48 protein-coding genes, 5 tRNA genes and 2 pseudogenes (1 of these 55 running past the window's edge) are annotated in these 56,414 nt (G+C 70.7%); 22 read left to right on the forward strand and 33 right to left on the reverse strand.

All coding sequences use genetic code 11. The features are described from left to right. Positions 1-1,034, forward strand: a 1,034-nt coding sequence (locus ACODR5_RS06525; protein ID WP_488983086.1) for a MinD/ParA family ATP-binding protein, incomplete at its 5' end; no start/stop codon positions are given. A 121-nt stretch (positions 1,035-1,155) separates the two neighbouring features. Beyond that, positions 1,156-2,001 (forward strand): methyltransferase family protein, encoded by an 846-nt coding sequence (locus tag ACODR5_RS06530; protein WP_488983087.1) that lies wholly within the window; start codon positions 1,156-1,158, stop codon positions 1,999-2,001. Positions 2,002-2,023: 22 nt separating this feature from the next. Here ACODR5_RS06530 and ACODR5_RS06535 read toward each other — a convergent pair whose 3' ends face one another. The 9 genes from ACODR5_RS06535 to ACODR5_RS06575 form a co-directional block, all read right to left on the reverse strand. Then, positions 2,024-2,998 carry a D-alanyl-D-alanine carboxypeptidase family protein gene (locus tag ACODR5_RS06535; RefSeq protein ID WP_488983088.1) on the reverse strand — a complete coding sequence of 325 codons (975 nt, stop codon included), beginning with the start codon at positions 2,996-2,998 and terminating at the stop codon, positions 2,024-2,026. A gap of 228 nt (positions 2,999-3,226) precedes the next feature. Then, positions 3,227-3,319, reverse strand: a tRNA-Ser gene (locus ACODR5_RS06540). Between the two features lie 44 nt (positions 3,320-3,363). Next, a complete protein-coding gene (locus tag ACODR5_RS06545; protein ID WP_488983089.1) occupies positions 3,364-4,695 on the reverse strand; it encodes an LCP family protein in 1,332 nt (443 codons plus the stop codon). 13 nt (positions 4,696-4,708) lie between these two features. Further along, a tRNA-Ser gene (locus ACODR5_RS06550) sits at positions 4,709-4,796 on the reverse strand. Positions 4,797-4,931: 135 nt separating this feature from the next. Then, positions 4,932-5,753, reverse strand: coding sequence for an HAD family hydrolase (locus tag ACODR5_RS06555; RefSeq protein WP_488983090.1), 822 nt, complete (start codon positions 5,751-5,753; stop codon positions 4,932-4,934). An 87-nt stretch (positions 5,754-5,840) separates the two neighbouring features. Beyond that, positions 5,841-7,124: a serine--tRNA ligase gene (serS, locus tag ACODR5_RS06560; protein ID WP_488983091.1), complete on the reverse strand. Its 1,284-nt coding sequence runs from the start codon at positions 7,122-7,124 to the stop codon at positions 5,841-5,843. Positions 7,125-7,468: 344 nt separating this feature from the next. Beyond that, a complete protein-coding gene (locus ACODR5_RS06565; protein WP_488983092.1) occupies positions 7,469-7,699 on the reverse strand; it encodes a hypothetical protein in 231 nt (76 codons plus the stop codon). 102 nt (positions 7,700-7,801) lie between these two features. Then, positions 7,802-9,094, reverse strand: coding sequence for an exonuclease domain-containing protein (locus ACODR5_RS06570; RefSeq protein WP_488983093.1), 1,293 nt, complete (start codon positions 9,092-9,094; stop codon positions 7,802-7,804). A 103-nt stretch (positions 9,095-9,197) separates the two neighbouring features. Then, positions 9,198-10,649, reverse strand: a complete 1,452-nt coding sequence (locus ACODR5_RS06575) for an HNH endonuclease signature motif containing protein (protein WP_488983094.1) — start codon at positions 10,647-10,649, stop codon at positions 9,198-9,200. Positions 10,650-10,824: 175 nt separating this feature from the next. On the opposite strand from ACODR5_RS06575, the gene ACODR5_RS06580 reads away from it, so the two are divergent. Beyond that, complete coding sequence (locus tag ACODR5_RS06580) at positions 10,825-12,144, forward strand: ISL3 family transposase (protein WP_442922776.1); 1,320 nt, start codon at positions 10,825-10,827, stop codon at positions 12,142-12,144. A gap of 85 nt (positions 12,145-12,229) precedes the next feature. Next, positions 12,230-12,829 (forward strand): GNAT family N-acetyltransferase, encoded by a 600-nt coding sequence (locus tag ACODR5_RS06585; protein WP_488983095.1) that lies wholly within the window; start codon positions 12,230-12,232, stop codon positions 12,827-12,829. Here the strand turns inward: ACODR5_RS06585 and ACODR5_RS06590 are convergent, their stop codons facing one another. The 3 genes from ACODR5_RS06590 to ACODR5_RS06600 are packed head-to-tail and all read right to left on the reverse strand — an operon-like array spanning position 12,830 to position 20,651. Then, positions 12,830-15,778 (reverse strand): restriction endonuclease, encoded by a 2,949-nt coding sequence (locus ACODR5_RS06590; protein WP_488983096.1) that lies wholly within the window; start codon positions 15,776-15,778, stop codon positions 12,830-12,832. Continuing rightward, positions 15,778-17,742 carry a site-specific DNA-methyltransferase gene (locus ACODR5_RS06595; RefSeq protein WP_488983097.1) on the reverse strand — a complete coding sequence of 655 codons (1,965 nt, stop codon included), beginning with the start codon at positions 17,740-17,742 and terminating at the stop codon, positions 15,778-15,780. The genes ACODR5_RS06590 and ACODR5_RS06595 overlap by 1 nt, the downstream gene beginning before the upstream one ends. Positions 17,743-17,774: 32 nt before the next feature. Further along, positions 17,775-20,651, reverse strand: a complete 2,877-nt coding sequence (locus tag ACODR5_RS06600; RefSeq protein WP_488983098.1) for an SNF2-related protein — start codon at positions 20,649-20,651, stop codon at positions 17,775-17,777. A 138-nt stretch (positions 20,652-20,789) separates the two neighbouring features. Here ACODR5_RS06600 and ACODR5_RS06605 point away from each other — a divergent pair, with 138 nt between their 5' ends. Together ACODR5_RS06605 and ACODR5_RS06610 are read left to right on the forward strand one after the other, a co-directional pair. After that, complete coding sequence (locus ACODR5_RS06605) at positions 20,790-21,068, forward strand: helix-turn-helix domain-containing protein (RefSeq protein ID WP_488983099.1); 279 nt, start codon at positions 20,790-20,792, stop codon at positions 21,066-21,068. A gap of 142 nt (positions 21,069-21,210) precedes the next feature. Then, positions 21,211-22,239, forward strand: a complete 1,029-nt coding sequence (locus ACODR5_RS06610) for a diacylglycerol/lipid kinase family protein (RefSeq protein WP_488983100.1) — start codon at positions 21,211-21,213, stop codon at positions 22,237-22,239. Positions 22,240-22,255: 16 nt separating this feature from the next. On the opposite strand, the gene cls is transcribed toward ACODR5_RS06610, so the two are convergent. Beyond that, on the reverse strand, positions 22,256-23,662 hold the full coding sequence (gene cls / locus ACODR5_RS06615) for a cardiolipin synthase (RefSeq protein ID WP_488983131.1): 1,407 nt from the start codon (positions 23,660-23,662) through the stop codon (positions 22,256-22,258). Positions 23,663-23,772: 110 nt separating this feature from the next. Further along, positions 23,773-23,991 (reverse strand): hypothetical protein, encoded by a 219-nt coding sequence (locus ACODR5_RS06620; RefSeq protein ID WP_449853756.1) that lies wholly within the window; start codon positions 23,989-23,991, stop codon positions 23,773-23,775. Positions 23,992-24,166: 175 nt separating this feature from the next. Between ACODR5_RS06620 and ACODR5_RS06625 the strand changes: the two genes are divergently transcribed. Beyond that, entirely contained in the window at positions 24,167-25,369 is a 1,203-nt protein-coding gene (locus ACODR5_RS06625) for a DUF4192 family protein (protein ID WP_488983101.1), read from the forward strand. A 26-nt stretch (positions 25,370-25,395) separates the two neighbouring features. Here the strand turns inward: ACODR5_RS06625 and lysS are convergent, their stop codons facing one another. The 4 genes from lysS to ACODR5_RS06645 form a co-directional block, all read right to left on the reverse strand. Further along, the gene (gene lysS / locus ACODR5_RS06630; RefSeq protein WP_488983102.1) at positions 25,396-26,916 is read right to left on the reverse strand and encodes a lysine--tRNA ligase; all 1,521 of its coding nucleotides are present in this window, start codon (positions 26,914-26,916) and stop codon (positions 25,396-25,398) included. 148 nt (positions 26,917-27,064) lie between these two features. Beyond that, complete coding sequence (locus ACODR5_RS06635) at positions 27,065-27,817, reverse strand: DUF2520 domain-containing protein (RefSeq protein ID WP_488983103.1); 753 nt, start codon at positions 27,815-27,817, stop codon at positions 27,065-27,067. A gap of 47 nt (positions 27,818-27,864) precedes the next feature. After that, positions 27,865-29,091 carry an ROK family transcriptional regulator gene (locus ACODR5_RS06640; RefSeq protein ID WP_488983104.1) on the reverse strand — a complete coding sequence of 409 codons (1,227 nt, stop codon included), beginning with the start codon at positions 29,089-29,091 and terminating at the stop codon, positions 27,865-27,867. 18 nt (positions 29,092-29,109) lie between these two features. Then, positions 29,110-30,636, reverse strand: coding sequence for an ATP-binding cassette domain-containing protein (locus ACODR5_RS06645; RefSeq protein WP_488983105.1), 1,527 nt, complete (start codon positions 30,634-30,636; stop codon positions 29,110-29,112). A 185-nt stretch (positions 30,637-30,821) separates the two neighbouring features. Here ACODR5_RS06645 and chvE point away from each other — a divergent pair, with 185 nt between their 5' ends. The 3 genes from chvE (at position 30,822) to mmsB (ending at position 34,826) form a co-directional block, all read left to right on the forward strand. Continuing rightward, positions 30,822-31,961, forward strand: coding sequence for a multiple monosaccharide ABC transporter substrate-binding protein (chvE, locus tag ACODR5_RS06650; protein ID WP_488983106.1), 1,140 nt, complete (start codon positions 30,822-30,824; stop codon positions 31,959-31,961). An 88-nt stretch (positions 31,962-32,049) separates the two neighbouring features. Continuing rightward, on the forward strand, positions 32,050-33,603 hold the full coding sequence (mmsA, locus tag ACODR5_RS06655; RefSeq protein ID WP_488983107.1) for a multiple monosaccharide ABC transporter ATP-binding protein: 1,554 nt from the start codon (positions 32,050-32,052) through the stop codon (positions 33,601-33,603). Beyond that, a complete protein-coding gene (mmsB, locus tag ACODR5_RS06660) occupies positions 33,600-34,826 on the forward strand; it encodes a multiple monosaccharide ABC transporter permease (protein ID WP_488983108.1) in 1,227 nt (408 codons plus the stop codon). The genes mmsA and mmsB overlap by 4 nt, the downstream gene beginning before the upstream one ends. A 202-nt stretch (positions 34,827-35,028) precedes the next feature. Here mmsB and ACODR5_RS06665 read toward each other — a convergent pair whose 3' ends face one another. From ACODR5_RS06665 to tilS, 10 genes are all read right to left on the reverse strand, one after another. Further along, positions 35,029-36,786 carry a PH domain-containing protein gene (locus tag ACODR5_RS06665; RefSeq protein WP_488983109.1) on the reverse strand — a complete coding sequence of 586 codons (1,758 nt, stop codon included), beginning with the start codon at positions 36,784-36,786 and terminating at the stop codon, positions 35,029-35,031. Then, on the reverse strand, positions 36,783-37,571 hold the full coding sequence (locus ACODR5_RS06670) for a PH domain-containing protein (RefSeq protein ID WP_460815777.1): 789 nt from the start codon (positions 37,569-37,571) through the stop codon (positions 36,783-36,785). Before ACODR5_RS06670 ends, ACODR5_RS06665 begins: the two co-directional genes overlap by 4 nt. Beyond that, positions 37,522-38,010: a DUF3180 domain-containing protein gene (locus tag ACODR5_RS06675; RefSeq protein ID WP_488983110.1), complete on the reverse strand. Its 489-nt coding sequence runs from the start codon at positions 38,008-38,010 to the stop codon at positions 37,522-37,524. The genes ACODR5_RS06670 and ACODR5_RS06675 overlap by 50 nt, the downstream gene beginning before the upstream one ends. Further along, on the reverse strand, positions 38,007-38,543 hold the full coding sequence (gene folK / locus ACODR5_RS06680) for a 2-amino-4-hydroxy-6-hydroxymethyldihydropteridine diphosphokinase (protein WP_449853767.1): 537 nt from the start codon (positions 38,541-38,543) through the stop codon (positions 38,007-38,009). Before folK ends, ACODR5_RS06675 begins: the two co-directional genes overlap by 4 nt. Further along, positions 38,540-38,926 carry a dihydroneopterin aldolase gene (gene folB / locus ACODR5_RS06685; RefSeq protein ID WP_449853768.1) on the reverse strand — a complete coding sequence of 129 codons (387 nt, stop codon included), beginning with the start codon at positions 38,924-38,926 and terminating at the stop codon, positions 38,540-38,542. Before folB ends, folK begins: the two co-directional genes overlap by 4 nt. Before the next feature lie 11 nt (positions 38,927-38,937). Continuing rightward, on the reverse strand, positions 38,938-39,735 hold the full coding sequence (gene folP / locus ACODR5_RS06690; RefSeq protein WP_488983111.1) for a dihydropteroate synthase: 798 nt from the start codon (positions 39,733-39,735) through the stop codon (positions 38,938-38,940). Beyond that, complete coding sequence (folE, locus tag ACODR5_RS06695) at positions 39,732-40,337, reverse strand: GTP cyclohydrolase I (RefSeq protein WP_449853770.1); 606 nt, start codon at positions 40,335-40,337, stop codon at positions 39,732-39,734. Before folE ends, folP begins: the two co-directional genes overlap by 4 nt. Before the next feature lie 36 nt (positions 40,338-40,373). Then, positions 40,374-42,383 (reverse strand): ATP-dependent zinc metalloprotease FtsH, encoded by a 2,010-nt coding sequence (gene ftsH / locus ACODR5_RS06700; RefSeq protein ID WP_449853771.1) that lies wholly within the window; start codon positions 42,381-42,383, stop codon positions 40,374-40,376. Positions 42,384-42,517: 134 nt separating this feature from the next. After that, entirely contained in the window at positions 42,518-43,069 is a 552-nt protein-coding gene (hpt, locus tag ACODR5_RS06705; RefSeq protein WP_449853772.1) for a hypoxanthine phosphoribosyltransferase, read from the reverse strand. 118 nt (positions 43,070-43,187) lie between these two features. Further along, complete coding sequence (gene tilS / locus ACODR5_RS06710) at positions 43,188-44,174, reverse strand: tRNA lysidine(34) synthetase TilS (protein ID WP_488983112.1); 987 nt, start codon at positions 44,172-44,174, stop codon at positions 43,188-43,190. Positions 44,175-44,240: 66 nt separating this feature from the next. Here tilS and ACODR5_RS06715 point away from each other — a divergent pair, with 66 nt between their 5' ends. Further along, positions 44,241-44,777, forward strand: coding sequence for an inorganic diphosphatase (locus tag ACODR5_RS06715; RefSeq protein ID WP_488983113.1), 537 nt, complete (start codon positions 44,241-44,243; stop codon positions 44,775-44,777). An 81-nt stretch (positions 44,778-44,858) separates the two neighbouring features. On the opposite strand, the gene ACODR5_RS06720 is transcribed toward ACODR5_RS06715, so the two are convergent. Further along, entirely contained in the window at positions 44,859-46,262 is a 1,404-nt protein-coding gene (locus tag ACODR5_RS06720; RefSeq protein WP_488983114.1) for a peptidoglycan DD-metalloendopeptidase family protein, read from the reverse strand. A gap of 231 nt (positions 46,263-46,493) precedes the next feature. Here ACODR5_RS06720 and ACODR5_RS06725 point away from each other — a divergent pair. The 3 genes from ACODR5_RS06725 (at position 46,494) to ACODR5_RS06735 (ending at position 46,830) form a co-directional block, all read left to right on the forward strand. After that, positions 46,494-46,566 (forward strand) — tRNA-Glu (locus tag ACODR5_RS06725). A gap of 27 nt (positions 46,567-46,593) precedes the next feature. Further along, positions 46,594-46,667 (forward strand) — tRNA-Asp (locus ACODR5_RS06730). Between the two features lie 87 nt (positions 46,668-46,754). After that, positions 46,755-46,830 (forward strand) — tRNA-Phe (locus tag ACODR5_RS06735). 47 nt (positions 46,831-46,877) lie between these two features. On the opposite strand, the pseudogene ACODR5_RS06740 reads toward ACODR5_RS06735, so the two are convergent. Next, positions 46,878-47,414: pseudogene (locus ACODR5_RS06740) on the reverse strand (SDR family NAD(P)-dependent oxidoreductase); the annotation flags it as partial. 14 nt (positions 47,415-47,428) lie between these two features. Between ACODR5_RS06740 and ACODR5_RS06745 the strand changes: the two are divergent. After that, positions 47,429-48,175: pseudogene (locus ACODR5_RS06745) on the forward strand (zinc-binding dehydrogenase); the annotation flags it as partial. Positions 48,176-48,180: 5 nt separating this feature from the next. On the opposite strand, the gene ACODR5_RS06750 reads toward ACODR5_RS06745, so the two are convergent. After that, positions 48,181-48,549, reverse strand: coding sequence for a glyoxalase superfamily protein (locus ACODR5_RS06750; RefSeq protein WP_488983115.1), 369 nt, complete (start codon positions 48,547-48,549; stop codon positions 48,181-48,183). Between the two features lie 82 nt (positions 48,550-48,631). Here ACODR5_RS06750 and ACODR5_RS06755 point away from each other — a divergent pair, with 82 nt between their 5' ends. From ACODR5_RS06755 to arfA, 5 genes are all read left to right on the forward strand, one after another. Continuing rightward, positions 48,632-49,684, forward strand: coding sequence for a LacI family DNA-binding transcriptional regulator (locus ACODR5_RS06755; RefSeq protein ID WP_488983116.1), 1,053 nt, complete (start codon positions 48,632-48,634; stop codon positions 49,682-49,684). Positions 49,685-49,816: 132 nt separating this feature from the next. Then, positions 49,817-51,151 carry an extracellular solute-binding protein gene (locus tag ACODR5_RS06760; RefSeq protein ID WP_488983117.1) on the forward strand — a complete coding sequence of 445 codons (1,335 nt, stop codon included), beginning with the start codon at positions 49,817-49,819 and terminating at the stop codon, positions 51,149-51,151. After that, the gene (locus ACODR5_RS06765) at positions 51,148-52,095 is read left to right on the forward strand and encodes a carbohydrate ABC transporter permease (RefSeq protein ID WP_449853781.1); all 948 of its coding nucleotides are present in this window, start codon (positions 51,148-51,150) and stop codon (positions 52,093-52,095) included. The genes ACODR5_RS06760 and ACODR5_RS06765 overlap by 4 nt, the downstream gene beginning before the upstream one ends. Next, a complete protein-coding gene (locus ACODR5_RS06770; protein ID WP_488983118.1) occupies positions 52,092-52,994 on the forward strand; it encodes a carbohydrate ABC transporter permease in 903 nt (300 codons plus the stop codon). Before ACODR5_RS06765 ends, ACODR5_RS06770 begins: the two co-directional genes overlap by 4 nt. Positions 52,995-53,019: 25 nt before the next feature. Then, positions 53,020-54,555: an arabinosylfuranosidase ArfA gene (gene arfA / locus ACODR5_RS06775; RefSeq protein WP_488983119.1), complete on the forward strand. Its 1,536-nt coding sequence runs from the start codon at positions 53,020-53,022 to the stop codon at positions 54,553-54,555. A 119-nt stretch (positions 54,556-54,674) separates the two neighbouring features. Here the strand turns inward: arfA and ACODR5_RS06780 are convergent, their stop codons facing one another. Then, positions 54,675-54,974, reverse strand: a complete 300-nt coding sequence (locus ACODR5_RS06780; RefSeq protein ID WP_488983120.1) for an SDR family NAD(P)-dependent oxidoreductase — start codon at positions 54,972-54,974, stop codon at positions 54,675-54,677. Here ACODR5_RS06780 and ACODR5_RS06785 point away from each other — a divergent pair. Further along, complete coding sequence (locus tag ACODR5_RS06785; RefSeq protein WP_488983121.1) at positions 54,948-55,076, forward strand: hypothetical protein; 129 nt, start codon at positions 54,948-54,950, stop codon at positions 55,074-55,076. The genes ACODR5_RS06780 and ACODR5_RS06785 overlap by 27 nt on opposite strands. On the opposite strand, the gene ACODR5_RS06790 is transcribed toward ACODR5_RS06785, so the two are convergent. Then, entirely contained in the window at positions 55,077-55,586 is a 510-nt protein-coding gene (locus ACODR5_RS06790; RefSeq protein ID WP_488983122.1) for a gluconokinase, read from the reverse strand. A 113-nt stretch (positions 55,587-55,699) separates the two neighbouring features. On the opposite strand from ACODR5_RS06790, the gene ACODR5_RS06795 reads away from it, so the two are divergent. Further along, on the forward strand, positions 55,700-56,414 hold the 5' portion of the coding sequence (locus ACODR5_RS06795; RefSeq protein WP_488983123.1) for an acetylxylan esterase. 281 nt of this gene lie beyond the right edge of the window; the window shows 715 of its 996 coding nt (coding positions 1-715); the start codon lies at positions 55,700-55,702; its stop codon lies off the right edge, out of view.

Consider the following 56,414-nt stretch of genomic DNA (forward strand, 5'->3'; position numbering starts at 1 on the left):
GCCACGCCCCGGTCGTCGCCCCGCAGCCGTCGCCCGCGCCCCTGCCGCTGCCGACCCCGGCCGGCGCGACCCCGCCCGCCGCCATGCCGGTGGCTCGCCAGATCACGCCGCAGACGCGCCGGTCGTTCATCGCGCCCGAGCGCCTCGAGGAGCCCGCCACGCGCGGCTTGCGCGGCGCGCTCGCGCGGGCCGGCATGCGGGTGCCGCCGAGCGCGGCCGAGCGCGCCGAGCGCGAGGACCAGGCCGCCGTCTCGCAGCACTGGCCCGGCCCGCGCACGATCGCCGTCGTGAACGGAAAGGGCGGCGCGAACAAGACGCCCACCACGATCCTGCTCTCGGCGGTCTTCGCCCGCTACGGCGGCGCCGGCGTGCTGGCGTGGGACAACAACCAGACGCGCGGCACGCTGGGCTGGCGCACCGAGCAGGGGCCGCACGACGCCACGCTGCACGACCTGCTGCCCGAGACCGAGCGGCTGCTGTCCACCGACGCGCAGTCCGCCGAGCTCGCGCGCTTCGTGCACCACCAGTCGCGCGACCGCTACGACGTGCTCCGCTCGCAGCCGATGGTGCTCGCCAGCCAGCAGCGCGTGTCGTCGGAGGACGTCGACCGCATCCACGCCGTGGCCGCCAAGTACTACCGCCTCATCGTCATGGACTCGGGCAACGACGAGTCCGACCCGATGTGGCTTCGGATGATCGACCACACCGATCAGCTCGTCGTCGCCACGTCGTCGCGCGCCGAGCACGCCGAAGCCGGCGCGCTGCTGCTCGAGGCGCTCGCGGAGCGCGACGAGCGCTCGGCCGCCCTCTCGCGCAACGCCGTGGCGATCGTGAGCCAGTCGGACGAGAAGGCCACGGCCGCCGAGCTGCGCCGGATCGAGGACGGCTACCGCGAGCTCGTGCGCGAGGTCGTGCGCATCCCCTTCGACCCGGGCATGGGCGCCGCCCAGCTGCACTACCGCGTGCTGCGGCCCGAGACCCAGCGCGCCTGGCTCGGCGCCGCCGCCGCGATCGCGCACGGCCTCGGGGGCTGAGACGACCGCGCCGGCGGAGCCGCCGGTCGGGACGGCGCACCCGCGGCGGCACGAGCACCGACGCCTGGGACGGCTCTACTTCGCGGCGCAGGCGGCGGGCGGCGCGGCCTGGTGGATCGGTGTGGCGACGCTGCCGTGGCTGCGCGAGGCGACCCTCGGCGGCCTCGATCCGCTCCTCCTCGCCGTGTTCGACATCCCCCTGTTCGTGATCGCCTCGGGCAGCGCGGCCGCCGGCTCGCGCGCGTCCGCCGTCGTGGCGACGGTGTGGACGTGCCTGGTCGCGGCGGGCATGGCGGCGTACTCGACCGCGACCGCAGCGGCCGGATGGGGCACGCTCGTGATGGCGCTCGCGGCCGGCGGCTCCGTGCTCGCGCTGTGCCTGATCGCGCTGGGCCGCGTGCCGATGGACCTGCTGCTGCGCGGGCCCCTGGCCTTCCGCCCCGCGACACCGGGCCGCGGGGCGCGCAGACACGTCGCCGCCACGGCGGCGCAGACGGTGGTCTTCTGGACGGTCTTCCTGGGCGTGGTCCCGTCGGTGCTGGCGCTCCTCGAACGCCGATGGGGCCTGCCCGCGGCGTTCGCCCCCTCGACAGCGACGGCCGGAGTCGCGCTGCTCGTGCTGGCCAGCGGCCTGGGCCTGTGCTCGGCCTGGGCGATCGCCACGCGCGGCGACGGCACGCCGCTGCCCTCGGCGATGCCGAACCGGCTCGTCGTGACCGGCCCGTATCGTCTCGTGCGGAACCCCATGGCGCTCGCCGGCATCCTGCAGGGGGTGGCCGTGGGCCTCCTGCTGTCGTCTTGGCTCGCGATCGCGTACGCGCTGTGCGGCGCCGTGCTCTGGCACGTGCTCGTGCGCCCGCGGGAGGAGGCCGACCTCGAGGCGCGGTTCGGCGACGCATACCGCCGCTACCGCGCCGAGGTGCGGTGCTGGTGGCCCCGGATCCGGGGGCGCGCGGGCATCGCGTGACGCACCTCCGAGCGCGGGCTCGTCAGCCGGTGGCGCCGAGCTGCGCCTCGACGGAGCGGTACAGCGCGCGCGAGACCGCGAAGCGCGCCTCGTCGTCGGGCTGGCCGAGCGCGGCGACGTACACGCGCACCGTGCCCTGCGGGGTGACGATGTCCTTGGCCGAGAGCAGGTTGCTCTTCTCGAGGGTGCCGGTCTTGATGCCGACGACGCCGGGATCGGCGAGGAGCTCGTTGGTGTTCTCGACGAGGCCGGCGCCGGGCAGCTCCACGGCAGGGGTGGCGACGATCTCGGCGATCACGGGGTCCGCCATGGCGAGCCGGCCGAGCCCGATGAGCGCGGCCGCCGTCGCGGTGTCGGCCGGATCGATGCCGGTCGGCTCGACGACGACGATGCCGTCCAGTCCGTTCTCGACGAGGAAGGCGCCTGCGGCCGCCGCGAACGCGGCGTCGTCGCCCCAGATCTCCGTCACGAGGATGTCGGCGTAGTTGCAGGCCGATCCCATCAGCATGCCCTGCAGCAGCTGGTACTGCGTGAGCGTGCCGCCGGCCGGCACGGGCAGCGCCGACTCTCCCCTGGTCAGGTACTCCTCGTACGAGGCGTTCCAGCGCGAGATGAAGTGGTAGGCGTCGCCCTGCTCGCCGGGCGCGAGGGGGCGCTCCTCCAGGACCATGAGCGCGGTGATCAGCTTCGTGATGCTCGCCATCGGCACGGGCTGATCCGCGGCGACGTGCACCTCGCCGCCGCCCACGGCCACCGCCGCCGTGCCCTGCTTCGGCCAGGCGATCAGTGCCGGGTCGAGCCCGTCGGCGGTCTCCGGCGCGACCTCGGCGACGGCGCTGGGCGCGTCGCCCGTGTCACCCAGCAGGGCGTTCGTGATCCCGACCGCGCCCGACCCGAGCATGACCGCGACGACGGCGATGACGATCGTGCGCGCGAGGCGCCGGCGCCGGCGCGCGCTGAGCGAGCGCCTCGGGCGGGCGTCGACGTCGGGTTCCATGTCACCTCCACAATGACACAACCCGGCGGATGTCCCGGTGTCGGACCCGCGTTCCGACACCTCCGCAGCATCCCCCGGAAACGCGAGAAGGGCCCCCATCCGGGGGCCCTTCTCGCGTGGCGGAGACGGAGGGACCCCGTCGCGCGCATCCGTGCGCGCTCCTCCTCAAATCCCGCAGCATTCCCCGGAGATGCGAGAAGGGCCCCCATCCCGGGGGCTCTTCTCGCATGGCGGAGACGGAGGGATTTGAACCCTCGGTCCCCTTAAAGGGGACTCCACCTTAGCAGGGTGGTGCACTAGGCCTGACTATGCGACGTCTCCAGTCACCCGCGAACGGGTGCACCCGTCCATGCTACCCGATCTCGTCAGCCGGCATTTCCAGCGGAGCACCGTCGGTCGGCGGCGGTCTGCCCGGGGATGTTCGAGCCGAGCTCCACGGGTCCGGCGCTCTCCTCGGGCGTCGGGGCCGCGCCGTCCTCCGGGGCCGGGGCCGTGCCCTCCGGGGGCGCGACGTTCTCCTCGGGCGGCGGAGCCTGCTCGCCCTCTCCGCTGCCGCCCTGCGCCTCGTCCTCGGAGACCGATCCGGTTCCCTCGGCGGTCACCTGGATGGGCACGTTCGCGTTGATGGCCTCGAACAGCTGCGTGGCGGATTCCTCGTCGGGGATGCGGCGGTTGGCGTCGGCCGGATCGACGAACACGGGGTACTGCACGAAGACGAAGTCCTGGTACTGCACGTCCTTCACGGCGAGCGCGAGCTGCGCGAGGTAGATGGGGTCGGCCAGCGCCGGGGTCTTCTCGATGTTCTCGACCACGGCGCGCGCCAGGTTGTAGACGGTGCCCATGTTGCCCAGCACCTCGGGGCTGACGACCTTGTTCACGAGGGCCGACATGAACACCTGCTGGTTGCTGATGCGGGCGATGTCGCTGCCGTCGTCGACTCCGGCGCGGGTCCGCAGGAACGCCAGCGCGCGGTCTCCGCTGATCGTGTTCTCGCCGGCCTCGAAGTACGCGCCTGCCTTGGGATCGTGGATCCCGCCCGCCACGCACACGGTGACGCCCCCGATCGCGTTGGTGATGTCGATCACCCCGCCCCAGGTCACGCTCGCGGCGTGGTCGATCGTCTGGCCGGTGAGCTCCTCGACGGCGCTCACGGTGCAGCTGAGCCCGCCGTAGGAGTACGCGGCGTTGATCATCTCGCGCCCGTCGCCGCCGACGTTGCCCTCTTCGTCCTCGCAGCGCGGGATGTAGGTGACGAGGTCGCGCGGAAAGCTCACCACGGTGACGCGACGCGGCTCGGGCGAGATGTGCATGAGCATGAGCACGTCGCTGCGCGCACTGTCGAGCTCCAGCCCGTTCTCGCCGTAGTCGTCGGGATCATCGGAGCAGCGATTGCCCATGATCTCCTGGTGCTCCCAGTCGCACACGTCGAGGCCGGCGAGCAGGATGTTGAAACCCCGGTTGTCGAGCTCGGCGATCGCGGGAGCCTCGGTCTGGCCGTCGAGGTCGACGGTGTTCTCCGACGCGAACGTGGAGGTGAGGTCGTAGACGATGTAGCCGATCACGCCGAGGCCCGCGACGAGCACGGTGGACAGGGCGATGGCGACGAACGCGAGCGCCTGGCGCGCAGGGTTGGACTTCGGCAGCTGCCCGTGGCGCGCCACGGTCCGTCGCGCGTGGCGCTTCGACGACTCGCTCATCCGATCCCTTTCGTGGCGGAGGGTGTGGGATTCGAACCCACGGGACATCGCTGCCCACTGGTTTTCAAGACCAGATCCTTCGGCCGCTCGGACAACCCTCCAGGCGTCTCCGCCGGGCACCCAAGTCTAGTGGACGGATCCGGCGGCCATTCTCCCGGCGCGATCTGGGGGAACTCTGTACGATCGGCCGCGGTTCACACGGAGTTCACTGACCGCGGCGCCCGGCGACGATCCGATCAGGCGAGGCCGAGCGTCTGGAATGCCGTCGCGACGCCGCCGTCCTCGACGTCGTCGGTGATGTCGGTCGCCTCGTGGCTGACCTCTTCGGGCGCCTGGCCCATGGCGAAGGCGCGGCCGCCGTTCTCGGCCGCCCAGCGGAACATCCCGATGTCGTTGCGGCCGTCGCCGATCACGACGACGTCGGCGGCGGCGAAGCCCGTCAGCTCGCACACCCGCGCCAGCGCGGTGCTCTTGTCGACGCCCTTGGGCGCGATGTCGAGCCAGGCCGTCCAGCCCACCGCGTACGAGACCTGGTTGAGGCCCATCCTGTCGACCATCTCGACGAAGTCGGCCTCGGTGTGCTCGGGCGAGACCACGACGACGCGCGACACCATGAGGCCCTTCATGTCGGCCAGGTCCACCTGCTTCGCGTTCGCGCGGTGCAGGCCCCAGTCGTCCACGTAGTGCGTGTAGAGGCGCGACCCGTCGGGCAGCTCGACGAGGTAGTTGGCGTCGGGCAGGTGCGTCTCGAGCAGCTCGATCACATCGGTGCAGTCGAACTGCTCGGTGAAGTGGCGGATGTAGCCGGATTCCGAGGCGTCGTCGCGGATCAGGATGGCGGCGCCGTTCGAGCAGACGACGTACTCGGGCTGGATGTCGAGTCCGCGCAGCACGTGGGACGTCGCCTCCCAGCTGCGCCCGGTGGCGAGGGTGACGAGATGCCCGTTGGCGACGGCCGCGTGCACGGCGTCGACGACGCCCGGGCTGAACGTCTCGTCCTCGAGGAGGACCGTCCCGTCGATGTCCAGGGCCACAAGACGACGGGTTGCAGAGCTCATGCGGCCAGTCTATGGGGAGCCCCGGACGCGCCGGTTCGGTGCTCTCGGCCGCGCCGATTCCGGTGCTCTCGGCCGCGGCGGGCGTGCCTACGCGATGGGCTCGAGCACCTCGAGGCCGCCCATGTACGGCACGAGCGGGGCGGGCACCTTCACCGATCCGTCGGGCTGCTGGTGCGTCTCGAGCAGCGCGACGATCCACCGCGTGGTGGCGAGCGTGCCGTTGAGCGTGGCGACGTGCTCCGTGCGGCCGCCCTCCTCGGGGCGGTGGCGCACGTCGAGCCGGCGGGCCTGGTACGTCGTGCAGTTGGACGTGGAGGTGAGCTCGCGGTACGCGCCCTGCGTGGGCACCCACGCCTCGGTGTCGTACTTGCGGGCGGCGCTGGATCCGAGATCCCCCGCGGCCACGTCAATCACGCGGTACGCGAGGCCGAGCGACTGCAGCACGCGCTCCTCGAGCGCGAGCAGGCGCTCGTGCTCGGCCTCGGCATCCTCGGGCGTGGTGTACGAGAACATCTCGAGCTTGTTGAACTGGTGCACCCGGATGATGCCGCGGGTGTCCTTGCCGTGAGATCCGGCCTCGCGGCGGTAGCACGTGGACCAGCCGGCGTAGCGGACGGGGCCCTTCGACAGGTCGATGATCTCGCCCTTGTGGTACCCGGCGAGCGCGACCTCGCTCGTGCCCACCAGGTACATGTCGTCCTCTTCGAGGTGGTAGATCTCGTCGGCGTGCGCGCCGAGGAAGCCCGTGCCGGCCATGATGTCGGGCCGCACGAGGGTGGGCGTGATCATGGGGGTGAAGTCCTGCTCGAGCGCCACGCTGAGCGCGTAGTTCATGAGCGCGAGTTCGAGCCGCGCGCCCACGCCCTTGAGGAAGTAGAACCGCGCGCCCGACACCTTGGCGCCGCGCTCCATGTCGATCGCGCCGAGCTTCTCGCCGAGCGCGAGGTGGTCGAGCGGGCCGTCGGGGAACTCGGCAGGATCGAACGTGCGGATCTCGCCGACCTCGCGCAGCGTGACGAAGTCGTCCTCGCCGCCCTCCGGCACGCTGTCGATCACGACGTTCTCGATCCGCGCCATGGCCCTCGCGAACGCCTCCTCGGCCTCGTTCGCGGCCTGCTGTGCGTCCTTGACCTTGGCGGCGAGCTCCTTGGCCTGCGCGACGAGCGCGGGCTTTTCGTCCTTCGGCGCCTGCGCGACGGTCTTGCCGAACGCGTTCTGCTCGGCGCGCAGCTCCTCGAACGCGGTCAGCGCGGCGCGGCGGGCCTTCTCGGCCTCCACGGCCGCCTCGACCGTCTCGGGCGAGTGCCCGCGGGCCACCTGCGAACGGATGACGAGGTCGGGGTTCTCACGCAGAAGGGCCGGATCGATCACGCGTCAAGTCTAGGGCGCGGTGGTTGTCGGGTTGTCGGGTGTCGGGTTGTCGACGAGCGTCGGTCGTCGTCGAGGGCCCGGTTCCGGGGACCGGGTTCCAACGGTCGCAGGTTCGAGAGGAGATCCCGGTTCCGGAGGAGGGATCGGGACGGATCCGTCCTCTCGGACCGGGATTCCCTCTCGATCGGTGGCGGCTCTGGCCGAGAGGGCACCGGTCCGAGGAGAACCCGGTTCACGAGAAGGCCCCGGTTCGAGAGGAGATCCCCGTTCCCGAGGAGGGATCGGGATGGATCCGTCCTCTCGAACCGGGATGTCCTCTCGATCGGTGGCCCGCGGGTGCGCGGCTACTCCCGCTCCCCCGCTCCGGGCGCGTGGTCGTCGGGCAGGGGCTCGCGGTCATCGGTCGGCGTTCCCCCATCGTCGGCGTCGACGGGCGCGCGCTCCCCCTCCACGGGATCCTCGCCTGCCGGCAGCTCGGAGTCCTCGCCGATGACCGGATCCTCGCCGAGGGGCAGTTCCGGATCCTCGCTGACGCGGTCGTTCGCGAGATCGCGGCGGTCGTCGTTGCTCGTCATGTCGTACCTCCTTGTTCACCTGCCAGCCTCGCGCCGCCGCGGGCGCAGCGGGAGGGCATTGACGCGGGCGCGCGGATGCGGCATCGGCGGCGTCAGGAGGGACTAGGCCGAGCGCGCACGCAGGTACTCCTCGAAGACCGCCTCGAACTCGCTCTCCGTGACGATCGGGATGCCGTGCTTGGCGGCGGTCTTCGCCTTGCCCGACTGGCTCGCCGGATCGGCTGCGACGAGCACCGCGCAGTTCTTGGTCACGCTGCCCGTGATGAAGCCGGCGTCGGCGATCGCGCGCGCCCACTCCTCGCGCGGGCGGCTCATCGCACCGGTGAACACGACGCGGCAGCCCGGCGAGAGCTGGAAGCGCGCCCCGGTGGGGCTCGCCTCGGAGGCGGCCGTGGGGCGGTGCGCCGCCGGGATGTCGCCGGGCGCAGGGAGCGTGCCGGCCGGCGACGAGGCGATCTGGGGCTTCTCGGCCGGCAGGCTCGGGAGCGGAAGATCGAGGAGCGTCGCGATCCGCGCCAGCTCCTCCCGTTCCGACCCCGTCACCTGCCCGTCCGCGGCCGCCTCGGCGATGGCCGCATCGAGGTAGCGGGCGTGGAGTTCGGGCAGCCGGTGCGATCCGAGGTCCGCGACCTCGGCGATCGCCGCGAGGCGCCAGTACTCCGCGGCCGAGATGAGGCCGTCCTCGAGCACCTCGGCGAGCAGCTCGAGGTAGACCGCGGCGGCCGGATCCGCGCCATCGGTCGGCACGGACACGCGCTGCCACAGCGGCGCGTCGGTCGCGTCGTCCCACCTCGTCTCGGCCGCCCGGATCGCGCGCCCGAGGGCGACCGCGCGGGACGGCGCGGACGGGGCGAGCGGGAAGATCGCCTGGCTGGTCTCGATGTCCCACAGCGGGTTCTCGCGCTCCGTGCGCAGCAGCGAGCTGAGGACGCCGGCCGCGGCGCGTGCGTCGTCGAGCGCCGCGTGCGTGACGGCGTGCGGGAGTCCGAGCACGGCGCACACGTCGGCGAGCTTGGCGGCTCCGTACGAGCGGCGCGACCAGAGCATCGTGCACAGCGCGGCGTAGGCGGCGTCGATCTCGTGCTTGTGCGCCGAGAGCTCGGCGCGCAGGAAGCGCACGTCGAACGCCTGGTTGTGCGCGACGACCGTGCGCCCGCCGAGGAGCGAGACGAGGTGGCCGGCGATGTCGCCGAAGGTCGGCGCATCGGCGACGTCCCTCGCGTGGATCCCGTGCACGTGCGTGGGGCCGACGTCGCGCTGCGGATTGACGAGCGTCGTCCACTCGTGCTCGACCCTCGCCTCGTCATCGAGCAGCACCACACCCACCTCGACGACGCGGTCGCCGCGCTGCGGCGAGAACCCGGTGGTCTCGAAGTCGATGACGGCGTACGACATGTTCGGTTCCTCTCGGCAGGATGACGCGCACACAGACGGGCGCAGCGACATGCTGACAGAAGGCGCCGACATCTCACCACAACTGCCCGGGCAGGGTTGCCAGTCAGGACAGCGGCGGATCGCCCGATGGCGCACTCGATCGTGCGGACGCCACCGTGACGCCGGCGGCTGCGGCGTCAGCTTCGACAGAGTCGACGAATCGCACGGCGGGCTCGGGCTGGTCGACGATCGTGCGCCCCGTGGGACTGATCCACTCGAGCTCGCCGTCCTCGCGCTGCCGCACGCGCCACGGCGAGTTGTGCTTGAGCACGTGGTGTCCGCGGCAGAGCACACCGAGGTTCGCCACGCTCGTGCGCCCGCCTTCCGCGAAGGCGACCGTGTGGTCGATGTCGCATCGCCGGGCAGGCAGCCGGCACCCCGGGAACCTGCAGTGCTCATCGCGCGCATGCAGGAACCGGCGCTGCGCCGCCGTGGGCAGATAGTGGTCGGCGGCGCGCAGCGCGCCCGTGTCGGGATCGCGGAACAGCCGCTCCCATCCCGGCGCCGTCGCGGCAAGCCGGCGGGCGGTGTCGGGGTCGATCGGGCCGTACCCCGCGAGGAACGCGGCATCCTCTCCGATCCCGATGACCGTGCGCACCGGGATCGTCACCTGGACCGTGCCGCGGATGCCGTCGAGCGCGTTCGCTCCAGTGGCGTCGTGCGCAACGTGCGCCTGCGGGGCTCCCGACAGGAGAAGGTCGACGGCGATGTCGGCCCGAAGCTGATCGAGAGTGCGCGCATCGGATGCCGCGCCCGAAGGCTCGGCGGCCTCACCTCGGGACGAGCCGACGGTGGGCGCTCCCGCAGAATCGAGCCCCTCTCCCCGTGCGGCATCCGCACCGTCGGCGCCCCGCGCCGCCGCGCGCTTCACGGACTTCGCCATCTGCGTCAGCCGATCGTGCGCGCCCTGCACCAGCGGGGCGGAGGCCACCAGGCACAGCTCGGCCATGCCGTCCTCCAGCGGGCGCACGAACACGCCCCGCTGCTGGCGCGACTCGCGATGCCGCTCGGCCAGGGCAACCGGCTGTGCCGCCTCCGCGAAGCGCCGGCACGCCTCTCGCGCGGCTGCCACGGTGCCCGACTTCGCCGCGGGGATCGCCTGCTCCTCGTAGGCGGCGCGGGAGGCGTCGTCGCTCAGCCGCAGCCCCTCGTCGACGATCACCGACGCATGCCGACGAGACAGGCCGCCGGCATCCATCGCGGCGAGCGTCGCCGGGAACCGCTCGCGCAGCGTCCACGACTCGCTCATCCGCGCCATCATCGTGCGCTGCGCGACGCCCGAGACCGCGGCGATCTCGGCGGCGGCCGACCGCATCGGCAGGTCATCGGAGATGCCCGGAGCCGACCTCGCCTGCTGCGCGATCACGTCGTCGACGAGCAGCGCCAGCAGCCGCGCCTTCCGCGCCTCCAGCCGATTGATCTCCTGCTCGATGCGGGCCACCGATCCGATGAGCACACGCGCGCGCTCCCGCTCCCCCGGGGTGGGGAACCAGGATGAGACCGTGGGCGTCGACATACCCCCATCGTCCCACCGACCACCGACACTTTCGAAGAAATATTCGAGCCTGTGGATAACCGGCTCTTCGGACATCCGGTGGGGTGAGGGTGGCCGGGCGGTGATTCGGCGGTAGGGGTCGAGGTCCCCGAGGATCAGAAGCGCTAACTCTCTGATTCCGACCGAGGACCTCGACGTGCTTCACCCTACTTCGGGGTGCGCTGACGCGCGCCCCGCCGACTGTCCGTGTGCCCGCTGCGACCTGCTTCTCGGCCTCGACGGTGTCCATGTCGAGCACGTCGAGCGTCGCGACGGACTTCTTGTGGTGACCGTTTCGACTCCGGCGTCCCCGACGGGCTGCCCGGGGTGCGGCGTGCTCGTGACGAGCCGTGGTCGGCGCCTTCGGGTGCTGCATGACGTGCCGGGTGTGACGCGGGTGAGGGTGGTGTGGCGGCAGCGGATGTGGCGGTGCGGCGAGTCCGGCTGTCCGCGGAAGACGTTCGTGGAACAGGTCCCGTCGCTGGTCGCGCCGCGCGGGTCGATCACGAAGCGCGCCGTCGCGTGGGCGATCGGGCAGCTGCGTCGCGAGCACGCCACCATCCAAGGACTCGCCCGGCAGCTCGGGACGTCGTGGAAGACGGTGTGGCGGGCCGTCGAACCCGAACTGGTCAAGCTCGCGGCGGACGAGTCCCGGTTCGAGAATGTCACCAGCCTCGGCGTCGACGAGCACGTCTGGCATCACGTCGACCCGCGCCGACGGGGGCCGAAGGAGCTGACCGGGATGGTCGACCTCACCCGCGACAGCCAAGGGAAGACGCGGGCCAGGCTGCTGGATCTGGTGCCCGGTCGATCCGGGAAGGCGTACGCGACCTGGCTCGGTGAGCGCGGCGACGCGTTCCGGAAGCAGGTGAAGGTCGCCGCGTTGGATCCGTTCGCCGGATACAAGACCGCGATCGACGACAAGCTCGACGACGCCGTCGCCGTCCTCGACGCGTTCCACGTTGTGAAGCTCGGCACCGCCGCGGTCGACGAGGTCCGCCGTCGCGTTCAGCAGGACACCCTCGGGCACCGCGGACGCAAGGGCGACCCGCTCTACGGGGTGCAGACCATCCTGCGCGCCGGGGCCGAGAACCTCACCGAGAAGCAGCGGGTGAGGCTGACCGCGGCGATGGAAGCCGACCCCGCGCACGACGAAGTGTTCGTCGCTTGGCAGTGCGCGCAGCAACTCCGCTCCGCCTACCACCAGGGCGATCTGGCCGCGGGGCGGCGGATCGCTGAGCAAGTCGTCGACACGTTCCACACCTGCCCGATCCCCGAGATCGCACGACTGGGCCGCACCCTCCGCCGCTGGCGCGACGCGTTCCTGGCGTACTTCACGACGGGGCGGTCATCGAACGGTGGCACCGAGGCCGTGAACGGGATCATCGAGCTCCACCGCCGCCTCGCCCGCGGCTACCGCAACCGGCACAACTACCGGCTCCGCATGCTCCTCGCCGCCGGCGGACTCACCCCATGACCCCCACCGGATGTCCGAAGAGCCGGATAACCGGCCAGCGGCCTCCTGCATCGGCGGAATCCGACCCGCGCGATACCGTGACGGGATGGAACACCCCGCCACCGAGAGCGCCCTCGTCGCCGATCCGCTGCGGGCCGTGGACTGGCCCATCCGCACCGAGCGCCTGCTGCTGCGCCGCGTGACGCCGGCCGACATCGACGCGATGTGGGCGTTCCGCCGGCTGCCCGAGGTGGGCATGTGGATCGGCGGCGCGCCCGACACCCTCGACGGACACCGCGCGCGCATGCGCCGCAACAGCCCGTCGCTGGTCTCGATCGTCCTCCCCGATGAGGGCACCGTGATCGGCGACCTCATGATCAAGGTCGAGGACGCGTGGGCGCAGGCCGAGGTGGCCGCGCAGGCGCGCGGCGTGCAGGCCGAGGTCGGCTGGACGCTCGACCCCGCGTTCCAGGGCCACGGCTACGCCACCGAGGCGGTGCGCACCGCGATCGACCTCTGCTTCGGCCCGCTCGGCCTGCGCCGCGTGACCGCGAACTGCTTCGCGGCCAACGAACCCTCGTGGCGCCTCATGGAGCGCCTCGGCATGCGTCGCGAGGCCCACGCGGTGCGCGACAGCCTGCACCGCTCCGGCGAGTGGATGGACGGGCTCACGTACGCACTGCTGGCCGAGGAGTGGCGGGGGTAGTCAGAGCCTCCAGTTCTCCGGCGCCGACACCGCATAGTCCGCTACGCCGATCTCTTTGAAGTGCTCGGCCGCTGCCCTGATCTTGGCGTTCTCGCTCGGCCGGCGCTTCGCCGGGTCGAGCGTGCTCTTCGTCTCGCGGATCATGTAGATCCGGTCCTCGCCATCCTCCTGCTTGATGATCGCCCAGTCGGGGTTGTACGGCCCCACGGGCGTATCCACCTTGAAGGCGGGCGGAAGCTTGAGGAAGAGCTTGACGTCCTCGCGCGAGTCGAGCAGTCGGGCGAACTCCTCTTCGGGCCCCGAGTCGAACACGACGTGATCGAAGTCGGTCTTGGCCGTATTCGCGACCTTGTAGAGGTTGTCGGCGAAGTACTCCTTCTCCTTGGCGCCGTCGGCCTGCAGCTCGCGCAGCTCGTAGACGAATCCGCCGATCTTCTCGTACTGGATGCCGTTGGTGACGATGTGCTCGAGCACTGTTGTGATCTGCCGTTTGAGCATCGCGATCACGTCGTTCGGGTTCGCGAGGAACTCCTGAAGTCGGCCGCTCTTCAGCAGGATGTCGACGATCGTGCGTCGCGTGAGAGAGGTCGCCTCCTGCAGCTCCTTGATGATGTCCGGAAGGTCGTAGCTGCCCTGCAACTCAGCCGAGCGCGTGCCGAGCTGCTCGCCCTTTGCCCCTCCTCGAAGCACCCGCACGGCGGAGCGCGTTACCTCGATGCGCAGCGGCTCGATCGGCGGCTGCTGCGAGATCGCCGCGACACACTGGTTGATGAGGTCATCCCTGTTCACCGTGACGCGGTAGGTCGTGCGCTGTGCGATGGTCTCCCAGAAGTGCTCGAACTCCTCTGTGTTGTAGAGCGCCTTGTTGAAGGTGCGCTGCACCCGCTTGCTCACCGGCTTGATGTACGTGCCGATGTTCGCCTTCGCGACGCGCTCGATGATCTCGCCCTCGTACTCGATGAAGACGTCGGGCAGGTTGAGGCTGAAGTCGACGGTGTGCGGCTGGAACTTCTGCGTCACGTGCCCCTTGGCGTCGATGAAGCGCTCCTTGGCGAGGTGTTCCCACACCGACACGGACCGCTCGTAACCGAATAGCTCGTCGGTCGCCGCCCCATCCGCGCCTCGCAGAAGGATCCTCGAGAACTCGTTCTTGCGGACGCGCCCGATCTCCACGCCTTCCTTCTCGAACTCGGTCTGCAGGTTCTTCGCGAACTGCTGCACCGACTCGTTCGCGATGACCGTGAGCGTCGCGATGCTGCGGTCGGCGACCCGCACGTAGCCGGTGTCGGTCTTCGCCACGGGCAGTCGCAGTCCGCGGCCGAGGGTCTGGCGGCGCTCGGTCTCGGCTCCCATCTCGCGCAGGGTGCAGATCTGGAACACGTTGGGGTTGTCCCAGCCCTCGCGCAGCGCGGAGTGGCTGAAGATGAAGCGGACGGGTTGGTTCTCGTCGAGCAGGCCCTCCTTGTCGCGCATGATCAGTTCGTACGCGTCGTCATCCTTCGCGGTGGAGCCGGTGGTGTCGCCGAAGACGCCCTTGCGGATCTGCGAGAAGTACGCGCGACGCACGTCGCGCGCTTCATACGGCAGGAGTTCCTGATAGCGGGCGTTCTTGGCGCGCTCCTCGGCGTAGACCTCGTCGAACCAGCGCACGATCTCGCCGTTCGCGTCGTCGTTGTTCGTCCCGTCACCGAGGAAGCTGGCGACCTTGTCGACGAAGAAGAGGCTGAGCACCTTGATGCCGCGGCCTCGCAGCAGAGCCGTCTTGTGCAGGTGCTCGCGCACCGTCTCGCGGATCATCTCCTTGTAGATCGCCTCGTTGGCGCCGCCGACACTCTCCCCCTCGTAAAGAGACGCGTGCGTGAGTTCGACGAAGGGCGGATCGGTGCGGATCTCCATCACGCGCCACCCCTCGTAGACGGGGTTGTTGGTGATGGCCTCGGCGGAGAGCTCCTGGTTCTGGCGCACGTTGACGGCACGCCGCTCGAGGGAACCGTCGGCCTTGCGGCAGGAGAGTTCGAGCCGCGCCGTCCAGGGATCCGTCTTGACGCCGAGCAGCTTGACGTAGGCCTTGGCATCGGCTCCCATCTGGTGTGCGTCGGCCACCGCGATCTGCTTCACGAGCCCGAGGTCGTGCGCGTCGACGGGGTCGAGCCGGTAGACGACGTTGCGCTTCGTCTTGTGGGTCGCGCTGTACCGCAGCGTGAAGGCGGGGTCGAGGTCTCCGACCGCGGACTGCGACAGCTTCGACTCCATGTTCTGCGGTTCGTCCATGACGACCACCGGGTTCGTCGCACTCAGGTAGTCGATCGGCCGCAGGCCGTTCAGCTTGTCGCGCGTCTGATGAATGATGCGCGTGTTCGCATTGCCGCGGATCGCGTCGATCGTCATGACGAGGATCTGCACGTTCGTCGCCGTGGCGAACGCCTGCACTTCCTCCGCGTTCTTGCCGCTGTACACCGAGGCGTCGAACGTGATCCCGTGCGGCTTGTAGAGCGACTCGAAGTGGTCGCGCATGAGCCGGATGCTCGTGTTCACGCCCTCGCGGATCGCGACGCTCGGCACGAGGATCACGAACTTCGTGAACCGGTAGTTCTTCGCGAGCTCGAAGATCGTGCGCAGGTAGACATAGGTCTTGCCCGTGCCGGTCTCCATCTCGATGTCGAAGTCGAGTGCCTTCGGGTCGTGCAGGGATGGCGACACGGCGAGGCCGTTGCGGTCCTGCACGCGCTGCAGGTTCGTGAGGATCGTGTCCCGGTCGAGCACGAGGCTGTTGCCGATCGCTCCGACCTCCTCGCGCACGAGCAGCCCCTGGCCGGTCTCCGTGTGCGCGGCGCCGCGGAGGGCGCGCTCGAGCTTGTCGCCGTCCGCCGGCTGCCCGTCGAAGAGGTCGACGACGGAGGCGATCGCCTCGAGCTGATACTTCTGGCTGGCGTCGAACTGGAAGCTCATCACGCCGTCCAGAACTGGATGCTCTTGCTCTTGCAGAGCTGTGCCGTGTTCGTCTTGAGCTCGTCGTCACCCTGGAAAGCGTCCTCGAGCACGATGAGCCGCTCGGGCAGCCCGTCAGCGACCGCGCGCAGCTGCTCGAGCGACGGCTTCACGTGCTCGTTCAGGTACGCGAGCACAATCCCGTCGTTCACCGATCGCAGCTCGAGCCCCGCGATCTCGACCGGCGAGATCCTCTCCGTGAGCGAGAAGCCCTGCTTGAGCAGCAACTCGGTCAGCAGGTCGTCGACGGTGGCGTCGTCATTCGCGCTGTCGCGTAGGTCGAACAGGTGCTGCTCGAGCGCGTTGAGATCGGCATCGCTGGAGAGGCGCCACTTTGCGAAGTTCGTATCGGCGAGAGCATAAGCCCGGAAGCCAAGGTCGAGCGGCACCGGGCGTAGCCCAACCTCGTCCGACATCGTCGCGGCGATGCGGTTGCCTGCACGGTCGATACGTGCACGCGAGATCTCGGATATTGTCGCGAAGCCCTTCTCGAGAGCCTCAGAACCTTCGCGAATAGGCTCCGGAAGTTGCACCAGGATGAACTGACGGGTACCGCCGTCCTCGGCGTTGAGTTCCATGACTGCGTGCGCCGTGGTTGCGGAGCCAGCGAAGAAGTCGAGCACCAGAGCATCAGAATCTGCGATTGAAACAATCCGCTTCATGAATGCCAGCTGCTTGGGGTTGTCGAATGGAGTGTCTAGGGCCTGCAGCAACGCGTAGTCGGGGCGCTGGTCGTCCGACATGATCGACTTAGGGCGCTGCCCCTCGTTCTCGTCGAGGTACCGCTTGATCGTCGGCAAACTGCCGTCCGAATGAAAGTGCACGCGCCCTTCCGCGACAAGATCGGCGAGCTTCTCTTCGTTGAACCGATACCCTCCGGGCGGTACGGGGTCGTCCCTTCCAGTCACGGGGTTGTAGAGCGGCACCATGTTACCATTCTTCACGCCGCCGAGATTGTCCTTTCGGTAGAGGCCTCGCGCGTCGAAGTACCAATAGTTAGTGAAATCGATGAACCGCGGGTAGTTGGTGAGTTGCTTGAGCTCCTGGGTGATCTCATCGTTTGATAGCCCCATATCCTGGAGCTTCTTGACACGCCGCTTGTACTCTTCGACGTTGTTCTTTGGCACGGACCACTTGTCGTTTGCGTGCTTCGCGTTCAGGACCGCGATGTTGCGAGCGTATACCAGGCAGTACTCATGACTAACCGAAACGAACAGGCTCTGATTCTTCGAGCTGTTCGTGTTCCGCACAATCTGCGCGATGAAGTTGCTGGCACCGAACACCTCGTCGCACATCGCTCTGAGGTTGGGCTGCTCGTTGTCATCGATCGAGATGAAGATTACACCGTCATCCGTCAGGAGATTCCGCGCCAGCTTGAGCCGCGGGTACATCATGTTGAGCCAGTTGGAGTGATAGCGACCCTGCGCGTCGGTGTTGGTCGAAAGCTTCCTGCCCTCCTCGTTGACCTGACGAGTCCATTCGAGGTAGGTGTCGAGACCCTCCCTGTAATTGTCCGGGTACACGAAGTCGCCGCCGGTGTTGTATGGAGGATCGATATAGATCAGGTCGATCTTGGCGTGGTAATGCTTCTGCAGAATCTTCAGCACCTCGAGGTTGTCGCCCTCGATAAAGATATTCTTCGTCGTGTCCCAGCTCTTCGAGTTCTCGAAGTCGGGCCGCAACGTGGCCGTCGTCGGCTCCTGAGCGGCCCTCATCGCTCGCTTCTTGCCGGGCCAGAACAGGCCGAAGCGCTCCGAGTCGTCGGCGACGTCCTCAGCCAGCAGCTCCCTGAGCTTCTCGACGTCGACCTTGCCGTCGGCGATCGCCTCGGGCACGAGGTCGTGAAGCTGCGCGGCGAGCTCGGTACGGAAGTTCGGCGTGGCCGGCTCGGCCTCGTGGATGAGGTCGTCGGTGTCGTCGGTCATGTGTGACTGCCCTTGTGAGATGCCCGACGCCGCTAGGCGTCGAGACGCCAGCGGATGGTGAAGAGGTGGTCGGTGGTCTGCGTGCCGCGCAGGGACTGCTCGATCAGGTCGAGGTAGGAATCGGCTTCCTCGCGCAGCTGCCGGCGCACGACGCGGAACTCCTCGTCGGCGTCTTCAGCGCGCTGCTCCCAGCGACGGGCCTCCTTCTTGAGGCGCAGCTGCTCCATCGGGTCGGAGGCGGCTCGCGCGAGCTTGCGGACTTCCTTCTCCTTCGCCCGGAACTCGCGGATGCGGCCCTCGTGCTCGGCCTTTCGGTCCTGCTGCGAGCGGTAGAGCAGCTCCTCCTGCTGCGCGTAGTGCCGGGCGTTGCGCCCCTGCACGTCCTGCGTCAGTTCGACGCGACGCGACTCGAGGCGCTCGGCGAACGGCGCTTCATCGATCGCGGCCGCAAGTTCTCGCACCTCGATGCACGCGAGCCCGAGCAGATCGGCGACGTACTCCTCGTCAAGCCACCGCCCGTCGTCGGTCAGTGCGCCGGCGAGCATGTACGACTCGGAGACGTCCTCCCCGCGTGCGGACATCCGGAAGGTGATCTCGCTCGCAGTGAGCGTCCCGGTCGCGCCGACGAGGCCCTTCAGCGCGGCCGGGACCCGGTCTGATGCGGAAAGCGAGAACACCAGTTCCCGCGGCGGTGTCTCGCGCTCCTTCGCCCGCCGGATCACGTCCTGCGCGAGCGCACCCGCATAGCGGTACTGGTGCGCGTTCTCGAGCGGCTGCGACTTGAAGTAGTAACGACCGGTCGGCACACCGGTAACCGGGTACTTGTGCAGCACAAATGTGCGGCCATCGCCCTCGAAGGTGGCGACGTCCGCGAGCTCGTGGCGCGTGACGGCGAGCAGCAGCCGCTCGAACGTGTTGAGCACGACGCCGGCCTCGGCATCGTAGGCCTTGAGGCGATCCTGAACGTGCGGGTCGAGGTGGTCGAACACCTTCGCCTTCGCGCTGGCCATCTCGCGGGAGATCTCGGTCGCGTACTGCGCCTCGAGTGCGTCGAAGGCGGCCTCGAGCTCGGCGGCGGTCTTGCACCGCGTGAGGATGTCGCCGATCGACTTCTCGAAGTCGAAGCCGTCCTCGATCGAGCCCAGCACCTCATCGCTCGCGCCGAACACACTGGAGAACAGGCGGAACTTGTCGGCGAGCAGCTCGAGGATCCGCGCCTCGGCGATATTGCCCTTGTTGGCGAGGTTGACGACGACGACGTTGTGCTTCTGGCCGAAGCGGTGCACGCGCCCGATCCGCTGCTCCACGCGCTGCGGATTCCACGGCAGGTCGTAGTTGACGAGCATCGAGCAGAACTGCAGGTTGATGCCCTCGGCGGCTGCCTCGGTGGCGATCATGATCGTTCCGCCCGGCGCGTTCGACGTGCGGAAATGCTCGACGAGCGCCTTGCGCCGGTCGACGGCGGGGATACCCGTCACCAGGTCGCTGTCGCGGTGCGCCTCGAGCCAGCGGCGGTAGATCTCCGTCTGCTCGGGCGCATCATTCGAGCCGTTGAAGAGGACGAGGCCTTCCCCGCGACCCGCCTCACGCAGCGTGCGCGCGAGGTAGTCCTGCGTCTTCGTGGAGTCGGTGAAGATGATCGCCTTGTCGGCGGCGCCGAGTTCACGCAGCCGCGCGAAGCCCAGGTCGAGCGCCTCGAGCAGCTTCACGGCTTTCTGGTTGACCGTGATCGAACGCGCCAGGGCTGCGTACTCGCGCAGCTCGGCCGCCTCGTCGGCCATCGCCGCGAGGTCGCTCGCGTCCAGCGCGCGCGCTGCAGACGGCCCGAATCGCTGCTCCTGGACCTCCTCGAGCATGTCGCCGGCGAGGTCGTCGTCGACGGCGAAGTCCGTGGCAATCGATCGCTGCGTCGAGCGACCGCCCGCCGCCGCCTCGTCCGCGAGACGATCCGCGATCCGTTGCAATGTGCTGGCGACCGCGTAGGTCGAGGACCCCAGGCGCTTTCGGATGATGAGCGCAGCGAGGTGACGTTGGGAACCACTGAACGCATACAGATGCTCACGCTGCAGGTACTCGTTGACGAGGTCGTAGAGCGTCTGCTCGTCCTCCGACGGCGTGAACTCGACGGTCAGGGGCAGGCGCTCCGTGAACCGGATGTACTTGTCGGCATCGCGTCGCAACGTGCGCTTCGAGATCGCGGCGACGCGTTCCACGAGGTCGTCGTCGCCACCCTTCACGTACCGCTCCCGGAAGGCGTCGAGAGACGTGAAGTAGCCCGGATCGAAGACCGAGACCAGCCCGAAGAGCTCTTCGAGGCGGTTCTGCAGCGGAGTCGCCGTGAGCAGCACCGTCTTGTGCGCGTTCTGCACGATGCGCGCCACGGCCGCCGCTGACTTGGTCTTACCCGTCCAGTGGTTACGCAGACGGTGCGCCTCATCTGCGACCACCAGATCCCACGAGGCCAGCAGTGAGTGCTCGTGACGCTGTGCGAACTCGTAGGAGCAGATCAGCACCTGCGCCGCATGACCGGGGGCCAGCAGATCATCCTTCGAGCGGGGGTCGATGATCGCCGACGGCAGTGCGAACTTCTCGAGCAGCTCCTGCTGCCACTGCTGCCGCAATGGCGATGGTGCGATGATCAGGATCCGCCGGCGGCGTTCCGCCCAATACTGCGAGATGACGATGCCGGCCTCGATCGTCTTTCCGAGGCCGACCTCGTCCGCCAGGATCACGCCAGGCAGGAACGGCGTCTGCAGCGCGAAGAGCGCCGCGTCGATCTGGTGGGGCTTCGGCTCGACCTGTGCGTCGAAGAGAAGCCCGGCGAGCTTGCCCACCTGGTCGTTGGCGTAGGAGCGCTGCAGCTCGTGCGCGAAGTACTTCGCCTGATGGTCGGTGAGAGTGCTGTTCATGGCCCGACGACGGGTCGTCGCCTGCGCGAATCGCCCACCTTTACCCGAAGCTCGATAACCATGTCGGGACCATCATGGTACAAGTACCCGGGTCTATGCACCCTGGCGCTGGGGACCGGGCACGTTCACGCTGGATCGGTGCCACGCGTTCCCTCCGAAGCCGCCGCGCACATCGGGCGGCTGGTGGCGGCCCGGCGGACGCGGCTGACGATGACGCAGGATCAGCTGGCGGCGGCGACCTCGATCGATTCGTCGAACATCCGCGCGTACGAGAGCGGGCGGTCGCTGCCCAGCATCCAGTCGCTCGTGCGGATCGCCGAGGCGCTCGATGTCGAGCCCGGAGAGCTGCTGAGCGGGATCACCGTGGAGATGTTCGCGCCGCGGGCCGTGGACGGGCGGCGGCGCGCGAATCGGTAGCCGCGGGCGGGTTGGCGCGGCGGGCTTGCGGTGGTCGCTTCATCTTCGCTCGCTGGCGCTCGCTACGTTCAGCAACCGATTGAGTGCAGCCGATGAGGTGCAGCAACCCGTCACCCCGCGGCACCCGGAATAGGCTGACGACATGGCCCAGACCGACGCACGCACACGGCGGGCCGCGCTCGTGTACAACCCGTCGAAGGTGAACGGCGCCAAGCTGCGCGCGCTCGTCGAGGCGCAGTCCGCGCGCTCCGGATGGGGCGAGCCGATCCTGCTCGAGACGAGCGTGGAGGACCCCGGGCAGGGGATCACGCGCGAGGCCCTGGCGCAGGGAGCGGCGGCCGTGCTCGTGGCCGGCGGCGACGGCACGGTGCGCGCCGTGGCCGAGGTGATGGACGGATCCGGCGTGCCGCTCGCGATCGTGCCCAGCGGCACCGGCAACCTGCTCGCCCGCAACCTGCTGCTGCCGCTGGGCGATCAGCAGGAGATGGTGCGCGCCGCGTTCGAGGGCGAGACCGTGCCCGTCGACATCGGCATCGCGCGGCTGCTGCGCGCCGACGGCACCACCGAGGAGCACGCCTTCGTCGTCATGGCCGGCATGGGGCTGGACGCGGCGATGATCGCGAACACGAAGGCCGACCTGAAGAGGGCCGTGGGCTGGGTGGCGTACGTCGACGGGGCGGCGCGCTCGCTCATCGGTGCCGAGCCGTTCCGCGTGGTCTACCAGACCGATCCACGCCCCGGATCGAAGACCGCCACGCGCACCCTCACGCGCATCCACTCGGCGCGCGTGCAGAGCATCCTCGTCGCCAACTGCGGCGCCCTGCCCGGCGGGATCGCGCTCATTCCCGACGCCTCGATCCTCGACGGCACGCTGGATGTCGCCATCATCCAGCCGACGGGGGTGTTCGGCTGGCTGGGCGTGTGGCGCAAGGTGTGGTGGGACAACTCGGTGCTGCGGCGCTTCCGCGCCGGCCGACGGATCGTGGAGCGGCGGCACGACACGTCGGTGCGGTACCTGCAGGCCACCGACATCGAGACGGCCACGCCCGATCCGCAGCCCATCGAGCTGGACGGCGACGAGTTCGGCGCGGCCACGCGCATGGACTGCACGGTGCACCCCGGCGGTCTGCTCGCGGCGGTCCCGAAGGGCCACCCGATCGCCGCGATCTGATCCGGCGCGAACGGCCCTACTGCAGCGCCGAGGTCAGCCGCGCGAGGTTGTCGAGCACGCGGGAGCGCAGCGGCTGACGCATCCACTCGTCGAGCGTGAGCTCGCGGCTGAGGCCGCGGTAGGTGTCCTCCACCTCGCGCATCTGGCGCACGAACTCCTCGCCGCGCACGAGCAGCGAGATCTCCAGGTTGAGGCCGAACGAGCGCATGTCCATGTTGCTCGAGCCGATCACGGCGACCTCGTCGTCGATCGTGAGGCCCTTGGTGTGCAGGATGTACGGCTTGCGATACAGCCAGATGCGCACGCCCGCCTTCAGCAGCGCCTCGTAGTAGCTGCGCTGCGCGTGGTAGACGACCGCCTGATCCCCCACCTCCGAGACGAACAGCTCCACCTGCACGCCGCGGTCGCACGCCGACGACACCGCGAGCAGCAGGGCCTCGTCCGGCACGAAGTACGGGCTGATCATGATGATCTTCTCGCGCGCCGCGTACATCAGCGAGAGGAACAGGCGCAGGTTGTTCTCCACCTCGAACCCCGGGCCCGACGGCACCACCTGGCAGTCGAGGTCGCCCGATCCGGACGGCATCTCGCGCAGGTCCACGCCGTCGGGAACGCTGTCGGTCTCGCTGAACCAATCGGAGAGGAACACGGCGTCGACGCTCGAGACGACGGGCCCGTCCAGCCGCACCATCACGTCGACCCAGCGCAGGCCGCGGCGGATGTTCGCGCGCAGGTTGTAGGTGCGGTCCGTGATGTTCTGCGACCCGAGGTACGCCACCACGCCGTCGACGACGACGAGCTTGCGGTGGTTGCGCAGGTCGGGCCGCTGCCACTTGCCGCGCAGCGGCTGGATGGGCAGGGCGAAGCGCCAGTCGGCGCCCATGGCCTTGAGCCGGCGGATCGTGCGGCGGTGGTGCGGCTTGACGAGGTTCGCCCAGTGATCCAGCAGCACGCGCACCTGCACGCCGCGCGCGCAGGCGTCCTCGAGCGCGCGGAAGAAGCCGTCCGTCGTCGCATCGGACTTGAAGATGTAGAACTCCACGTGCACGTACGAGCGGGCGCGGCGGATGTCGGCGGCCATCTCGTCGAGGCTCTGCTGGTAGTCCGAGATGATCCGCACGCCGTTGTCGCCCGAGATCGGCAGGGCGCCGAGCTCGCGGTTCATGCGCACGAGCGCCGTGAACCACTCCGGCTGCCCGGGGCGCAGGCTGCCGCCCTCGAGCATGTCGTTCACCTCGCGCAGGTACTCGTTCGTCTGCGCCTGGCGCCGCCGCTTGTCACGCGGCAGGCGCGGGCTGCCGATGAGGATGAACAGCAGGATGCCGGGGATCGGCAGCAGGAAGATGGCGAGCAGCCACGCCATGGCCGAGGTGGGCTTGCGATTGGCGGGCACGATGAGCACGGCCACGATGCGGATGGTCATGTCGACGATCCAGACGATGATCGCCCACCACGACGCGCCGAGTGCTCCCCACAGCCAGTCCAGAAAGTCCACGCGCCCCTCCTCGCCTCAGCGTACCGGGGGCGTGCGCGTCACTCGGATCCGGGCGCAGCGCCCTGGGTGCTCGCGGAGCCGGCGTCGGCGCGGGGCGGAAGGCCGCGCTTGGCGCGCTCCTCGGCCTCGATCTTGGCGTAGGCGCGGCGCTCGGTGCGGTCGAAGCGCAGGATGTTGCGCAGCACGAACCAGAAGACGAGCGCGATCGCGATCGTCGGCAGCAGCGACCACACCACGGCTGCCCAGTAGCTGTCCACGTCTCGATCCTATCCGCGCGGGCGCACCGGATCCTGGGAGCGCGGGCGGCGATACGGGCGTTGGCTCGACGCGGGCGTGGGCTCGGCCCGTCCACAAGCGCCGGATCGCGTGGATCGGCGGATCCGTCCTGTGGATCGCGGGACGCGGCGGGGCGGGAGGCGAAGGATCGTCCGCATGACCACGATCCTTCGCGCCCCTTCCCCCGCCCGGTTCCTGTCACTCGTGCCGCATCTCGCCGGCTTCACGCCGCGCGAGAGCGTGGTGCTCGTGCCGTTCCGCGACAGCCGCAGCCTCGGCGTGCTGCGGCTCGACCTGCCCTCGCCCGGCGAGGACGAGGCCGCCTTCGCCGCCACGGCGATCGGCACCGTCTGCCGCGTGCGCGACGCCGACGGCGTGGCGCTCGTCGTGTACACCGATGCGCCGTGCCACGGCGCCTGGCGCGGCGGCGCCGGCGGGCTCGTGCGGCGCGGGCTCGTGGATCGCATCACCGGCCGCGCCGGTGAGTGCGGTCTGGCGGTGCTCGGGGCGCACCTCGTCGCGCGCGACGGCTGGGCCTCGTACGGCGACCCGGCTCCGCCGCGCCCGCTCACCGAGGTCGAGCCGCCGCCGGATGTCGACGGCGGGCGCGGTCCGGTCTCCCGCGACCAGCACGCGGGGCTCGAGCTGCCCCGCGTCGGCAAGGCCGCGCGCCGGCGCGTGGCGCAGGCGATCGCCGAGCTGCAGGGACGCGTGCCCGGCGCCGTCGGCGACGGCGAGGGCGCCGGCGCCGACGGCGGCGACGCCAACGCGGGCGCGCGGCCGAGCGGTAGTGCGGAGCCACGTGCCGCTCAGGGCGGCGCTCGGGGCGGCGCCGCGCCGGACGAGCAGTCGCTCGCGGATCTGCCCGGCGTCCTCGAGGACGCGCTGTCATGGGATCCGGACGACCTGCACCCCGCCGAGGCCGCCTTCCTCGCGCTCGCGCTCGGCACGCCTCTGCTGCGCGATGTCGCCCTCACGCAGTGGAGCGCCGACCTCGACGCCGGTCGGCGCACGCTCGCCTGGCAGCTGCGGTTCGCGCAGGGGGACGCCGGCCTGCCCGACGAGCCGGTGCGACTGGCGGGCGACGGACCGCGCCCCGACCCCGAGCGCCTGCGGCGCGGACTGGAGCTGGCGAGGGTGGTCGCGGCCAGCGTCGGCTCGCGCCGGCGGGTCGGTCCCCTGGCGAGCGCGGGGTGGCTCAGCTGGGCGCTCGGCAACTCCACGCACGCGGGTTGGTACGTCTCGCGCGCGCTCGAGGTCGACCCCGGGCACGGGCTCGCGCGCATCCTCGCGACGATGCTCGCGAACGGCTACCTGCCGGCGTGGGCGTTCGAGCGCCCCGAGCGCGGTGCGCCGTGAGCGCAACCGCCGCGGCGGGCGCCGCGTTACTTGACGAGCGGGAAGAGGATCGTCTCGCGGATGCCGAGGCCCGTGATCGCCATGAGCAGGCGGTCGATGCCCATGCCCATGCCGCCCGTGGGCGGCATGCCGTGCTCGAGGGCGCGCAGGAAGTCCTCGTCGATGCGCATGGCCTCGTCGTCGCCGCGATCCGCCAGGGCCGCCTGCTCCACGAAGCGCTCGCGCTGGATGACGGGGTCGACGAGCTCCGAGTAGCCGGTGGCCAGCTCGAACCCGCGCACGTACAGGTCCCACTTCTCCACGACGCCGGGGATCGAGCGGTGCTCGCGGACGAGCGGGCTCGTGTCGACGGGGAAGTCCATCACGAACGTGGGGCGCTCGAGATGCGTCTTCACGAAGTGCTCCCACAGCTCCTCGACGAGCTTGCCGTGTGTCGCGTGCCGCGGCACCTCGACGCCCGACTTCTCGGCCAGTGCGAGCAGCTCGACCATCGTCGTCTCGGGCGTGATCTCCACGCCCGCGGCCTGCGACAGCGACGGGTACATCGAGACGCGGTCCCAGTCGCCGCCCAGGTCGAACTCCGTGCCGTCGGCCCACGTCACGGTCGTGGATCCGGCCACCGCGACCGCGGCGTTCTGGATCAGCTCCTGCGTGAGGTCGGCGATGCCGTTGTAATCCGAGTAGGCCTGGTAGGCCTCGAGCATCGCGAACTCCGGGCTGTGCGTCGAGTCGGCGCCCTCGTTGCGGAAGTTGCGGTTGATCTCGAACACGCGGTCGATGCCGCCCACGACCGCGCGCTTGAGGTACAGCTCCGGGGCGATGCGCATGTACAGCTCGGTGTCGAACGCGTTGGAGTGCGTGATGAACGGGCGGGCCGTAGCCCCACCCGGCTGCACCTGCAGCATGGGCGTCTCGACCTCGAGGAAGCCGTGGCGGGCGAACGTGTCGCGCAGGCTCGCGTTCGTCTTGGCGCGCGCGACCACCGTGGTGCGGGCCTGCTCGCGCACGATCAGGTCGAGGTAGCGCTGGCGGACCCGCGTCTCCTCGTTCAGGTCGCTGTAGAGGTTCGGCAGCGGCAGCACGGCCTTCGCGGCGATCTGCCACTCCTCGACCATGATCGACAGCTCGCCGCGGCGGCTCGAGATCACCTCTCCCGACACCGAGACGTGGTCGCCGAGGTCGACGAGCTCCTTCCATCGGGCGAGCGACTCCTCCCCCACGTTGGCGAGCGACACCATCGCCTGGATGCGCGATCCGTCACCGGCCTGCAGCGAGGCGAAGCAGAGCTTGCCCGTGTTGCGGCTGAACACCACGCGGCCCGCGACGGCGGCGGTCTCGCCGGTCTCGGCACCCGCCTCGAGGTCGGCGTGCTGCGCGCGCAGCGCCGCGATCGTCGTCGTCACCGGCACCGACACGGGGTACGCGCCCCCGGCGGCCGAGTCGCGCTCGGCGATGAGCCGCTCGCGCTTGGCCAGGCGCACCGCCTTCTGCTCGAAGATGTCCTCTTCTTCGCTCGCGGCGGCGTTCTCGGCGGGGGTTTCGGACATGCGCGGGATCCTCGACAGACACGGGAGGCGGATCGCGGCCGAGCGACCGCGGAAGACGGCTCCCAGTCTAGTGATCGCCCGCCGCGGCCCCTCTCGGCGGGCGCACAGCGGCCCGGCCACACGACCGCACCGTGGCGGGCGGTCCGGATCAGTCGTCGAGGTCGGGCGGCAGGTCCGGGATCGCGGGCGTGGCCTCGGCGAGCGCGTGATCGACGGTGGAGCGCACGAGCGACGAGAGGAAACCGCCCGGGTTCTCGACGCCGATGCCGCGCAGGATGCCGGTGGCCTGCTGCACGATCTGACGCGAGAACTCGCTGGCGGTGGCGATCGCCTCCGCGTAGGCGGCGCGGTCGGACTCTGCCACCACGACGGGCTCGCACCCGAGCTCCACCGCGAGCGCCTGCGCGATGGGCAGGACGGCCGACGGCGCGGTCACGGCCGCATAGGTGGCGGCCAGCTGGCGCAGGTCGATGGAGGTGCCCGTGAACGCCATGGCGGGATGCACGGCCAGCGGGATCGCGCCCTTCTCGGCGGCCGGCCGCAGCACCTCGATCCCGTGCGCGGCGTCGGTGTGCAGCACGAGCTGCCCCATCTGCCAGTGCCCGGCCTCGGCCAGCCCGCCCACCACGCCGGGCAGATCCGCGCGCGGCACCGCGACGACGACGAGCTCGCTGCGGCGCAGCACCTCGGGCGCCTCGAGCACCGGCACGTCGGGCAGCACGGCCGACGCCCGCTCCTCGTCCGACGCGCGCGTGCGGCCGGTGAGCGCGTGCCCCGCCCCGGCGAGCGCCGCCCCGATGACGGGCCCCACCCGCCCCGAGCCCACGATGCCGACCCCGAGCCTGCCGTCGCGCCTCACGCCGTCGAGCCTACGCGAGCGCACGCGACCGACGTACGGCATGGCGAATCCCGATCCGCCGCGCGGCTCGATCCGCCGGCGGCGCCCTGTCAGCGGCGCGGGCTGTGGTCGACGGGACTCTCCAGCAGCGGCGCGAAGGCGAGCTCCGCCGGCGCCACCTGCATCAGCCGCGAGCGCATGCGCGCACGCTGGAGGCGCACCTCCCGGCCCTCGGCGCCCACGGGATGCACGCGCACCGCGTCGGCCAGGCGCTCCCGGCTCGTCGCGAGCAGCACCCCCAGGTACCCCGAGAGCACGACGACCTCGGGGGCGAACGCGTTGACGAAATTCGTGAGGGCGATCGAGAGCACGTCCGCCTGACGGCCGACCTCGGCGAGCACTCGGTGGTCGTGCACGATGCCCAGTTCGATGTCGAGCTCGTCCTCGTCGAGCTTGCGCCGGCCCAGCAGCTCGAGAACGGGACCCGGATTGACCTCCACCCCGAGGCATCCCCGACGTCCGCACGCACAGCGCGCCCCCGTGGGATTCACGACGGTGTGACCGAGCTCGCCCGCGAAGCCCGAGGTGCCCCGCAGCAGGGCGCCGTCGAAGACCAGCCCGCCGCCGATGCCGTTGACGGAGCCGCTCAGGTAGAGCATGTTCTGCGCCCCGCGCCCCACGCCGAATCTCGCCTCGGCCATCGCCCCCACGCTCGCGTCGTTGCCGACCGCGATGCGCATGCCGAGGACGTCCTCGAGTCGTCGGCCGATGTTCTCTCGCTTCCATCCGAGGGGCGGCGCGACGAGCACGGCACCGGAGTCGTCGACGAGGCCGGGGATCGCGACGCCCGCGCCGACGAGCCGGTAGTGACGGTCGATATCGGCGCGCATCCCGTCGACGAGTGACGCGGTGATCTGGCCGAACCGGCGGGGACTCGGCGCGGCCGAGAGGTCGTGGCGCACGCGCGAGTGCACCGCGCCGCCGAGGCCGACGAGCGCCACCGTGACGGCGTCGGGCTCGGCGCGCACGCTCAGCGCGACGACGGCGTCGTCCGCGGCGACGCCGAGCGACGGGCGTCCGACGCGCCCCGTGGGAGCCGTCGAGGCCTCGCGCACGAGGCCGAGGTCGATCAGCTCCGTCACCAGCCCCGTCACGGTCGATCGGTTCAAGCCCGTGGCGGCGCCGATGTGCGAGCGCGACAGGGTGCCCTCCGCGTGAACCAGGCGCAGCACCGCCGACAGATTCTGCTGCCGCACCTCCTCGTTCGTCGTGCGCCCGACCGCAGACCGCGTCGCCGGCCGCGGGACCGCACCGGCACCGGCTGCCTCCTCATCCATCTCGATCAACGGTATGCCTCACACCTCGGCCGTCATGTGACGCATCAGCAGCTCCTGCGTGGCATCCTCACGGGCGACCTCGGCCGTGATGCGTCCCGCCGACAGGGTGTAGATCCGATCCGAGAGGCCGAGCACCTCGGGAAGCTCGGACGAGATGACGATGACGGCCTTCCCCTGCGCGGCGAGCTCGTTGATGAACCCGTAGATCTCGTACTTCGCGCCCACATCGATGCCGCGCGTCGGCTCATCGAGGATGAGCACGTCGGGAGTGGTGAACAGCCACTTCGCGAGCACGACCTTCTGCTGGTTCCCGCCCGACAGGGTTCCGGCGATCGCCTGCACGTCCCGCGTCTTGATGTTCATCTTGTAGCGATACGCGTCGGCGACCTTTCGCTCCCGGATCCGGTCCACGAGGCCGGCCTGCGAGAGCCGCGCCAGACCGGCTGCGGACACGTTCGTCTGGATGTCGCCGATGAGGTTCAGCCCGTAGCGCGCGCGATCCTCCGTCGCATAGGCCAGGCCGTGCGCGATCGCCTCGCCGACGGTGCGCAGCCGGATGCGCTCGCCGCGCTTGAAGACGGCGCCCGAGATCGCGGAGCCGTACGACCGGCCGAAGAGGCTCATCGCGAGCTCCGTGCGGCCCGCCCCGATGAGGCCCGCGAAGCCGACGATCTCGCCGGCGCGCACGTGGAAGCTGACATCGTCGACGACGACGCGGGCGGGGTCGCTCGGGTGATGCACGGTCCAGTGCTCCACGCGGAGCAGCTCGTCGCCGATGTCGGGCTCGCGCGGCGGGAACAGGCTGTCCAGCGCGCGCCCCACCATGGCCCGGATGATCCGCCCCTCGTCGGTGCGCGGGTCGTCGCGGCGCATCGTCTCGACCGTCGTGCCGTCGCGCAGCACGGTGATGCGGTCGGCGATGTCGAGCACCTCCCGCAGCCGATGCGAGATGAGGATGCACGTGATCCCCTCGCCGCGCAGCTGGCGGATCAGTCCCAGCAGCCTGCCCGAGTCGGCCTCGCCGAGCGCCGCGGTGGGCTCGTCGAGGATGAGGATCCGCACGTTCTTCGCGAGTGCCTTCGCGATCTCGACGAGCTGCTGCTGACCCACACCCAGATCGCCGACACGCGTCGTCGGGCTCACGTGCAGCCCGACGCGCGCCATCAGCGCCGCCGCCCGCTCGTTCGTCCGGGTCCAGTCGATCAGCCCCGCGCGGGTGAGCTCGCCGCCGAGGTGGAGGTTCTCGGCGACCGAGAGCTGCGGCACGAGCGCGAGCTCCTGATGGACGATGGCGATCCCCTGCTCCTCGCTGTCGCGCACCGAACGGAACGCGACCTCGCGCCCGTCCACTTCGATGGAGCCGTCGTAGGTTCCGGCAGGATGCACACCGCTGAGCACCTTCATCAGGGTCGACTTGCCGGCCCCATTCTCGCCGCAGATCGCATGCACCTCTCGGGCGGCCACGTCGAGCGAGACGTCCGCCAGCGCGGCGACGCCGCCGAACCGCTTCGTGATGCCCCTCATTCGGAGGATGGGATGTGACATACCCGCCGATCTGCGCGCCCTCGCGCTGCCCGTGTGCCGTCCCCGCATGTTATGCGAAAGTGATTTGTCTCTAGGGGCGACAATATGTATGGTTCCTCACAGCGGCTGCGATGGCACGCCGCCGCGCAGCCCGGCGTCGTCCCAACGTCGGCAATGCAATCGCCTTTCAATGGAGAGAGAAGACTATGAAGCGAACCGTCCTGCGCACTGTCGCAACGAGCGGAGCCGTCGTGCTCGCCCTGGGCCTCGCCGCGTGCTCCACGGAGTCCGCCCCCGAGGGCCAGAGCGCCGAGGAGATCACGATCGGCGTGGCCATGCCCACCGAGACCTCCGAGCGCTGGATCGCCGACGGCGACGCCGTCAAGAGCCAGCTCGAGGAGGCCGGCTATGACGTCGACCTGCAGTTCGCGAATGACGACATCCCACGTCAGCAGCAGCAGCTCGACCAGATGATCACCAACGGCGCCGACATCCTCATCGTCGCCTCGATCGACGGCACGGCGCTCGCCACCCAGCTCGAGAACGCCGCGAGCAAGGGCATCCCCGTCATCGCCTACGACCGCCTCATCAACGGCACCGAGAACGTCGACTTCTACGTGACGTTCGACAACTACGCGGTCGGCGTGCAGCAGGCGCAGTCGCTCCTGCGCGGCCTCGGCTACCTCGACGAGAACAACGAGGAGACCGGCCTCGAGGACACGAAGTCCATCGAGCTGTTCGCGGGCTCGCCCGACGACAACAACACGAAGTTCTTCTTCCAGGGCGCGATGGACACCCTTCAGCCGTACTTCGACGACGGTCGCCTCACCGTTCCCTCCGGCCAGACCGACATGGACACCGTGTCCACGCTGCGCTGGGACCAGGCGACGGCGCAGAAGCGCATGGAGGACCTCCTCACCAGCACCTACGACGGCGGCTCGCGCCCGCTCGACGGTGTGCTCGCACCGTACGACGGCATCTCGCGCGGCATCATCACGGCCCTCGAGAACGCCGGCTACGGCTCGACGATCGAGGAGGGGCTGCCGATCGTCTCGGGTCAGGACGCCGAGATCGCCTCGGTCAAGATGATCGCCGACGGTGTGCAGTACGCCACGATCTTCAAGGACACCCGCAAGCTCGCCACCCAGGCCGTCAAGGCCGCGGAGGCGTTCGCGAACGGCGAGGAGCCCGAGGCGAACGACACCGAGACCTACGACAACGGCGCCAAGGTCGTGCCGGCGTACCTGCTCGAGTCCGACATCGTCACGGCTGACAACATCACCGAGCTGCTCGTCGACTCGGGCTACTGGACCGAGGCCGAGATCGAGTCGGGCATCGCGGACTGACACCCCTCTCGCACACGCTCGCCCGGCCGCCGCGCTTGGCGGCCGGGCGAGCGTGTGCCACCCCTCGGTTAAGACGACAGGAGCAGCGATGTCCGACGCGATCCTCGAGATGCGCAACATCACCAAGAACTTCCCCGGCGTGAAGGTGCTCAAGAACGTGTCCTTGAGCGTCGAGCGCGGCGAGATCCACGCGATCTGCGGCGAGAACGGCGCCGGCAAATCCACCCTCATGAAGGTGCTCTCCGGCGTCTACCCGCACGGCTCCTTCGACGGCGAGATCATCTTCGACGGCGAGCCGCAGCGGTTCAGCGCCATCAAGGACTCCGAGCGGGCAGGCATCGTCATCATCCACCAGGAGCTGGCGCTGGTGCCGCACCTCTCGGTCGCCGAGAACATCTTCCTCGGCAACGAGGTGACGCGTGGCGGCCTCATCGACTGGAACGAGGCCAACGCCCGGGCCATCAAGCTCACGGAGCGCGTGGGCCTGCGCGAGAACCCCACCACCCCTGTCGGGCAGCTCGGCGTCGGCAAGCAGCAGCTCATCGAGATCGCGAAGGCGCTCACGAAGGACGTCAAGCTGCTGATCCTCGACGAGCCCACGGCCGCGCTCAACGACACCGACTCGGAGCACCTGCTCGGGTTGCTGCGCGAGCTGCGCGAGCAGGGCATCACCTGCATCATCATCAGCCACAAGCTCGGCGAGATCGTCGACATCGCCGACTCGACGACGGTGATCCGCGACGGCGAGACGATCGAGACGATCGACATGCACGGACCGGACGCCACTCAGGACCGCATCATCCGCGGCATGGTCGGGCGGGCTCTCGAGAGCCGCTTCCCGGACCGCACCCCGAAGATCGGCGAGGAGATCTTCCGCATCGAGAACTGGTCGGTGTGGCACCCCACGCAGGCCGATCGCATCGTCGTCGACAACGCCTCGATCCACGTGCGGGCGGGCGAGATCGTCGGGATCGCGGGCCTGATGGGTGCCGGTCGCACCGAGTTCATGATGAGCGTCTTCGGGCGCAGCTACGGGCGCGACGCCTCGGGCAAGGTCTTCCTGCACGGCAAGGAGATCTCCACGCGCACCGTCAAGGACGCGATCGCCAACAAGATCGCCTACGTCTCCGAGGACCGCAAGCAGTACGGTCTCAACCTCATCGGCGACATCAAGACGAACGTCTCCTCCTCGGCGCTGCAGAAGCTCTCGACGGCGTCGATCTTCGTCAACAGCAACGAGGAGATCCGGGTCGCCGAGCAGTTCCGCCAGGATCTGAAGATCAAGTCGCCGACGGTCGCTCAGGTCGTCGGGAACCTGTCGGGCGGCAACCAGCAGAAGGTCGTGCTGTCGAAGTGGCTGTACACCGACCCGGAGGTGCTCATCCTCGATGAGCCGACGCGTGGCATCGATGTCGGCGCGAAGTACGAGATCTACGAGATCATCAACGCCCTCGCGGCCGCGGGCAAGGCCGTCATCGTCGTCTCGAGCGAGCTGCCCGAGCTGCTCGGCCTCTCCGACCGCGTCTACACGCTCGCGTACGGCCGGATCACGGGAGAGATGCCCACCGCCGAGGCGACCCAGGAGAAGCTCATGTCTCTCATGACAATCGAACCCACTTCATCGAAGGAGGCCGCGGCGTGAAGAACAACGTCTTCACCGAGGTCAAGGATCTGCTGACACAGAATCTGCGCACGTCGGGCATCTACATCGCCTTCGTCGCGATCATCGTGATCTTCACGATCACCACGGGCGGCACGCTGCTGAGCCCCGAGAACGTGACGAACATCGTGCTGCAGAACGCGCACATCCTCATCATGGCGCTCGGCATGATCCTCGTGATCGTCGGCGGCCACATCGACCTGTCGGTCGGATCGGTGCTCGCCTTCGCGTCGGCCGTATCCGCCGTGCTCGTCATCCGCATGGGCATGCCCTGGTGGGTCGGCGTGCTCGCCGCCATCGTCATCGGCCTCCTCGTCGGCGCCTGGCAGGGCTTCTGGGTCGCGTTCGTCGGGATCCCGGCGTTCATCGTCACGCTGGCCGGCATGCTCCTCTTCCGCGGTCTGACCTGGCTCGTGCTCGACAATGTGTCGCTGTCGCCGTTCCCCCGCGAGTACCGCGAGGTCGCCAGCGGGTTCCTCGACGGCATCTTCGGCGTCATCACGATCGGCGAAGGCGAGGGCCTGAAGGCCGTGCCGCAGACGGTCGACGTGTTCACGCTGCTCATCGGCGTGCTGGCCGTCGTCGGCCTCGTCGTGAGCTCGTGGCGCAGCCGCCGGGCGCGCCTCGGCTACAACCAGCAGGTCGAGTCGATGCCGCTGTTCATCCTCAAGCTCGTCGCCGTCTCGGCCGTGCTGCTCGCGTTCGCCTGGGCGCTCGCGTACAACCGCGGCTTCCCGCTCGTGCTGATCCTCGTCGCCGTGCTGATCCTCATCTACAACGTGGTGACCAACCGCACCGTGTTCGGGCGTCACGTGTACTCGGTGGGCGGCAACCTCTCCGCCGCGCGCCTGTCCGGCGTGAACGTGCGCAGCGTCAACTTCTGGATCTTCGTGAACATGGGCCTGCTCACCGGCATCGCCGCCGCGGTCTTCTCGTCGCGGTCGAACGGCGCCCAGCCCGGCATGGGCAACATGTTCGAGCTCGATGTGATCGCGGCCTGCTTCATCGGCGGTGCGTCGACGATGGGCGGCGTGGGACGCGTCGGCGGTGCGCTCGTCGGTGGTCTCGTGATGGCGGTCATGACCAACGGCATGCAGCTGATGGGCGTGCCGCAGTCGGCTCAGCAGATCATCAAGGGACTCGTGCTGCTCGCCGCGGTCGCCTTCGACATCTACAACAAGCGTCGCGCCGGCGCGACGCGCTGATCCGCGCACCTCGATCGCCCCGCATGCCTCGGCGTGCGGGGCGATCGGCGTCTGTGGCGGACGCAGCACGGTCGGACTCGACGCTGTCGTGTGACCGCTGCCGCGCCGCGCCGCCGGGTTGACCCCGCCGCGTCATCGCATGACCGCCCACGGCGCCGGCGGGCGACCGCCGGACCGCCGGTTGCTGCGGTGGGACCGCCGGCTAGGCCGTCGAGCCGGCGTGCTCGCCCCGGTCCGCGTACTCGCCCGCGTCACCGTGCTCGCGCCAGCGATGGGTGCGGTCCGCCGCCGCGGCGGCGACGGCCCCGGCGCGCACCTCGGCGAACACGGCCATCAGGTCGGCGCGGTCCAGCCCCACGACGGTGCCCGACACGGCGCCGGTGACGGTGTGCGCCTGCAGCGATCCGACGGTCTGCAGGCGGCTGATCGGCCCCTGCGAGATCGAGACCCCCTGCAGCCGCGCGAGCGGCAGGATCGCCTGCCGGCGCCACACGGTGCCGCGGCGCAGGTGCAGCGCGTACGCGGTGACGAGGGCGCCGTGCCGCTTGAAGGAGGCGAGGCGGCGCCACCGTGCCCGGCGCGCCATGACGCGGTACGGGTCGCCCTCCCCGGGGCCGAGCACGCCGTGATCGATCACGAACGGCAGGTCCTGGGCGGGCAGGTACGGCAGGATCAGCTGCAGCACCCGGATCGCGTCGTCGCGCGTGCCCACGGGCAGCACCTGGCTGAACTGCTGCTGCGCCGACGCCTGGGCGGCGGCGCTCTGGCCCGACACGCGGTTGATGTTGATGCGCCACCAGCCGAACGGCTTCCACAGCAGCGGCTGCACGAGCTCGACGGCGTGGATGCGCCCTGGCGGGATCGTCTGGGTGACGGTCGTGAGCAGCCCGAAGGTCACGCGCACACCGTCGGGCGTCGGCGCGATGGCGTAGCGCAGTGCCTTGCTCAGGCCGCTCCACACGACGCTCACCACGGCCAGCGCCATGGGCACGCCCGTGGTCAGCGCCGTGATGCCCAGGATGAGGAAGCCCTCGCCGTCCTCGTTCGTCAGCGCGACGGGGATGAGCCCGACGAGCGAGACGAGGAAGATCCCCCCGAAGAAGATGATCCAGACCACGGCGTCGAGCAGCTGGGAGGCGATCACGCGCCCGAGCGGCAGCTTCACGACGCTCTTGGGGGCGACGTCCGCCAGGTCGGCGCCCTCGACGAGCTCCTGCACGCCGGCCGACACCGTCTGCTGCAGCCGGCCGTGCGGCGCCGCGCCGGCTCCCGCTCCACCCGCGTCCGGTGCCGTGCCCTCCCGCGCCGCGCGCTTGGCGGCGCGCGCGCCGGAGGCCAGGCGCAGGATGTCGGCGCGCACCTCCTCGGCCCGGCGCACGGCGAGGTACTCGAGCGGCACGTTCGCGTCGGTGCCCGCGCCGTCCACCTCGAGCTTGGCCATGCCGATGAGCCGCGGCGGGAAGGGCCGGGTGAGGTTGACGCCCTGCACGCGATCCAGCGGCGCGCGGCGATGCGTGCGGAAGATCATGCCCTTGCGCACCTCGACGTGCTCGTCGGTGATGCGGAACTGGTGCACGCGCCAGCTGAGCCAGAACAGGCCCGTGACGATCGCGACGATCGCCAGCAGCACGAGCAGCGCGACGATCACCATGTTGTTCGCGACCGTCCAGTCGATCGCCCAGCCGATCGGATCGCCGTTCTCGTAGTCGTACTCGTCATCGGCCAGCTCGTGCGGCGCCACGACCGAGATGAAGCCGTAGATGATCCGGTCGCGCAGGTTCGCGAGCAGGATGCCGATCACGATGATCAGCGCGATCCCGCCCTTGAACAGCGGCGTCAGCGGGTGCAGCCGGTGCCAGTCGCCGTCGGCGAGCGCCGACGAGCCGCCGCCGCCGAGCGGAGCGGGAGCCGCGTCGCCGGCGATGGCGGCCCGGCCGGTGGGGAGGCTCGGATCGGTCACAGCCCGGTCCGTCGGGTCTCGGCGACCTGGATGAGGGTGTCGCGCAGCGCCTCGGCGGCCTCCTGCGACAGGCCGGGGATCTCCACGCCCGTCGTCGCGGCGGCCGTCACCATCTTGAGCTTCGCGATGCCGAAGGCGCGATCCATCGGCCCGTGCGTGATGTCGACGAGCTGCATGCGACCGTAGGGGACGGCGACGATCCGCTGCCACAGGATGCCCTTGCGGAAGACGATGTCGTCCTCGCGCAGCATGTAGCCCAGCGCGCGAGCCTGGCGGGGCAGCACGAGCTGCGTGATGAGCGTGACCACGAGGAGCGCGGCCCCCGGCCACCAGACCCACGGCTGGTCGAGCGCGAGACCGACGACGAGCATCGCGGCGATCACGAGCCCGGCGAAGATCGCGTTCTGCACGGTCTGCGACACGACGTACTTGGGTGAGATCTGGTGCCAGTGCCCGTCGAGCGCGAGTCGGCCCTGGCCGCGGGGCTCGCGGACGGCCGTGTAGGTGCCGCGATCGAGTGCGGGCGCGGCCTCGGGGGCGCTGTGGCCGGACGGCGGCGCGAGCGGCACGTGGGCGGGCTCGCCCGACGCGGCGCTCACCTCGGCGCCCGCGGCCTCGGCGCCGAGCTGCTCGGCGCGCGGCGGATCGGCCGGCCGGGGCGGCACGGGCGGCGCGCCCTCGGGAAGGGGAGGGACCGCGCCTGGCACGGGTGGCGCCGCGGGCGGCACCTGCCCGTCAGTGTGCGGCGGGCGCGCCGGCTCCGGGGTCGTCGGGCTCTCGGTCATCGGGATCCTTCGGCAGCGTGCACCAGTGTTCGGCGATCAGCGCTGCGGGCACGAGGACGGCCCCCGCCACCGCGGTTGCGATGATCGTGCCCATCGAGCCTATCCCGGGGCTCACCGGCCGTGTGGCGAGGTAGGCGACGAAGCCGAGACCCGCTCCCCCGAGCGCGGCGCCGACGATGCTCGAGGCGCGCGCGAGCATCGCGATCCGCACCGCCCGGAACGGATCGACGCGCGGCGCCTTCGGATCGAGCAGCGAGCGCCGGATCGGCCACGCCAGCGCGACGCACGCCGCGCCCAGCAGGACGAGCAGGATCGGCAGCGACACCGCGGGCGTGAACGTGGCGCGCCCGCTCGCGGTGAGCAGGTGGTCGACGAGGAACGCCGCGCCGCCGCCGAGCAGCGCGGCGATGAGGAGGGAGACGGGGCCGGTGCGCTTCATCGCGCGTCCTTCCCGAGCGCCGCGAGCAGGTCGGCCACGCGGCCGCGGCCGGGCAGCACGGCATCCGGATCGATCGACAGCCACGGCCCGAGCACGAAGTCGCGCTCGGCGGCGCGCGGGTGGGGCAGCTGCAGCCGCTCGTCGTCGCTCATCCGGTCACCGTACGCGATGAGGTCGAGATCGAGGGTGCGATCGCCCCAGCGCTCGGCGCGCACCCGCCCGTGGCGCGACTCGATGACGTGCAGCATCGCCAGCAGCATGTCGGGCGCGAGGCGGGTGCGCACGATCGCGACGGCGTTGAGGTACGCCGGCCGGTCCGCGCTCGGGCCGTCGAGGGTGAGCGCGACCGACTCGATCGGCTCGGACGCCGCCACGAGCTCCGTGAGCGGCAGGTGCCGCAGATCGTGCATCGCCTCGCGCATCAGCCGCTCGCGGTCGCCCAGGTTCGAGCCGAGCGCGACGACGGCGTCCACGGGCGCGGCGGGCTCCCGCGGCTCGCGCGGCGGCAGGGGCTCGGCGAGGCGGCGGCTCATCGCCGCGCCCCCGGTGCGCCCGGCAGCCGCTCGGGCACGCCGTCGTGCACGGTGACCGACACATCGGCGAACTGCGCGGCGATGGGCGCCTGCGGCTTGTGCACCGTGACGGCGACGAACAGGACCCTCTCGTCCTCGAGCACCGCGCGCGCGATGCGGTGCGCGAGCGTCTCGATGAGGTTCACGGGCTCGCCGCCGACGATCGCCACCACCTTCTCGGCCAGCTCGCCGTAGTGCACGGTGTCGGCGACGTCGTCGGTCTCGGCCGCGCGCGCCGTCTGCACGCTCAGCCGCAGGTCGACGACGAACTCCTGCCCCTGCTCGCGCTCGAAGTCGAAGACCCCGTGGCGGCCGAAGCACCGCAGGCCCGTGAGCTCGATCATGTCCACGGGATTCACTTCCGTCCCTCCCACGCGCCGACCACCGCGAGCGCGTCGCGCGAGGCGGCAGCATCGTGCACGCGCACGGCGTGCGCTCCCGCCTGCGCCGCCAGCACGCTCGTCACGGCGGTCGCGAGGTCGCGTCGCGCCATCGACGGCCCCTCCCCGAGCGCCGCCTCGAGGAAGCGCTTGCGCGAGGTGCCGACGAGCACCCGGTACCCGAGCGCCGTCACCTCGCCCAGGCCGCGCAGCAGCTCCCAGTTCTGCTCGCCGTGCTTGGCGAACCCGACCCCCGGATCCAGGATGATCCGCTCGGCGGGGATGCCGGCGGCCAGCGCCGCCTCGGCCCGCGCGCGCAGCTCGGCGGCCACCTCGCGCGCCACGTGCGCGTACCGCGCCTGCGCGTACATCTCGACCGAGGGGCCGCGCCAGTGCCCGATCGCGTACTCCGCGTCGGAGCCGGCGACCACGCCCAGGATGTCCGGATCCGCGAGCCCGCCCGCCACGTCGTTCACGATCCGGGCGCCGGCGGCGATGGCCGCCTCGGCCGTGGCGGCGCGGTAGGTGTCGACGCTCACGACGGCGCCCTCGGCGGCCAGCGCGGCGATCACGGGCTCGACGCGCCGGATCTCCTCGTCCGCCCCGACCGGCTCCGACCCGGGGCGCGTCGACTCGCCGCCCACGTCGAGCACGGTCGCGCCGTCGGCGAGCAGCCGCCGCCCGTGCGCGATCGCCGCCTCGTGGTCGAAGTGCGCGCCGCCGTCGCTGAACGAGTCGGGCGTGACGTTCACGATCCCCCAGATGTCGATCATGCGTGCTCCCCCGTCGGCCGCGCCGCCGCGATCAGCGCGATGACCTCGGCGCGGGCGGCCGGCTCGGCCAGCTCGCCGCGCGCCGCCACGGTCACGGTCGAGCTGTCGGGCTGGCGTCCGCCGCGCATCGTGACGCACTGGTGCACGGCGTCGAGCACCACGAGCACGCCGCGCGCGTCGAGCGACGAGGCGACGACGTCGGCGATCTGCTCGCCCAGTCGCTCCTGCACCTGGGGCCGGTTCGCGAGGATGTCGACCACGCGCGGCAGCGTGCTGAGCCCCACCACGCGCTCGCCCGGCAGGTACGCGATGTGGGCGCGCCCGGCCGAGGGCAGCAGGTGGTGCTCGCAGATCGAGCGGAAGCGGATGTCGCGCACGATCACGGCGCCCGTCGGCAGCGTCTCGGGCGCCGGACCCTGCGCCACGCTGATCGTGTGCGCGAGCGGCGCCGCCGGGTCCTCACCCACGCCGGCGAACAGCTCGGCGACCATGTCGGCCACCCGCTCCGGCGTGCGACGGAGCCCGGGACGATCCGGATCCTCGCCCACGGCCAGCAGCAGCTCGCGCGTCAGCTCCGCGACGCGCCTGCGATCGACACCCACGCCCGCCCCCTTCGGTCGGATTCCCGTCAGGACGGATCAGGCCGTCGCGGGACGCGCCTTCCCCGTGCCCGGCGACGGATGGTGCACGGGCGCGCCCCCGCGCTCGGCGGCGGTCTGGGCGGCGACGCCCGGGTGCTGCTCGGGGCGGCGCGGGATCTGCACGGGCGGGTGCTCCGAGACGGGACGATCCTCGCTCGAGAGCCACTGCGGGCGCTCGGGCAGCTTCTGGATGTCCTTGAAGATCTCCTCGATCTGCAGGTGGTCGAGGGTCTCCTTCTCGAGCAGCTCGAGGGCCAGGCGGTCGAGGATCTCGCGGTTGGCCGAGAGCACCTGATACGCCTCGTCGTGCGCCTGCTCGATGAGCCCGCGCACCTCGTCGTCGATCCGCTGCGCGAGCACGTCCGAGTAGTCGCGGCCGTGACCCATGTCGCGGCCCATGAAGACCTCGCCGCTGCCCGCGCTGAGCTTGACGGGGCCGACGGCGGCGGTCATGCCGTACTCGGTGACCATCTTGCGGGCGATGTCGGTGGCCTTCTCGATGTCGTTCGAGGCGCCCGTGGTGGGGTCGTGGAAGACGATCTCCTCGGCGACTCGCCCGCCCATGGCATAGGTGAGCTGATCCTGCAGCTCGTTGCGCGTGACGGAGTACTTGTCCTCGAGCGGCAGCACCATCGTGTAGCCCAGTGCCTTGCCGCGGGGCAGGATCGTGATCTTCGTCACGGGATCGGTGTGGTTCATCGCCGCCGCCGCGAGCGCGTGGCCGCCCTCGTGGTACGCCGTGATGAGCTTCTCCTTGTCCTTCATCACGCGCGTGCGGCGCTGCGGGCCGGCGATGACGCGGTCGATCGCCTCGTCGAGCGCGCGGCTGTCGATCAGCTGGGCGTTCGAGCGCGCCGTGAGCAGCGCGGCCTCGTTGAGCACATTGGCCAGGTCGGCGCCCGTGAAGCCCGGCGTCTTGCGGGCCACCACGTCGAGGTCGACGGAGTCGGCGAGCGGCTTGCCGCGGCCGTGCACCTCGAGGATGCGACGGCGGCCGGCCAGGTCGGGGGCGTCCACGCCGATCTGCCGGTCGAAGCGGCCCGGGCGCAGCAGCGCCGGGTCGAGGATGTCGGGGCGGTTGGTCGCCGCGATCACGATGACGTTCGCCTTCGGGTCGAAGCCGTCCATCTCGACGAGCATCTGGTTCAGCGTCTGCTCGCGCTCGTCGTGCCCGCCGCCCATGCCGGCGCCGCGGTGGCGCCCGACGGCGTCGATCTCGTCGATGAAGATGATCGCCGGGGCGTTCTCCTTGGCCTCCTTGAAGAGGTCGCGCACGCGGCTCGCGCCGACGCCGACGAACATCTCCACGAAGTCCGATCCGGAGATCGAGTAGAACGGCACGCCCGCCTCGCCCGCGACGGCGCGCGCGAGCAGCGTCTTGCCGGTGCCGGGAGGGCCGTACAGCAGCACGCCCTTGGGGATGCGCGCGCCGACGGCCTGGTACTTGGCGGGGTCCTTCAGGAAGTCCTTGATCTCGGCGAGCTCCTCGAGCGCCTCGTCCGCGCCGGCGACGTCGGCGAAGGTGACGTCGGGGTGCTCCTTGTTCGCGAGCTTGGCGCGCGACTTGCCGAACTGCATCACGCCACGGCTGCCGCCGGCGGCGCTCGACATGAGGAACCAGAACAGCGCGCCCAGCAGCAGGATGGGGATGAGCAGCGACAGCAGGCCGTCGAAGAACGACGGCTGCGGCACGACGTCGTTGTAGCCGTCCTCGGGCTCCGCGCCCTCGACGGCGTCGACGACCTCGGCCGCGCGCGCGTCGACGTAGTAGAACTGCACCGAGGTCGCGTCCTCGTACGCCTCCGACAGCGTCAGATCCACGCGCTGATCGCGGTCGGTGATCGTCACCTGCTGCACCGTGTCGCCGGAGAGCAGCTCGAGGCCCTCCTGCGTGGAGACCTGGCGGGGACCGCCCAGGTTGGACAGCAGCGAGAAGCCGACGACCAGGAGCACGCCGATCAGCAGCACGTAGATCAGCGGGTTGCGGGTGATCTTCTTGACGTTCATATCTGGGCCGGGCCCGGGCTCCTCTTCGTCGCATCGGCGTCGCCGAAACGCACGCTCGCGCGCGTTGCCGTCCAGGCTACCGCCGGGCGGCTATGCCCCGTCTGGGATTCGCCCCGGGCGTAACGGGCGGCGGATCAGCTGTAGACGTGCGGCGCGAGCACCGCCACATCGCGCAGGTTGCGGTAGCGCTCGGCGTAGTCGAGGCCGTAGCCCACAACGAACTCGTTGGGGATGTCGAAGCCCAGGTACTTGCAGTCCACGTGCACCTTCGCCGCCTCGGGCTTGCGCAGCAGCGCGAGCACCTCGATCGACTCCGCACCGCGCGAGTCGAAGTTCTCGAGCAGCCAGCTGAGCGTGAGGCCCGAGTCGATGATGTCCTCGACGATCAGCACGTGCCGACCGTGCAGGTCGGTGTCGAGATCCTTGCGGATCTGCACGACGCCGCTCGACTTCGTGCCCGCGCCGTAGCTCGACACGGCCATCCAGTCCATCTGGATGTGGCCCGTGAGGTGCCTCGCGAAGTCGGCCATGACCATGACGGCGCCCTTGAGCACGCCGACGAGCAGCAGCTCCTTGCCCTCGTAGTCGGCCTCGACCCGCTGGGCGAGCTCGGCCAGCTTGGCGTCGATCTGCTCCTGGGTGACGAGGACGGTGGTCAGGTCATCGGAGATGTCGGCCGCGCGCATGCTCCGAGTCTACGGACGCGCGGCCTCACCGGTTGCTGAACGCCGGCCGGACCTCACCGGTTGCTGAACGAAGGCGCGAAGCGCCGGAGATGAAGCGACCACCGCAAGCCCCCGCCGGTCACCGCGCCGAGAGCACGATCATCCCGCCCCGCCGCGTGGCGGTGAACACGGGCAGGTCGATCGGCCCCTGCCCGCGCCAGTCGGTGGCGAGGCGGGCGATCTCGAGGGTCTGCGTGCGCGTGAGGCTCACGCCGAACTCGCTCTGCGCCACGTGCCGGATGATCCGGTTCCGGATCGCGGCGGGGTTGGCCGCGAGCGCGGCGGCCGAGACGGCGATGCCGGCCTCGGCGTGCTCGACGATGTCCTCGATGGTCTCGTCGATCATGTCGGCGAATGCCTCGTTGTCCTCGCGCAGCTGCTCGGCGGTGCGCGCGAGGGCCTCGGCGATGCCGGGGCCGAGCTCGCTCTCGAGCACCGGCAGCACCCGGTCGCGGGCGCGCACGCGGGCGAACCGGGGCTGGGCGTTGTGCGGATCGGTCCACGCCTCCAGGCCCGATGCCGCGCAGAAGGCGCGGGTCTGCTCGCGGCGCAGGCCCAGCAGCGGACGGATCCACGCCGTGCCCCGCTCGTCGACGCGGCGCGGCGCCATGCCCTGCAGGCTCCCGGCGCCGGATCCGCGCGCGAGGGCGAGCAGCACCGTCTCGGCCTGGTCGTCGAGCGTGTGCCCCAGCAGCACGGCGGCCGCGTCGGCGCTCGCGGCCAGGCGCGAGAGCGCGGCGTAGCGGGCCTCGCGCGCGGCCGCCTCCGGGCCGCCCTCCGTGCCCACCTCGACGCGCACGACCCGGGCGTCGGCGATCCCGACCGCGCGGGCGGCCTCGGCGGCGCGCGCCGCGACATCCGCCGATCCCTCCTGCAGGCCGTGATCGATCGTGGCGCTCGCGACCCTCAGGCCGAGCCGGGGCGCCTCGTGCGCGGCCGCCGCCGCGAGCGCGAGCGAATCGGGGCCGCCCGAGAGCGCGACGAGCACGACCGATCCGCTCCCCTCGAGCGGCGCGAGCGCCTCGCGCACGGCGAGGCGGACGGCGGCGACGGAGGGATCGAGCACGCTCGCCAAAGTACTGCGGATAGGCTTTAGCCGACTAATCAGCCGTCTTCTCAAGGAGCAAAAGGCATGGGCGCGTACGACGCAGTCATCGAGATCCCGCGCGGCAGCCGCGTGAAGTACGAGGTCGACCACGGCACGGGCCGGGTGTTCCTCGACCGCGTGCTGTACACGACGTTCGGCTACCCCACCGACTACGGCTTCTTCGAGAACACCCTCGGCGAGGACGGCGACCCGCTCGACGTGCTCGTCGTCATGGACCACTCGGTCTACCCGGGCGTGGGCGTCAAGGTGCGCCCCGTGGCCGTGCTGAAGATGAGCGACGAGGCCGGCGGCGACGACAAGGTCATCGCGGTCATCGCGAAGGACCCGCGCTGGGACCACATCCAGGACGTCGACGACCTGCCCGAGTTCACGAAGAAGGAGATCGGGCACTTCTTCGAGCACTACAAGGACCTCGAGCCCAACAAGTGGGTCAAGGTCGACGAGTGGGCCGGCGCCGCCGAGGCCGAGCGCCTCGTGACCGAGGCCTTCGAGCGCTTCGAGCAGCACGAGGGCGACACCCGCACGCAGGGCGCCGGGGAGTTCCCGAACTCCGTCAGCTGACGCTGTCCGCGAAGGGGATCCGCCACGGCGGGTCCCCTTCGTCGTTCCCGGATCGGGTTCGCACCGGTCCCGGCGAAGGACTTACAGCCAGACGCCCCGGGCGCTCATGAACGGGCTCGGGTTGACCGTGCCGCCGTTCACGTACACCTCGAAGTGCACGTGGCAGCCGAACGAGTTGCCCGTCTCGCCCTCGTAAGCGATGACCTGGCCGGCGTTGACCCACTGGCCCCAGCCGACGACGATCCTGCTGGAGTGGGCGTAGCCGGTGGCCACACCCCCGCCGTGGTCGATCCGCACGTAGTTGCCGTAGCCGCCGTTGTAGCCGGCGTAGGTCACGGTGCCGGAGCGCGCGGCGTAGATGGGCGCGCCGCAGCCGGCCGCCATGTCGACGCCGTAGTGCCACGTGCTCGCGCAGTAGCTGCTGTTGCACTGCCCCTGACGCGGGCCGTAGCCGGATGTCCACCGCCCGCTCGACGGGCGCACCCAGCCGTTGCCCGGCCCCTGGCCCCCGCCGCCGACGTTCCCGCCGCCACCGCCACCGCCGCCGCCGCTGTTCTGCGCGGCCTCCTCGCGCTGCCGCTGCGCTTCGGCCTCGCGCGCCCGCGCGGCGGCCTCCTCGCGCTCGCGGCGCTTGCGCTCCTGCTCGGCCTCCCACGCCTTCTTCGCCTCGACGCCCTTCTGGTAGTCGGCGACGGTCTTGGCGGTGCTGTCCTTGAGCGCGGCGAGCTGCGCCTCGAGCGTGACCTGGCGCTCCTCCTGCTCGGCGAGCGCGGCCTGCGCGGCCTGGTGCGCCTGCTGCGCGGCGAGCGACTTGGCCTCCGCCTCCTTGTTCAGGCGGTCGCGCTCGGCCCTGGCGACCTCGGCCTGCTCGCTGAGCGCCTTGGCGGCGTCGCGCGCGCTGGCGGCGCCGGCGTAGATCGAGTCGTTGTTCTCGGCCAGCTTGTCCATCTGACCGAGCTTGGTGAGCAGCTCATCGGCGTTCTCGGCCGAGTCGGCGAACAGCACCTCGAGCGAGGTGCCCGATCCGCTCGTGCGCGACAGCTGCGACGCGACGCGCGCGGCGGCGAGCGCCGCGGCGTCCGCCTTCTGCGACTGCTCGTCGGCCTGGCGCTGCAGCTCGTCGGCGCGGTACGCGGCCTCGAAGAGCGCCTGCTGCGCCTCGTAATGCTCGTCGGCGGCCTTCTGCGCGGCCTGCTGCTTCGCGGCCACGTCGGCGGCGAGCTGGTTGATGAGGCCCTCGATGCGCTTGACCTCGGCGGCCTTGGCCGACTCGTTGTTGCGCGCGGCTTCCACGTCGGCCCACGAGGGGTAGTCGGCTGCGTTGTAGGCGTATGCCGGCTTGCCGAAGGCGCTGACGCTCAGCGCGGCGGCGCCGATCGCGCCCGCGGCGAGGGCCACGCGGCGCGAGACCGGGCCCCACAGCACGCGGCGCTCCGCCTCGGTGGGTGCGCAGTCACACGCGTCCGGGTCGATTCCCTGGGACATCTGGCTGCCGGCACCTTCCTTCACAGGCATCACACTAACAACATCAATAACATCCGCAACTGTCGGATGCCGACCGGCTCCCGCTCGCGCGCCTGTCGAGAGCGTGCGGGCACCCCCGCGATTCTGTCGCGCGACACACCCGGGGAGCGCGCGCCGCGCCCTCGTTTTGGAAATCCGCGAGGCTTCCGCGTATGCTGGATCGTCGGCAAGCGTGAGCCCCGGGTTCACTCCGGCCCCATCGTTTAGCGGCCTAGGACGCCGCCCTTTCACGGCGGTAGCACGGGTTCGAATCCCGTTGGGGTCACACGAACCGATACAATTACATAGATCTGGCCCTGTAGCGCAGTTGGTTAGCGTGCCGCCCTGTCACGGCGGAGGTCGCGGGTTCAAGTCCCGTCAGGGTCGCTCCAAGCGACGGGCCCTCTCGATAGCACCACCTTCGAGGAGGCCTTTCGCATAGGACGCGGCACGTTCTTCGGATCGCAGCCGCGAGGCTCTGTAGCTCAGTTGGTAGAGCGCACGACTGAAAATCGTGAGGTCACGGGATCGACGCCCGTCGGAGCCACCACCTGAAACCCCCGGTTCGCCGGGGGTTTTCTCGTTCCGCAGGACCGCTCAGCGGCCGTCGGCCACCCGGATCGTCGTGCCGGTCACGTACGAGGCGTCTGCGGAGAGCGCGAAAGCCACGACGCCGGCGACCTCCTCGGCCCGGCCGGCGCGACCCAGCGGATGAGAGGCCGCGACGCGCGCCACCCGGTCGGGATCGCCCGCGTCGGCGTGGATGTCGGTGTCGATGGTGCCGGGCGCGACGCCGACCACGCGGATGCCGCGATCCGCCGCCTCGATCGCGAGCCCCTTCGTGAGCGCATCCACGCCCGCCTTCGCGGCGGCATAGTGCACGTACTCCCCCGGAGAGCCGGTCGTCGCCGCGCCCGACGAGATGTTGACGAGCACGCCGCCCTGCGTCAGCTCGGCGACCGCGCGGCGCGCGACGAGCACGGCGGAGGTCAGGTTGAGGTCGATGACGCGCCGGATGACGTCGCTCGGCGTCTGGGCGAGAGGCCCGATATGCAGGGTCGCACCCGCGTTGTTGACGACGCCGGTGAGACGCCCGACCTCGGCCGCTTCCGCGAAGAGCGCGTCGATGCCTTCGTCAGTCGTGAGGGATCTTCCCCGTGACCTTCCCCGCGATCCCCGGTCGCGACGCGGTCGGCGTCGTCGACGAGGTGGGCGAGGGCGTGACGGACACGGCGATCGGCGACCTGGTGTTCGGACTCACCGGCGTGACCGGCGCGACGGCCGAGCGCACCGTGCTGTCGGCATGGGCGCCCGTGCCGGAGACGTGGACGATGCCCGAGGCCGCGGCCGCCGGGCTGGCCTCGGCGACCGCGATTCCCGCCCTCGCCGCGCTCGGCGACCTCGACGGCAAGACGCTCCTCGTCGACGGCGCGGCCGGCGGCGTCGGCACGGCCGCATCCGCAGTGGCCGTGAGCCGCGGCGCCCGCGTGATCGGCACCGCCAGCGAGCGCAACCACGCGTTCCTCTCCTCGATCGGCGTCACGCCCGTCGCCTATGGCCCGGGGCTGACCGATCGCGTCGCCGCCGTCGCGCCGGAGGGCATCGACCTCGCGCTGGACGCGGCGGGGGCCGGGACTCTGCCCAAGCTCGTCGCCCTGGCCGGCTCCGCCGACCGCGTCGTCACCGTCGCCGACGCCGCCGGCGCCCGTGACCTCGGCGTGCGCCACGTGAACGCCGCCAATGTCTCGGCGTCGCTCGCCGCGACGGCGCAGCTCGGCGCCGCGGGCCGGTATACGCCTCGGGTCGCCGCGACGTTCGCTCTCGACGACGTGGCTCGCGCGCACGAGCACGCCGAGAGCCGATCGGGCAAGGTCGCGATCACCGTCGCGGTGTGACCCGCCTACTGAGGCACGAGCTGCTGCAGCGTCCAGGCGTTGCCGTCGGGGTCGACGAAGGTGACGAAGCGACCCCAGGGCTGGTCGTCCACGCCGTCGGCCTCGACGCCGCGCTCGCGCAGGGAGGCCAGCGCCGCGTCGGCGTCGTCGACCACCACCTGCACGTTGCGCATGCTGCCGGGGGCGTCGTCGCTCAGGCCGTCGCCGAAGGCGATCGAGCAGGCCGAGCCCGGCGGCGTCACCTGCACGAAGCGCAGCGTCTCGCTCACGCGATGGTCGTGATCCACGTTCCAGCCGAGCGTGTCGCCGTAGAACGCGACGGCGCGATCGGTGTCGGAGACGGGCACGAAGATGAGTTCGATCCGGAAGTCCATGGCGTCCTCGCTTCTCTCACGCCCGACGGTACGCGGGGGCACCGACATCCGCGAGACCCGCCCGGCTCGTATCCTGGTGCGCATGCAGGGGCCTCGTTCCTCTCGCGCGACGATGAAGGATGTCGCCGCGCTGGCCGGCGTGTCGCCGAAGACGGTGTCGAACGTCGTCACGGGGGTGACGTTCGTGCGGCCCGAGACGCGCGAGCGCGTCGAGGCGGCCATGCGCGAACTCGAGTTCGTGCCCAACCTCAGCGCGCGCGGCCTGCGCAACGGCCGCTCCGGCACGATCGCGGTGGCGCTGCCCGATCTCGGCACGGCGTTCTCGGCCGATCTCATGCACTGGCTCGTGCAGGTGGCGCACAGCCGGGGGCTGGCGGTGCAGATCGAGGAGACGGCGTCCGAGCCGCAGCGCGAGCGCGAGCTGCTGTCGCGGGCGCGGGCGCACCTGATCGACGGCCTCATCCTCAACCCGATCCGGATCGAGGACAGCGTCATCGAGCACGCGGATCGCCTGCCGCCGGTCGTGCTGATCGGCGAGGTCGAGCAGCACCGCACCGATCGCGTGCTCGTCGACAGTCGCGCCGCCGCCCGCGACCTCACGGCGCACGTGCTCGCCAAGGGCGCCCGGCGCGTGGCCGTGCTCGGCGGCGACGCCCGCACCCCGGGCACGACCGCGACGAGTCGCATCCGCCTGGCCGGGTACCGCGACGCCCTGCGCGAGGCGGGGATCGCGCCCGACCCGGCGCTCGAGCTGTACGTGTTCCCGTGGACGATGGCGGGCGGCGCCGCGGCGACGCGCGAGCTGCTCGACCGCTCGGTGCCGTTCGACGCGGTCGTCGCGTTCACCGACTCGATCGCCGTCGGCGCCTTGCACGCGCTCCACGACCACGGCATCCGCGTGCCCGAGCAGGTGCTCGTGGCGGGCTTCGACGACGTCGAGGTCGCCCGCTACACCGCGCCGCCCCTGACGACGATCGGCTTCGACCGGCACGAGTTCGCCCGCGCCGCGATCGAGCTGCTCGAGTCGCGCTTCGACGACCGCTCGACCCCTCCCCGCGCGGTGACGGTGCCCCACCGCCTCATCGTGCGCGGCAGCACGATGGACGAGCCCCGCGGCTACGACCCGTCGGCCTGAACGACGGGTCTACGCCCGCCGCCTACACGATCCGGGCCGCGAACGACAACCCTTGCGCCGCCCATTTCATCGATGTAATGATGGCGCCGACCCGGTCCACCGGTTCGAGGTTCACGTCACAAGGGAGTGGCTATGACACCACCGTTTCAGCTGACAAGACGTCAGCTCCTCGCGGGGGCGGCGACCTTCGCCGGCGCCGCGGCACTCACCGCCTGCACGCCGGCGAGCACGATCGGCGGCCCGACCACCCTGCAGTTCTGGCATCTGCTCAGCGGCGGCGACGGCGTCACGATGTCGGGCCTCATCGACGAGGCCAACGCGTCGCAGAGCGACTACGCCGTGCGCCCCACGGTGCTGGCCTGGGGCAGCCCGTACTACACGAAGCTCGCGATGGCCGGCACGGGCGGCCGCGCCCCCGATGTGGCGGTCATGCATGCCACGCGCGTGGAGGGCTACGCGCCCGGCGGCCTGCTCGATCCCTGGGACCTCGACAGGCTCGCCGCGCTCGGCGTGGACGAGACGACGTTCCCCGCGCCCATCTGGGAGAAGGGCATCACGGGCGGCGAGGTGTACAGCGTCGCTCTCGACGCGCACCCGTTCATCCTCATGTACAACACCGACGTGTGCGACGCCGCGGGCGTGCTCTCCAGCGACGGCCGCCTCGCGCCGGTCGACTCGCCCGAGGCGTTCCTCGAGATGCTGCGGGCCGTCGCCGGATCCGCCGAGGAGCACGGCCTGTCGTACGGCTACCTCGGCGACGGCGCGCAGATGTGGCGGCTCTTCTACACGCTGTACACCCAGCACGGCGCCGCCATGACGCTGCCCGAGGGCGGCCCCGCCCAGTTCGACGACGACATCGCCGTCGAGTCGCTCACGCTCATGCAGAGCCTGCTCGACGGCGAGATCGCCGCCCCGCAGAACGACTACGCCTCGGCCATCGCCGAGTTCGCCACGGGCCGCAGCGGCATGCTGCTCACCGGCGTGTGGGAGCTGCGCACCATGCAGGAGGCGGGCATCCCCTTCGACGCGGCGATGATCCCCACGCTCTACGGCACGCCCTCCGTCTACGCCGACTCGCACTCCTTCGTGCTGCCGCATCAGAGCAACCCCGACCCCGCCAAGCGGGAGCTGACCTACCAGTTCGTCGCGGATCTGCTGAAGGGATCGTTCGACTGGGCCGGCGCCGGTCACATCCCGGCGTATCTGCCCATCACCGAGAGCCCCGAGTACGCCGACCTCGTGCCGCAGGCGCACTACGCCGAGGCGGCCGAGCACGTCACGTACGACCCGCCCGCGTGGTTCACCGGGTCGGGCTCCAACTTCCAGGGCGACTTCGGCCAGGCCGTGCAGAACGTGCTGCTCGGCGGGGCCGATCCGGCCGCCGCGATCGCCTCGTTCCGCGCCCGCGTCGACGAGCAGCTGGCCATGCCGAACCCGGCCGATCCCGAGGGGACGTGGCAGTCATGAGCACCACCACCGTGGCCCCGTCCACGCACACGATCGTCACCGGCGTGAAGCAGGGCCGCTTCTCGCACGCCGGCGACCGCCGCGAGCAGCTCGTGGGCTGGGCGTTCCTGACGCCGTTCCTCATCGCGTTCGCGCTGTTCCTCGTGTGGCCGATCCTGCACGGGATCTACCTGAGCTTCACGAACCAGTCGCTCACCGGCGCCGGCGGCGACCCCGTCGGCTTCGCGAACTACGCCGAGGCCCTCACCGACCCGGTCATGTGGCAGTCGCTGGGCAACACCGTGTGGTTCACCGTCCTGTCGACGGTGCCGCTCGTGCTCATCGCGCTCATCATGGCGGTGCTCGTCGACCAGGGCCTGCCCGGCCAGTGGCTGTGGCGGCTGTCGTTCTTCATGCCGTTCCTGCTGGCCTCCACCGTGATCTCGCAGATCTGGGTGTGGATCTTCAACCCGCAGATCGGCGCGGCCAACGCGCTGCTGGAGTCGATCGGCATGGAGCCGCTCGCGTGGCTGCAGGATCCGCGCACGAACATGCTCGCGATCGTCATCGCGACCGTGTGGTGGACGGTGGGATTCAACTTCCTGCTCTACCTCGCGGCCCTGCAGAACATCCCCGCCCAGCAGTATGAGGCGGCGTCGATCGACGGCGCCGGCAAGTGGCGGCAGCTGTTCTCCATCACGCTGCCGCAGCTGGGGCCGGCGACGGTGCTCATCGTGCTGCTGCAGATCCTCGCGTCGCTGAAGCTGTTCGACCAGGCGTACCAGATGCTCGGCGGCGTCTCGAGCGACACCACCCGCTCGATCGTGCAGTACATCTACGAGGCCGGCTTCGTCGGCTACCGGTTCGGCTACTCGGCCGCCATCTCCTACGTGTTCTTCGCGCTCATCGTCATCGTCGGGCTCATCCAGCTCGGGATCGTCGGGCGCAGGAGGGAATCGCGATGACCACCGCCACCGCCACGGAGACCCTCGTCGCGCCGCCGCTGGGCGACCGCGTGCGCCACCGCAAGCCGGGCGAGCGCCCGTTCGGCGTCGCGCGGATCCTCGCCTTCGTCGTGCTGCTGCTGCTGGCGATCAGCTGGCTGCTGCCGTTCCTGTGGGCCGTCGCGACGGCGTTCAAGACCGAGACGGATGCCGCGGGCGCGGCAACCTGGATCGGCGAGAGCGGACCGACGACCGCCGCGTTCGAGGCGATCCTCTCGCAGGGCAACGTCTACATCTGGGCGTTCAACAGCCTGTGGACCTCGGCCGCCGTCACCCTCATCACCGTCGCGATCTCGGCGCTGGCGGCCTACGCGTTCTCGCGGCTGTCGTTCCGCGGGCGCCGCTGGCTCTACGTCGTCGTCATCGCGCCGATCGTCGTGCCGCCCCAGGTGCTGATCATCCCGCTGTTCTACGAGATGCTCGCGTTCAACATGATCGACACGCACTGGGGCCTCATCCTGCCCCAGGTGGTGGCACCGGCCATGGTGTTCATCCTCAAGCAGTTCTTCGACGCCGTGCCGATCGAGCTCGAGGACGCCGCGCGCGTGGACGGCGCGAGCCGGCTGCGGGTGTTCTGGTCGATCGTGCTGCCGCTGTCGCGGCCCATCCTGGGCGCCGTGTCGATCTTCGTGTTCATCGGGGCGTGGAACAACTTCCTGTGGCCGTTCCTCGTCATCAACGACACCACGCTCATGACGCTGCCCGTCGGGCTGCAGACCGTCATCAGCGCCTACGGTGTGCAGTACGCGCAGGTCATGGCCCAGGCCGTGCTCGCCGCGCTGCCGCTCATCGTCGTCTTCCTCTTCTTCCAGCGCCAGATCGTCAAGGGCGTCGCGACCACCGGCTTCGGCGGCCAGTAGACCCCCACCTCAGAACAGGAGAATCATGACCCACGCCCGCATCACCATCGACCGCGACTTCACGATCGCCGACGTGCCCCGCCGCCTGTTCGGCTCGTTCGTCGAGCACATGGGGCGCTGCGTGTACACCGGCATCTTCGAGCCGGGGCACCCGCAGGCGGACGAGCGGGGCTTCCGCCGCGACGTGCTGGAGCTCGTGCGCGAGCTCGGCCCCACGGTCGTGCGGTACCCGGGCGGCAACTTCGTCTCGGGCTACCTTTGGGAGGACGGCGTCGGCCCGGTCGAGGAGCGGCCGCGGCGCCTCGACGGCGCGTGGCACACGATCGAGACGAACGCGTTCGGCCTGCACGAGTTCGTCGACTGGTCGAAGGAGGCCGGCGTCGAGGTGATGGAGGCCGTGAACCTCGGCACGCGCGGCGTCGAGGAGGCCCGCGCGCTCGTGGAGTACGCCAACCACCCGGGCGGCACGCGCTGGTCCGACATGCGCCGCCGCAACGGCGCCGAGCAGCCGTTCGACATCCGGCTGTGGTGCCTGGGCAACGAGCTCGACGGCCCGTGGCAGATCGGCCACAAGACGGCCGACGAGTACGGGCGCCTGGCGCAGGAGACGGCGAAGGCGATGCGCTTCGTCGATCCGACCATCGAGCTCGTGGCGGTGGGTTCGTCGGGCCGCGGCATGCCGACGTTCGGATCGTGGGAGCACACGGTGCTCACGCACACGTACGACGAGGTCGACTACATCTCGATGCACGCGTACTACCAGGAGGAGAACGGCGACGCCGCCTCGTTCCTGGCCGAGGCGGTCGACATGGACGCGTTCATCGACGGCGTCGTCGCGACGATCGACGCCGTGAAGGCGGCCGGCAAGCACCGCAAGCAGGTGAACATCTCGTTCGACGAGTGGAACGTCTGGTACCAGCGCGGCCTCGACACCGACGACCAGCCGCACAAGGTCGCCGCCGGGTGGCGCGAGCACCCGCGGCTCATCGAGGACACCTACTCGGTGACCGACGCCGTCGTCGTCGGCACGTTCCTGCACAGCCTGCTGCGCCACGGCGACCGCGTGAAGATCGCCAATCAGGCCCAGCTGGTCAACGTCATCGCGCCGATCCGCTCCGAGGAGGGCGGTCCCGCGTGGCGGCAGTCGATCTTCTGGCCCTTCGCGCGCATCGCGCAGGCCGCGCGCGGGCGCATCCTGCGCCTCGCCGTGGACTCCTCGCAGGTGCCGACGCCCAAGTTCGGCGACGTCGACGCCGTCGACGCGGCCGCCACGTGGGACGAGGAGAACGGGCGGATCGCGCTGTTCCTGGCCAACCGGGCGCTGGACGACGCCGCGAGCGTGACCGTCGACCTGCGCGGCCTGTCGGCCGGGCAGCTGCGCTCGGCCGAGGTGCTCACGGTGCCCGAGGGCGGCGACCGCCACGCGAAGAACACCGAGACCGAGCAGGACAACGTGGGCCTCGTGCCGCTGCGCGAGGTGGGCGTGGAGGACGGCGCGCTGCGCGCCACCCTGCCGCCGCTGTCGTGGGCGGTCGTCGAGTTCGACGTCGCCCGCGCCTGACCCGGACTCCGCGCGCCGCGGGAGGGGGCGCGGCGCGCGGGCCGGCCCGATCGGTTGCTGAACGGAGCGTCCGGAGGGCGCGGAGATGAAGCGACCGCCGCAACCCGCGTCGTCCCGGCTCAGACCGACACGGGCACCCCGGCGAGCGTGTGCAGCTCGCGCCAGATGTCCGCGGCGGCGGGCGACGCCGCCGTGCGCGGATCGGGCGTGATCGACACCGGCCGTCCGCGCATCGCCCGCTCGGGTGCGTAGTACTCGAGTTTGGCGGCGGATCGCGAGACGAGCACGACCTCCGCCCCCGCGGCGGCGAGCTGCTCGGCCGCGAAGTAGCCGATGCCGCCCGTCGCGCCGGTCTCACGCAGCTGCTGGCGAACGCCGCCCGCGCCGGCGCGGTGCGCCCCGAGATCACCGTCGACCACGTGCAGCGCCTGGTCTGCGGCGCCGAGCACGCCGTGCGACTCGGCGACGGCGGCGACCGCGACCTGCTGCTCTCGGTCGTCCTCGCCGGCCTGCGCCCCTGATCACTCGGGCGAGGCGGCCTCGCCCGTGAGCCCGCGCGCGGCGGCCTCGACGATCGCGGGGATCTCGTCGGCCGCCTCGACCCGGACCGGGCGCTCGTCGTCGCCGGGCTCCTCGAGGGCGGCCAGCTGCGAGTCGAGCAGGGCCGCGGGCATGAAGTGGCCTCGACGGCCGGTCACGCGGGCGGCGAGCAGCTCGCGGTCGCCGCGCAGATAGACGAAGCGGGTGCCGGGGGCAGACGCGCGCAGCCGGTCGCGGTAGGAGCGCTTCAGCGCCGAGCAGGCCACGACGACCGATCCGCGCGCCAGCACCTCGCCGATCCGGTCCAGCCAGTCGGCGCGATCCTCGTCCGCGAGCGGGATGCCCGCCTCCATCTTGCGGACGTTGCGCGCGGGGTGCAGCTCGTCGCCGTCGACGAACTCGACGCCCAGCCGCGCGGCGAGCGCGGCTCCGACCGTCGACTTGCCGGCGCCGGAGACGCCCATCACGACCACGGGAGCGTCGGCGACCATCCCCCCACGCTACCGACGGCACGACGCGCGGGCGACCTCTGCGCGGGCTCGAACGCGGCGGCGTGATAGGTCTGATGCAGAACCCCCGCCGCCGACGCCGGAAAGCGAGACCCATGCCGTTCTTCGATCTGCCCCTCGACCTGCTGCGCGAGCACCGCATCGCCCAGGAGTCGCCGTCCGATCTCGAGGACTTCTGGCGCACCACGGTCTCGGCGTCGCGCGCGAAGACGTGGGAGCCGCGCGTCGAGCCGGTCGACACGGGGCTCGAGCTCGTGGAGACGAGCGACGTCACGTTCGCGGGCTATGACGGCGACCCGATCCGCGCGTGGTGGCACGTCCCCGCCGGTCGGGCGCCGCGCGGCGTCGTCGTGCAGTTCCAGGGCTACAACGGGGGCCGCGGGCTCGCGCACCAGCAGCACGAGTGGCCGCTCGCCGGCTACGCGCATCTCTTCGTCGACTCCCGCGGCCAGGGCAACGGGGCGTGGTCCCCCGGGCACACGGCCGATCCGCACGGCAGCGGCGGCGCCGCGGTGGCGGGCCAGATGACCCGCGGGATCGAGGATCCGGAGACCTACTACTACCGCCGGCTGTACACCGACGCGGCGCTCGCGATCGATGTCGCGCGCGAGCTCGTCGGCGCGGACCTGCCCGTCTTCGTGACGGGCGGCAGCCAGGGCGGCGGCCTCACGATCGCCGCGGTGGCGCTGCACGAGCTCTCCGGCGGCGCCGTCGCCGGAGCGATGCCGGACGTGCCGTTCCTGTGCGACTTCCCGCGCGCCACCTCCCTCGTCGACACGAACCCGTACCGCGAGATCGTGACGTACCTCG

Source organism: Microbacterium sp. FG3, assembly GCF_057809335.1.

Excerpts from the sequence above, each read along its gene's own strand:
- ACODR5_RS06535 (WP_488983088.1), bottom strand. The coding sequence starts at position 2,998 with ATGGAACCCGACGTCGACGCCCGCCCGAGGCGCTCGCTCAGCGCGCGC.
- chvE (WP_488983106.1), top strand. The coding sequence starts at position 30,822 with ATGAAGCGAACCGTCCTGCGCACTGTCGCAACGAGCGGAGCCGTCGTG.
- ACODR5_RS06670 (WP_460815777.1), bottom strand. The coding sequence starts at position 37,571 with ATGACCGAGAGCCCGACGACCCCGGAGCCGGCGCGCCCGCCGCACACT.
- ACODR5_RS06715 (WP_488983113.1), top strand. The coding sequence starts at position 44,241 with ATGGGCGCGTACGACGCAGTCATCGAGATCCCGCGCGGCAGCCGCGTG.
- ACODR5_RS06760 (WP_488983117.1), top strand. The coding sequence starts at position 49,817 with ATGACACCACCGTTTCAGCTGACAAGACGTCAGCTCCTCGCGGGGGCG.
- ACODR5_RS06790 (WP_488983122.1), bottom strand. The coding sequence starts at position 55,586 with ATGGTCGCCGACGCTCCCGTGGTCGTGATGGGCGTCTCCGGCGCCGGC.
- ACODR5_RS06640 (WP_488983104.1), bottom strand. The coding sequence starts at position 29,091 with ATGGATGAGGAGGCAGCCGGTGCCGGTGCGGTCCCGCGGCCGGCGACG.
- ACODR5_RS06545 (WP_488983089.1), bottom strand. The coding sequence starts at position 4,695 with ATGAGCGAGTCGTCGAAGCGCCACGCGCGACGGACCGTGGCGCGCCAC.
- ACODR5_RS06595 (WP_488983097.1), bottom strand. The coding sequence starts at position 17,742 with ATGACCGACGACACCGACGACCTCATCCACGAGGCCGAGCCGGCCACG.
- ftsH (WP_449853771.1), bottom strand. The coding sequence starts at position 42,383 with ATGAACGTCAAGAAGATCACCCGCAACCCGCTGATCTACGTGCTGCTG.
- ACODR5_RS06750 (WP_488983115.1), bottom strand. The coding sequence starts at position 48,549 with ATGGACTTCCGGATCGAACTCATCTTCGTGCCCGTCTCCGACACCGAT.
- ACODR5_RS06600 (WP_488983098.1), bottom strand. The coding sequence starts at position 20,651 with ATGAACAGCACTCTCACCGACCATCAGGCGAAGTACTTCGCGCACGAG.
- ACODR5_RS06755 (WP_488983116.1), top strand. The coding sequence starts at position 48,632 with ATGCAGGGGCCTCGTTCCTCTCGCGCGACGATGAAGGATGTCGCCGCG.
- folB (WP_449853768.1), bottom strand. The coding sequence starts at position 38,926 with ATGATCGAGCTCACGGGCCTGCGGTGCTTCGGCCGCCACGGGGTCTTC.
- ACODR5_RS06770 (WP_488983118.1), top strand. The coding sequence starts at position 52,092 with ATGACCACCGCCACCGCCACGGAGACCCTCGTCGCGCCGCCGCTGGGC.
- ACODR5_RS06675 (WP_488983110.1), bottom strand. The coding sequence starts at position 38,010 with ATGAAGCGCACCGGCCCCGTCTCCCTCCTCATCGCCGCGCTGCTCGGC.
- ACODR5_RS06565 (WP_488983092.1), bottom strand. The coding sequence starts at position 7,699 with ATGACGAGCAACGACGACCGCCGCGATCTCGCGAACGACCGCGTCAGC.
- ACODR5_RS06610 (WP_488983100.1), top strand. The coding sequence starts at position 21,211 with ATGGCCCAGACCGACGCACGCACACGGCGGGCCGCGCTCGTGTACAAC.
- arfA (WP_488983119.1), top strand. The coding sequence starts at position 53,020 with ATGACCCACGCCCGCATCACCATCGACCGCGACTTCACGATCGCCGAC.
- folP (WP_488983111.1), bottom strand. The coding sequence starts at position 39,735 with ATGATCGACATCTGGGGGATCGTGAACGTCACGCCCGACTCGTTCAGC.
- ACODR5_RS06570 (WP_488983093.1), bottom strand. The coding sequence starts at position 9,094 with ATGTCGTACGCCGTCATCGACTTCGAGACCACCGGGTTCTCGCCGCAG.
- ACODR5_RS06765 (WP_449853781.1), top strand. The coding sequence starts at position 51,148 with ATGAGCACCACCACCGTGGCCCCGTCCACGCACACGATCGTCACCGGC.
- ACODR5_RS06625 (WP_488983101.1), top strand. The coding sequence starts at position 24,167 with ATGACCACGATCCTTCGCGCCCCTTCCCCCGCCCGGTTCCTGTCACTC.
- ACODR5_RS06635 (WP_488983103.1), bottom strand. The coding sequence starts at position 27,817 with ATGCCGTACGTCGGTCGCGTGCGCTCGCGTAGGCTCGACGGCGTGAGG.
- cls (WP_488983131.1), bottom strand. The coding sequence starts at position 23,662 with ATGACCATCCGCATCGTGGCCGTGCTCATCGTGCCCGCCAATCGCAAG.
- ACODR5_RS06575 (WP_488983094.1), bottom strand. The coding sequence starts at position 10,649 with ATGTCGACGCCCACGGTCTCATCCTGGTTCCCCACCCCGGGGGAGCGG.
- ACODR5_RS06645 (WP_488983105.1), bottom strand. The coding sequence starts at position 30,636 with ATGTCACATCCCATCCTCCGAATGAGGGGCATCACGAAGCGGTTCGGC.
- ACODR5_RS06720 (WP_488983114.1), bottom strand. The coding sequence starts at position 46,262 with ATGTCCCAGGGAATCGACCCGGACGCGTGTGACTGCGCACCCACCGAG.
- mmsA (WP_488983107.1), top strand. The coding sequence starts at position 32,050 with ATGTCCGACGCGATCCTCGAGATGCGCAACATCACCAAGAACTTCCCC.
- ACODR5_RS06585 (WP_488983095.1), top strand. The coding sequence starts at position 12,230 with ATGGAACACCCCGCCACCGAGAGCGCCCTCGTCGCCGATCCGCTGCGG.
- hpt (WP_449853772.1), bottom strand. The coding sequence starts at position 43,069 with ATGCGCGCGGCCGACATCTCCGATGACCTGACCACCGTCCTCGTCACC.
- ACODR5_RS06590 (WP_488983096.1), bottom strand. The coding sequence starts at position 15,778 with ATGAGCTTCCAGTTCGACGCCAGCCAGAAGTATCAGCTCGAGGCGATC.
- folK (WP_449853767.1), bottom strand. The coding sequence starts at position 38,543 with ATGAGCCGCCGCCTCGCCGAGCCCCTGCCGCCGCGCGAGCCGCGGGAG.
- lysS (WP_488983102.1), bottom strand. The coding sequence starts at position 26,916 with ATGTCCGAAACCCCCGCCGAGAACGCCGCCGCGAGCGAAGAAGAGGAC.
- ACODR5_RS06555 (WP_488983090.1), bottom strand. The coding sequence starts at position 5,753 with ATGAGCTCTGCAACCCGTCGTCTTGTGGCCCTGGACATCGACGGGACG.